The organism is Pseudomonas sp. HUK17 (assembly GCF_001566765.1).
This window is the reverse complement of record NZ_LSMW01000010.1, coordinates 1-57,671: the sequence shown is the minus strand read 5'-3', so window position 1 is coordinate 57,671 and position 57,671 is coordinate 1. Positions and strand designations below refer to the sequence as shown.

The window sequence follows — 57,671 nt, the reverse complement described above, 5'->3', positions numbered from 1 at the left end:
GACGATCTTGACCTTGGTCGGGTCCACGCCCCAGTGCTTGAGCGCGCCGAGCAGGCTGTAGTGCGAGGTGGAGACGAAGGGGGTGGCGATGGTCTTGCCAACCAGTTGCTCGGGTTGGTCGATACCGCTGCCATTGCGCACCACCAGGGCTTCGGCGGAATCGATCTGTGCGGCGACGAGGAAGGTCACCAGCGGCAGCTTGCGCGAGGTGGCCGCTGCCAGGGGGCTGGAACCTAGATTGCCGATTTGCACATCCCCCGAAGCCAGTGCGGCGACGACCTCGGGACCATTGTTGAAACGGCGCCAGTCGATCTTCTGACCGACCGCCTTATCGTAGAGGCCATCGGCCTGGGCGACCTTGGATGGATCGACACCGGTCTGGTAGCCCACCACCAGATCGACCGCGGACGCCTGCCCCGCGAGCGCTGCCATGCCTACAGTCAGAACCAGGGATTTGATCAGCGAATTCACAAAGGCCTCCTTGTCGGCAGACGCGCCAAAGCGCGTCCTCGGCATCAACGCGATGCCTGTTGGAGGCCAAGCTAAACGATCTAAAGATCGCTTGATAAATAACTATATGGAATCAGCTTAGGCAGAGAGCCGGAAGGTCATTTACAGGCTGGCAAGGTAACCGTTCCGAACAGCGAGCCGCGGCCTGGAACCAGGCCGCAAGAGACAGGGATCAGCCTTTGCGCTGATTGAGGAAGCGGAAGCAGCCAGCCAGCAGATCGTCGAAGCGCCAGGGCTTGGGCAGATAGTAGATATCGGGGGCGCGTTCGGGCTGGAGTTCTTCGAAATAACCCGAAGAGACGATGATGGGCAGACCCGGCAGCTGCTGCTTGACGCGGCGCGCCAGCTCCAGACCATCGATGGCACCTGGCATGCGGACATCGGTGATCAGCAGATCCGGCGTCGGACGCGCACTCGACAGGTACTCCCAGGCTTGATCCGCGGTACCGAAGGTGCGCACCTGAAAGCCTTCTCCTTCGAGCACCTCTTCCATCAGCCCGAGCAACATGTTCTCGTCTTCGACGACCACTACCACTGGTTTCATAAATCCGCTCGATCTCCGCAGGTCCGCCATCTGACTGGACGTATCTCGTTGGGGCGCGAATTCTACTCCTATCTGGCGTCAGCTGCGCAGTCTCCCCTGAGCTTAGTCGTGTGGTGCGACATCCTGCCTCACTGATTACAAAAAAATTGTCCGGTAACCAAAGCCTTCTATTTAAGGGGTGGTATTACTATAAAGCTTGGTTCCTCCAGGGAACCGTACCGGAGCCCCTCAGTCGGAAAACAGGTATCTCGAAAGGCTCCCTCGCGATTCCGGCGTGTCAGCTTTTCAGGATCACGGGGAGCCGTCTGCCGGAGGAAAATGCGCATGACGGCCATCGATTGGACGGGTTGGCTCAACGCCCCCTGGGTCACCACGCTGATTGCGGCGGCGGTCGCCCTGTTGATCAGTATCATCGCCCTGACGCTGGCATTCGCCGCCATCCGCCGCCTGGCCAGTCCCTTCCTGCTCGCTCGCAACCTGGTCAAGTACGCAGAAAAACCCGCACGCCTCGCCGTACCCTTGGTGGTGCTCCAAGGTGTCTGGAATTCCGCACCCGATGCCCTTCCACTGTTGCGCGCCGTACAGCACGTCACCGGTCTACTGAGCATCGCTGCCTTTACCTGGCTGGGCCTCCGGGCGGTCAAGGCCGTCGGGGCCACAATCGCCCTACGCAATCCGGTGGATGTGGTGGACAACCTGCGGGCCCGCCGGATTCAGACGCAGAACCGGGTGCTGGTACGCAGCCTCAGTTTTATCGTGCTGCTGGTGGGTATCGCCTTGATGCTGATGACCTTTCCGGCGGTGCGCCAAGTAGGTGCGAGCCTGCTCGCCTCCGCCGGTGTCGCCGGCCTGGTGGCGGGCATCGCCGCGCGCCCGGTCCTGGGCAATCTCATCGCCGGCCTGCAGATCGCCGTGACCCAACCGATCCGGCTGGATGACGTGGTCATCGTCGAGGGTGAATGGGGGCGCGTGGAAGAGATCACCGGTACCTATGTGGTGGTACGCATCTGGGACGACCGCCGCCTGGTGGTACCCCTGCAATATTTCATCGAAACCCCCTTCCAGAACTGGACACGCTCGTCGTCCAGTCTCATTGGCTCGGTCTTCATATGGGTTGACTATTCCCTGCCGTTGGCGCCGATCCGCACCGAATTGGAACGCGCCTGTGCCGAAGTGCCCCATTTATGGGACGAGCGTGTCTGCGTGCTGCAGGTGACCGATGCGTCCCATGATTCCATCCAGATCCGGGTGCTGGTGAGCTCGGGTGATTCCTCGAAGAACTGGGACCTGCGCTGCTTTGTGCGGGAACGGCTGATCACCTACATCAATCGCGAATTCCCCCTCTGTCTGCCCAAGCTACGGACTGAACTGGGGCGCCGCGATGCCCTTCCCACGCCGCGATCCGACGAAAGGCAGGAGCCAGTCGTACGCCAGCCAGAAGTCTGATTTTTCGGCCAATTGCAGCGATCAGGCGCCCATAAAGCGGTTCACCTGGCCCTTATTTCTTAGCGCACCAAGAATGAGCGCCACCTTTTGGGCATGTATTTGGCAACGCGAAGCAAGACCGCAACATTCGCGCGGGAAACTTGTGACGTCGTCCGTGAGTCAGTGCGAGAGCAATCTGGAAATCCGCGAAGCAGTTCTCGCCCAAATCCAGACATCTCAGAAGAGGTGACCGGCAAAAAGGCTGTAGCAGCTCGGCTGTAGGCGTTTTTGAACCAGGAGCATCGAGCTTCAGGAAGAAGCAATCAGGTAAACCTCAGTCTCGAACTTGCTGCATTGGGAGCGCACCATGGCAAATGCCGTCGTGGGGAAATTTGGGGCTCTGGAGCCCGTAGAAACTGCCACTCGCACCACCACATCCAGCTCTCCTCGCAAGCGTGTCGAAGAGCCTCAGCTGACGCTGAGCTCCGTTGTCGAAAGCCGCAAGCGCATTCTTTTCGTGACCCCGGAGATTTCCGATTTCGTCAAGGCCGGTGGCCTGGGCGAGGTTTCGGGCGCCCTGCCGCGCGCCCTCGCGGCCTCCCATGATGTCCGGGTGTTGATCCCCGGTTACCGTCAGGTGATGGCTGCGATCAAGGACCGTGTGCAGATGGTCGGCCGCATCGCTGCCCGTGCCGCCATGCCCGCCTGTGACATTGGTCGCGTCAATCTGGACGACGGGCTGGTCGTCTATGTATTGATCTGTCCCGAGCTGTACGAGCGCTCGGGCAACCCCTACGGCGACCTGAACGGCGCCGACTGGGCTGACAACCACATCCGTTTCGGTCGTCTGGCCAGCGCTGCCGCTGACTTCGCCCTGGGCGACGCCTCGATTCGCTGGATACCGGATCTGCTGCACCTCAACGACTGGCAGACCGGCCTCGCCGCCGGCTACCTGCGCTGGAAGGGTGCCAGCACTCCCTGTCTGACCACTATCCATAACCTGGCCTATCAGGGCCTGTTCCCGGCCTCGGTCATGGCCGACCTGGACATTCCGGCCCACGCCTTCCAGATGGAAGGTCTGGAGTTCTGGGGCAAGGTCTCCTTTCTCAAGGCCGGTCTGGTCTATGCGGACCATATCACCACGGTCAGTCACACCTACGCCCAGGAAATCACCACGCCGGAATTCGGCTGTGGCCTGGAAGGCCTGCTGCAGGTCAAGGCGCGGGACGGCAAGCTGACCGGCCTGCTCAACGGCATCGACGATGGCTGGAGCGCTTGCAGCGATCCGCACCTCTGCCAGCAGTTCCACGAATCCGACTGGGACGGCAAGGCGGTCAACGCCGCCCGCATCCGCGAGGAATTCGGCCTCGAGCCGTCCAATGGCCCACTGTTCGCCGTGGTCTCGCGTCTGGTCCAGCAGAAAGGCATCGATCTGACCATCCAGGCCGCCGATCACATTGTCGCCCGCGGTGGCCAGTTGATGATCATCGGTTGCGGCGAGCCGCACATCGAGCGGCAGGTGCGCGCTCTTGCTCTGCGCTATCCAGGTCGTGTCAGCGCCCACATCGGCTTTTGCGAGACGGAAGCCCGACGCATGTATGCAGGCAGCGATTTCCTGCTGATGCCTTCGCGCTTCGAGCCCTGCGGCCTGAGCCAGATGTATGCCCAGCGCTTCGCCTCGCTGCCAATCGCTACCCGTACCGGTGGCCTGGCCGACAGCATCGAAGACGGTACTACCGGCTTCCTGTTCGCCCCGCTGTCGCTGGAAAACTACATCGGTGCGATCGATCGCGCCCTGGGTGTTTTCGAACGCCAGGGCCTGCTGCTGGCCATGCGTCACAGGGCCATGCAAGGGCCGTTCTTCTGGTCCGAATGCGCCAAACCCTATGCCTCGCTGTACCTTGATCTGCTCCAGGCCACCGCTCACCAGGAGCGTCACGTCGGCGTCTGATGTCCGACGTGGCTACCAAGCGCTTTTCCCTGGCCAAAAGGCCGACGAAAAGCGCTCACCCCGCCCAACTTTGAGCAACTCTCACCGGTCATAACAGCAACTGCGGCCAATTGGGCCGCAGTGCCTTTTTTGCCGTCCGGTTTCGGGAGTTCTCCATCCATGACTGATATTTCGCGCGACGCAGCCGCGGTGACCGGGGGCTACGCCTGGCAAACCCGCGCCGGTGCCACCCTGGTGAGCAGGGACCGTACGCTATTTCACTTCTGGGCGCCCAGCGCCGACGCCGTGTCGGTGGTGCTGGAAGGCGGCATGACCATCCCCATGGAAGCCGAGCAAGACGGCTGGTTCGCGGTGGAGGCTCAGTGTGGTGCCGGCACCCGCTATCGCTATCAGATCGAAGATCTGCTGGTCCCGGACCCTGCTTCCCGCGCCCAGGCCGGCGATGTGCACGAGCCGAGCATCGTCATCGACCCCACCACCTACCACTGGCAGTCCGTCGAGTGGCAGGGTCGCCCCTGGCACGAGAGCGTCATCTACGAATTGCATGTCGGCACCCTGGGCGGGTTCTCGGGCGTGGAGAAATTGGTACCCCGCCTGGCCGCGCTGGGCGTCACCGCCATCGAACTGATGCCCCTGTCGGAGTTCCCGGGCAGTCGCAACTGGGGCTATGACGGCGTCCTGCCCTATGCCGTGGAAGCTTCCTACGGCACCCCCGACGATCTCAAGTCGCTGATCGATACCGCCCACACCCATGGCGTCATGGTCTATCTGGACGTGGTCTACAACCACTTCGGCCCCGACGGTAACTACCTGCACGCCTACGCCGAGCGCTTCTTCCGCGAAGACATCCATACCCCCTGGGGCGCCGCCATCGACTTCCGCCAGGACGCCGTGCGCCGCTACTTCATCGACAATGCCCTGATGTGGCTGATGGAGTACCGCTTCGACGGCCTGCGCTTCGATGCCGTCCACGCCATTGGCGACAAGGGCTTCCTCGAGGAAATGGCCGAGGAGATCCGCAGTACCGTCGAGCCGGGTCGCCATGTCCACCTCATGCTGGAAAACGAGGACAACACCGCTACCCTGTTGGGCGGACAGCATTACGACGCCCAGTGGGCGGACGACTGGCACAACGTCATGCACCCGTTGCTGACCGGTGAGAACGAAGGGTACTACCAGGACTTCACCGAGGATGCGACGGCCAAGCTGGTGCGTTGCCTGGGCGAAGGCTTCATCTATCAGGGCGAGCCGACCCGTCATGGCAAGGCCCGGGGCGAACCGAGCAAGAATCTGCCCGCCTCGGCCTTCGTCATCTTCCTGCAGAACCACGACCAGGTGGGTAACCGCGCCTTCGGTGAACGCCTGACCCAACTGGCGCCGGAACCCGCACTGAAGGCCGCTACCGCCCTGCTGCTGCTCAGTCCGATGATTCCCTTGCTGTTCATTGGTGAGGAATGGGGCAGCCGCCAACCCTTCCTGTTCTTTACCAGCCACAACGACGAGCTCGCCGAACTGGTACGTGATGGCCGCCGCAACGAGTTCAAGGACTTCGACTTCTTCACCAGTGAAGAACATCGCCAGCAGATCCCTGACCCGAACGCGCCCAAGACCTTCGAAGATTCCAAACCCAACTTCGGCGAGGCCGATCAGCCTGACCATGCAGCCTGGGTGGGCCTGTATCGCGAACTGCTGGAGATTCGTCGCCGGGAACTCTTCCCGCGCCTGGAAGGCGCCCGTGCCGAAGGCGCCGAAGCCCTGGCCGACCGCGCCGTGCGGGCACGCTGGAGCCTGGCCGATGGCAGCCGCCTGACCATCGAACTCAACCTGAGCGAGAACGCCGTGCAGGTGGACGAGGCGCCCCAGGGTGAATTGCTGCACAGCAGCGACGCTGCAGCAACGCCAGCCCGGCAGGAGGGTCAGCTGGCTGCCCACTGCGCACTGGTCTGGCTGGAGAAACAGGCATGAGTGGAGATCGTCTGGAACAATTAGCCAAGGCCGCCGGTATCGCCATCGAATGGACCGCCTACGATGGCAAGTGCCAACGGGTGAGCCCCGAGGCGCTACGCAATCTGCTCAAGGCCATCGAGCTACCCGCGGACAGTGACGCGGACATCGATGCCAGCCTGCGCAAGCTGGCCGAGGTCGGTGACAAGGATCACCTGCCACCCCTCCTCACGGCCGTGGTCGGTAAACCCGTCGGGACACCCGACCAGTTCAAGCGTGGCGTCCGCTATGAGGTGCAGTTGGAAGACGGCGAGCGCCTGGAAGGTCAGGTAGATGACCAGGGCCAGCTCGCGCCCATCAGCACCGCCGGTTATCACCAGGCGGAAATCGGTGGTGAAGCTCTGATCCTGGCCGTCGCGCCAGAGCGCTGCTTTACCATCGCCGACGCCACAGGCGACGAGCAGGCCAGGCTTTGGGGCCTGGCTGTGCAGCTCTACAGCCTCAGACGCGACGGTGGCAGCGGTGCGGGCGATTTGCAGGGTCTGGTGCAGCTCGCCAAGGCAGCTGCCGGCAAGGGCGCCGATGCCCTGGCCATCAGCCCGCTGCACGCCATGTTCAGCGCCGATGGCAGTCGCTACAGCCCCTATTCGCCGTCGAGCCGGGTGTTCTTCAATGTGCTCTATGCCGCGCCAGAGCTGGTGCTGGGCGCCGAGCCCGTGCGTCAGGCCATGCAGCGCGCCGGCCTGCAGGCGGAAGCCGAGCGCCTCGAACAGCTTGAGCTGATCGACTGGCCGGCCCTGGCCAAGCTGCGGCTGCGCCTGCTGCGTACCCTGCACCTGGAGTTTCGCACCGCCGCCGGCACACTGCGCGAGCGCTTCGAGGCCTTCCGTCGCGACGGTGGCGAAGCCCTGGAGAATCACTGCCGCTTCGAAGCCCTGCATGCCTCCTTCACCCAGGGCGCTGCATCGCCGAGCTGGCAGCATTGGCCGCAGCAGTATCGTGATCCCAAGAATCCTGCCGTGGCTGAATTTGCCGAACGCCATGCCCAGGACGTGGAGTTCTATGCCTTCACCCAGTGGCTGGCCAGCGAAGGGCTGTCCGCCGCCCAGAAGCAGTGCCGCGAATCGGGCATGAAGATCGGTCTGATCGCCGACATCGCCGTGGGCGCGGATGGGGGTGGCAGCCAGGCCTGGAGTCGTCAGGAAGAGCTGCTGGCCTCGGTCACCGTCGGTTGTCCGCCGGACCTGCTCAACCAGAAAGGCCAGGGCTGGGGCATATCCGCCTTCTCGCCTACCGGCATGATCCAGCACGGCTTCCGCGCCTTCATCGAGATGCTCAAGGCGAACTTCGCGCACGCCGGCGGTGTGCGCATCGACCATGTGATGGGTCTGCAACGGCTCTGGCTGGTGCCCGAGGGTGCCTCCCCGGCCGACGGCGCCTATCTCTCCTACCCCATCGACGACCTGCTGCGCCTGGTCGCCCTGGAATCCTGGCGGCATCGCTGCGTGGTCATGGGCGAAGATCTGGGTACGGTGCCCGAGGGCTTCCGTGAACGACTGGCCGAACGCGCCATCATGGGCATGCAGGTACTGCTGTTCGAGCGCGACGACAAGGCGTTCAAGCAGGCCGCGCAGTGGTCGGACACGGCCATGGGCATGCCCACCACCCACGACCTGCCGACGCTCACCGGCTGGTGGCAGGGTCGCGACGCCGACTGGCAGGAAGAGCTCGGCCTGCTGCCCGACGGCACATCGCGCCAGGACCGACTCGACGAGCGCGCCGAGGATCGCCGCTACCTGGCCAAGGCCCTGGAATTGGACGACAGCCGCGAAAGCAATGTCGAACAGGCCGTCGATGCCGCCATCGATTTCATCGGTCGCACGCCGGCGCCCCTGATCATCCTGCCGGTGGAAGACGCCCTGGGCCAGCTGGAGCAGGCCAACCTGCCCGGCACCACCAACGAACACCCCAATTGGCTGCGCCGCTGGGACGCTCCCGCGGAGCGCCTGCTGGACGCCGCCACCCCTGAACGACGCCTAAGCGTGCTGAGCACTGCCCGTAACAATCCGGAGAACACTCGATGAGTCGCTTGCGCGCTACCGTACGCCTGCAGTTCCACAAGGATTTCACCTTCGACGATGCCCTGCCCCTGGTCGATTATTACGCCAAACTGGGCATCAGCCATATCTATGCGTCGCCCATCACCACCGCCCGCGCCGGCTCCGTGCACGGTTACGACGTGGTCGACCCCACCCGGGTCAACCCGGAGCTGGGCGGTGAAGAGGCGCTGCGTCGCCTGGTCGCTCGGCTGCGCGAACATGGCATGGGCCTGATCGCCGACTTCGTGCCCAACCACACCAACGTGGGCGGCTCGGAGAACGCCTGGTGGCTGGACATCCTCGAATGGGGCCGCCAGAGCCGCTATGCCGGCTTCTACGACATCAACTGGTACGGGCCGGACCCGGATCTACAGGGCCAGGTGCTGCTGCCCTTCCTGGGTGACGCCTACGGCAACGTGCTGCAGGCCGGTGAGCTCAAGCTGGTGTTCGACGCCGAGCAAGGCGCCTTCCGCGTGGAATACTACGCCCACCACTTCCCCATCAATCCAGGGACCTACGGCCAGATCCTGCGCGAGAGCGACCTGCCCCAGCTGAGCCTGTTCGCCGATGCCTTCTCGGCGCGTGCCAAGGACCTGGAAGAAGCGCGCGGCGCCCAGCGCCAGCTGGCGGACGCCGCCAAGGACCCGGCCGTGGCGGCCGCCATCGACAAGGCGGTCGCCGCCTTCGACGGTAGCCAGCCGGCCAATCAGGAACGCTTGCACGCCCTGCTGGAGAGCCAGCACTATCGCCTGGCCAGCTGGCGCACTGCCTCGGACGACATCAACTGGCGGCGCTTCTTCGACATCACCGAACTCGGTGGCCTGCGCATGGAACGCCACGAGGTGTTCGAGGAAACCCATTCGCTGATCTTCCGCCTGATCAGCGAAGGCCTGCTCGACGGCCTGCGCCTGGATCACATCGACGGCCTGGCCAATCCGCGCGCCTATTGCCGCAAGTTGCGCCGCCGGGTGGACGACCTCTGTGCCAACCGTGCCGGCGGTGCGCCGGAAGATGGCTTCCCCATCTACATCGAGAAGATCCTGGCCGAAGGCGAGCAGCTGCGCGAAGGCTGGGGCATCGACGGCACCACTGGCTACGAGTTCATGAACGAGGTCTCAGCGGTGCAGCATGCGGCCAGCGGTGAAGCGCCGCTGCGCCGGTTCTGGGCCGAGCAGACCGGTCGTACCGAGGACTTCCTCGAAGAGGTACGGGAAGCACGGCGCCTGGTGCTCACCGGCGCACTGTCCAGCGAATTCGAATCGGCCGTGCACACCCTGCACCTGCTGGCCCAACAGGACTGGCGTACCCGCGACACCAGCCAGGGCGCCATCCGCCGGGTGTTGCTGGAGCTGATCGTGCAGTTCAAGGTCTATCGCACCTATGCCGGCGCGGCGGGTTTCGTCGGCGCCGATGCCCAGTGGTTCGATACCGCGCTGGAGGCCGCCCGCCCCCATGTCAGCGAAGCGGAGCAGCCGCTGCTGGAGCAACTACGCGCCTGGCTAGGTGGCGATGCGCCGCGCCACAAGCCAGTGGGCAGCGTGGCCCGTCGCGAACAGCGCCGTGCCATCACCAAATTCCAGCAACTCACCTCGCCCATCGCCGCTAAGGCCGTGGAAGACACCGCCTGCTATCGCTCCGCTCCACTGCTATCGCGCAACGACGTGGGCTTCGATCCGCAGCATTTCGCCCAGCCGGTCAGCGCCTTCCACCAGGCCAGCGGCTGGCGTGCAGAGCATTTCCCGCGCAACATGCTGACCACCGCGACCCACGACCATAAGCGTGGCGAAGACACCCGCGCCCGCCTGGCGGTGGTCTCGGAACGCCCGGAAGCCTATATCGCCCAGGTCAGTGGCTGGATGGAACAGGCTGCTCCTCTGCGCGGCCAGTGGAACGATGCACCCGCACCGACCCCAGGTGATGAGCTGATGCTCTACCAGACCCTGCTCGCCAGCTGGCCGCTACAGCTGCAGGCCGACGACCCGCAGGGCCTGCAGGCCTATCTGGAGCGCCTGCTGCAGTGGCAGGAAAAGGCCCTGCGCGAAGAGAAGCTGGAGTCCGACTGGTGGGCGCCGAATGGGGACTACGAAGCGGCCTGCAAGGCCTTCCTGGAAGGCCTCCTCACCGACGACAAGTATCTTGCCCTGCGCCGCGAGATCGTCGCAGCCGTCCGTGAACTGGCTCCAGCCGGTGCCCTGAATGGCCTGGTGCAGATGTTGCTGCGCAATACCGCGCCCGGCGTGCCCGACCTCTACCAAGGTGGTGAATTCTGGGATTTCAGCCTGGTGGAGCCCGACAATCGCCGCGCCGTGGACTACGCCCCGCGGCAGCAGGCCCTGGCCAAGCACACCACTGCCGACGCGGCTCTGGATACCTGGCAGAACGGCGAGATCAAACAACAGGTGCTGGCCAGCGTGCTGCAACTGCGCAAGCTGCAGCCACAGCTGTTCACCGAAGGTAGCTACCTCCCGCTGTCCGTTGCGGGCGCCCACGCCGATCAGGTACTGGCCTTCGCCCGTACCTGGGAGCAGCAGGCGGTGATCGTCATCGTGCCGGTGCATGCCTCCGACCTGCTGGAGAACAGCGAAACATTGCGCTTTTCTGCAGCGGCCTGGGGTGATACCCGGATAAAACTCCCGGAAACCTTGTCCATGTACCGTTTTGGGGAAACTTTCGCCCCTTCGTCTGTCCATGACCAGAAGAAAGAGCTTTCTGTCGGCGAGGTTCTGGCACGTTTTCCGCTTGGATTGCTCAGCACACAAGACATCACTCAAGGAGCCGTACCGCAATGACCCAAAAAGACGAACGCATCCAGCAGCTCGCCTATCAGATCTGGGAGTCCGAAGGACGGCCGGCCCACGAACACGATCGCCATTGGGAAATGGCGACCCGACTGTACGAAGCCGAACAGGAAGGCGTGGCCAAGAAGACCGCGACCAAGAAGCCTCGTGCAACCAAGACCACTGCGGGCGCGGACACGCCCGTGGCGAGCAAGGCCCGCACCGCTGGCAAGACCAAGAGTGGCAGCGAAAAGGCGGCCACCGAGGCGGAAGCTACCGGTGAGTCCGTGACCGAGAAGGTCGAGTCGGCTGCCAAGAAGGTCGCCTCCAAGGTCAAGCAGGCGGTCAAGCCCAGTGCCAGCAAGGCCAAGGCCGATGCCAACGTCGAGGCTACCGGCGTAGGTGTGGCACCGGCTACGCCGAAGAAGCCGCGTGCCTCCCGGGCCAAGGCGACGACGGCCAAGCCCGCCGCCAGCGAGTGATGTGATGTTCCGGCCTGGCCACTCGGCCAGGCCTTCTCTCTGCCGCCTCGCTGCGGCGTCTACGTTATCCCTGGTTTTCTGATTTTTCCTGCAAAAACAACGCTTTGTCGGCTCGCCATGGGAGCTCGGAACTGCGCTGCGCCGGGCCTTTCATATGCAGGTAGCCGGATCTGTATCGATTCAGCCACCGGCAGGTATTGAGAGCCGAGTCAGAGCTACTTCCTTCCTAGCTATCCCGAGAGCGTCGAAATGACTTCAACTGAGTCCAACAAGCCGTTAACCGAAGCAACCACTTTCATCAGTAAGTCCAAGTCTCGTGTTCGTGAAGGCCTGCCCTATCCCCTGGGCGCTACCTGGGACGGCTCCGGCGTGAACTTCGCCATCTTTTCCGCCAACGCCACCAAGGTCGAACTCTGCCTCTTCGACGATGAAGGCAAGGAAGAAATCGAGCGCATCGAACTGCCGGAATTCACCAATGAGATCTGGCACGGCTATCTGCCCGATGCCCGTCCCGGCACCCTCTACGGCTACCGGGTACACGGCCCGTACGAGCCGCAGAACGGCCATCGCTTCAATCACAACAAGCTGCTGATCGATCCCTATGCCAAGCAGATCGTCGGCGAGCTGGAGTGGAACGACGCCCTGTTCGGCTACACCATCGGCCACGCCGATGGCGACCTGTCCTTCGACGAGCGTGACAGCGCGCCCTTCATGCCGCGCTGCCGGGTCATCGACCCCGCCTTCACTTGGGGCAACACCACCCATCCGCGGGTCCCGCGTGATCGCACCGTGTTCTACGAGACCCACGTCCGGGGTTACACCATGCAGCACCCGGCCGTCCCGGAGAGTGCCCGCGGTACCTTCTCCGGCCTGCAGGAAAGCGAGGTCATCGACTACATCAAGTCCCTCGGCATAACCTCCGTCGAGCTGATGCCGATCCACTACTTCCTGGACGACAACCATCTGCTGGAAAAGGGCCTGAAGAACTTCTGGGGCTACAACACCCTGGCTTTCTTCGCGCCGCATTCGCGCTACATGGCCAGCCAGTCCATCGGCGAATTCAAGGTGATGGTCGCGCGCATGCACAATGCCGGCCTCGAGGTCATTCTCGACGTGGTCTACAACCACACCGCCGAAGGCAACGAGATGGGCCCGACCCTCTCGCTCAAGGGCATCGACAACGCCAACTACTACCGCCTAATGCCCGATGATGCGCGCTACTACATCAACGACACTGGCACCGGCAACACCCTGAACATGAGCCATCCCTGCGTGCTGCAGATGGTGACCGACTCGCTGCGCTACTGGGCCACCGAGATGGGCGTGGACGGCTTCCGCTTCGACCTGGCCACCATCCTGGGCCGCGAGCCGGATGGCTTCGACGAAGGCGGCGGCTTCCTGCACGCCTGCCGTCAGGATCCGATCTTGGCCGAGACCAAGCTCATCGCCGAGCCCTGGGACTGCGGTCCCGGCGGCTACCAGGTCGGCAACTTCCCACCCGGCTGGATGGAGTGGAACGATACCTTCCGTGACACCGCGCGGGCCTTCTGGAAGGGTGACGAAGACAAGATCGGCGATTTCGCGAAGATCTTCCTGGGCTCCGGCGACAAGTTCAACCGTCGCGGTCGCAAGCCCTATTCGTCGGTGAACTTCGTGACCGCCCACGACGGCTTCACCCTGGCCGACACCGTGTCTTACAACGACAAGCACAACGAGGCCAACGGCGAAGGCAACAACGACGGCCATTCCCACAATCTATCGTGGAACTGTGGTGTCGAAGGCGAGACCGACGATCCGGAGATCATCGAACTGCGCTATCGCCAGATGCGCAACCTGCTGGCCACCCTCTTCCTGTCCCAGGGCACGCCCATGCTGCTGGCCGGTGACGAATTCGCCCGTACCCAAGGCGGCAACAACAACGGCTACTGCCAGGACAGCGAGATCGGTTGGGTCAACTGGGAGATCAGCGAAAAGAGCGCCGAGCTCCAGGAATACGTGCGCAACCTGATCGACCTGCGTCGTCGCTATCCGCTGCTGCGTCGCAGCCGCTTCTTCACCGGTGCCTACAACGAGGAGCTGGGCGTCAAGGATGTCACCTGGCTGCAGCCCGGCGGCACCGAGATGGGCGACGAGCAATGGCAGGACGGCAGCAACAAGTGCATGGGCATCCTGCTCGATGGCCGTGCCCAGCCGACCGGCATTCGTCGCAAGGGCGCGGATACCTCGCTGCTGATTCTGGTCAATGCTCATTATGACGTGGTGGATTTCACCCTGCCGGAAGTCCCCATGGGCGAGCATTGGTCCCTGCAGCTGGATACCAATCAGCCTGACCTGGATGCCGGCGACGTCTTCAATTTTGGAGACACCTATCAGGTCACCGGACGCTCGGTACTGCTGTTCGAGCTGACCCAGACCAAGCGGAGGAAGCGCCAGGCATGACGAACGCGCAACAGGGTTTTTCGTTCAAGGTCCTGACCATCAACACGCACAAGGGCTTCACGTCCTTCAACCGCAAGTTCATCTTGCCGGAATTGCGCGAGGCGGTGCGGACGGTGTCAGCGGACATTGTCTTCTTGCAGGAGGTGTTGGGTACCCACGAAAAGCACCCGTTGCGCTTCGAGAACTGGCCGGCGGCGCCGCAGTACGAGTTCCTGGCCGATTCGATGTGGACCGATTTCGCCTACGGGCGCAATGCGGTCTACCCGGACGGCCATCACGGTAATGCGGTGCTGTCGAAGTTTCCCATCGTCAGTTACGACAACTTCGACATTTCGATCGCCGGTCCGGAAAAACGCGGGATGCTGCATTGCGTCCTGCGCGTACCGGATCAAGGGGTGGATCTGCACGTCATCTGCGTCCATCTGGGGTTGCGGGAAAAGCATCGCCAGATGCAGATGAAGCTGATCTGCGAACACATCAATTCCCTGCCCAGCGACGCGCCCGTCGTGGTGGCGGGGGACTTCAACGACTGGCGCCAGAAGGCCAACGACATCCTTGGCCAGGGCGCGGGACTCGAAGAGGTGTTCATGAAGACCGCAGGGCGGCTGCCCAAGACCTTCCCGGCGAAGCGTCCCCTGCTCTGCCTGGACCGCATCTATACCCGTAACGTCAGCGTCGGTCGCCCACAGGTGCTGGGCAATCAGCCGTGGTCGCACCTCTCCGACCACGCGCCCCTGGCTGCGGACTTTCACCTATGAACTTCGAGTGGCGGGACGGAAACCGCATCGCCTTGCTGGAAAACGGCGAGGACTTCTTTCCCCGGGTCTTCGAGGCGATCCGCGAGGCGGAGCGCGAGGTCATCATCGAGACCTTTATCCTGTTCTACGACAAGGTGGGTCAGGGCCTGCAGCGAGAACTGGTGGCGGCGGCCAAGCGTGGTGTCCAGGTGGACATCACCGTGGACGCCTATGGCTCGCCCGATCTGCCGCGTGACTTCATCGATGAGATGGTCCATGCCGGCGTGCGCTTCCGCTACTACGATCCGCGCCCGCTGGTCATGGGCATGAGGACCAACCTCTTCCGCCGCCTGCATCGCAAGATCGTGGTGGTGGATGCCCGCCTGGGCTTCATCGGTGGCATCAACTATTCCGCCGAGCACCTGGGTGACTTCGGGCCGGAAGCCAAGCAGGACTATGCCGTCGAGGTGGAAGGCCCCATCGTCGACGATATCCATCGCTTCGCGCGCGACGCCATCAACTCGCCGGAGGAAACCCACCGCTGGTGGGGCAAGCGCTCGCAGAAGCCGGCCAACAACCGCAACCCGGGCAATGCCCAGGCCCTGCTGGTGTACCGCGACAACGACGAACATCGCGCCGACATCGAAAAGCACTACCTGGAAATGCTGCGCAACGCCAAACGCGAGGTGGTGATCGCCAACGCCTACTTCTTCCCGGGCTATCGTCTGCTGCGGGAGATGCGTAACGCGGCGCAGCGCGGCGTCCGGGTGGTGCTGATCGTGCAGGGCGAGCCGGACATGGCCATCGTCAAGGTCGGCGCCCAGATGCTCTACAACTACCTGGTCAAGGCCGGGGTGGAGATCTACGAATACTGCCTGCGCCCCTTGCACGGCAAGGTGGCGACCATGGACGAGCACTGGTCCACCGTGGGTTCGAGCAACCTGGACCCCTTGAGTCTTTCGCTCAATCTCGAATGCAACCTGATCTTCCATGACCACGCCTTCAACCGTGAATTGCGCGGTCGCCTGGAGACCCTGATCCAGCATCACTGCGAGCACGTCGACAGCAGCAAGGTGCCCAAGCGCACCTATTGGCACCTGGCCAAGACGATGCTGGTCTTCCACTTTTTGCGCCACTTCCCCGCCTGGGTCGGCTGGCTGCCCGGTCATACCCCCAAGATCGAACTGGTGAGTCCACCGGTGCAGCCCGAGCTGGAAACCCAGGACCGGGTCGATTCCCCGATTTCAAGGTATCCCCAACGATGAGCAGCCACAGCGACACCCTGGATCACGCCGACGACCAGGAAGACGGGCAGACTGCCGCCAAGCCGCAGAACGGCCGCTGGGTCCTGGCCAAGAAGATCCTGACCTGGGTGTTTTTGATCGCGGTCGTGGTGCTGCTGGTGATCTACGCCCGCAAGGTCGACTGGGGCGAGGTCTGGAAGGTCTTTACCGGCTACAAGTGGACGACGCTGGCCATGGCCGGTGGCCTGGTGGTGCTGTCCTACATCATGTACGGCTGCTACGACCTTATCGGTCGGGCCTATTGCGGGCACAAGCTGGTCAAGCGCCAGGTGTTCCTGGTGTCCTTCATCTGCTACGCCTTTACCCTCACCCTGAGCACCTGGGTCGGCGGCATCGGCATGAGGTATCGCCTCTACTCGCGGCTGGGTCTTTCCAGTGGCACCATCACCCGCATCTTCTCCCTGAGCATCGCCACCAACTGGCTGGGGTACGTGCTGCTCGCCGGTGGCATCTTCGTCAGCGGTGTGGTGGACATGCCACCCAACTGGTTCGTCGGCGACACCACGCTGCGGCTGATCGGCTTCGGCTTGCTGGCCTTCATCGTCTTCTACCTGGGTGTCTGCGCCTTTGCCAAACAGCGCGAATGGACGGTGCGCAAGCAGCGGCTCGCCCTGCCCTCGCTACGCATGGCCTGCCTGCAACTGCTGGTGTCTTCGATCAACTGGATGGCCATGGCGGCCATCGTCTATCTCTTCCTCGGCCGTCAGGTGGACTATCTGCATGTGCTCGGCGTACTGCTGCTCTCCAGCATCGCCATGGTCATCGTGCATATCCCGGCTGGTGTAGGCGTACTGGAGACGGTCTTCATCGCCCTGCTGGCCAATGACGGACTCAGCCAGGGCAAGATCATCGCCGCCCTGCTTGGCTACCGGACGCTGTATTTCATCATCCCGCTGCTGATCGCTGCGGTGCTCTATTTCGCCTTGGAAGGTCGTGCCAAGAAGCTCAAGGTGAGCAATGATCGGCGCGAAGAGCGCAAGCAGCAGGAAAAGCACGCCACCTGAGACGGGCCTACCGATTATTGGGCTGGTGCATGGAAATCAGCCGGTAGAAGAGTACCCGTCCGCCCTCGGTGGCGGGTCCTTCCCCGTCACGTAAGTGGGCGCCCGCCTTGAAATACAGGTGATGGTTGCTCCAGGCGTTGTCCAGTTGCAGACCCAGATCCCCGTTTCGTGAACCGGCACCATGGGCACGTATGGTGAGCACGCCACTGCGCGTCAGCTTGATGTCGTAGCTGAAGCGACTGTTGAGCGGCAGGTGCTCCAGCAGGATGACGTCCTTGGGGCTGTCGCTGGGGCTCTCTCGCAACCGGGCGATCAGTTGACCCTGGGCGACCTGCCCATTGCCCATGGCCGGACTCTCCACCCGATAGACCAGTTGCAACAGCGCCTGAGGCGCAGCCGGTATCGGGGTTTGATCCTCAATCTGGCTGATGATGACCTCAGGGCGTGACGGCACCTGCTGCACCGCCGCCTCGGCCTGCAGCAGGGCATCCGCCTCGCGGTACTTCCAGGCATAGGCACTGCCGTCCGGACGCGTCTCGCGTAGCTCGGTGGCGGGATAGCTGCTGAAGAGCTGCGGGGTGCCGGTCACCGGGACCCAGAACACCAGCGATCCCCCCTCGCCGCGCGTGAGGTAGGGGCTGCGAAAGGCGCTGCTGTTGAGTTCGGCGGTCTGTACCTGGGCCACGGGCATGGGTACGGGAACCGTCAGATTCCATTCGGCGAGATCGATCATGGGTTTCTCGGTGGCCAGATGCCTGACAAGCATCGCCCAGAACGGGGATGCCTGTCAGCGGAACGCGCCCCGTATGGGGCGCTCCCGGATCAGCCCTGCGGCTTGAACACCAGCAGACCCAGCGGCGGCACTTGCAGATTGAGCGAGGCCGGCTGGCCGTGGGCACCGATTTCCTCGGCCGTCACGCCGCCGCCATTGCCCAAGTTGGAGCCGCCGTAGCGCTCGGCATCGCTGTTGAAGATCTCCTGCCAATGGCCCAGTGCAGGCACGCCCACCCGGTAGTCGTGACGCGGCACCGGGGTGAAGTTGGCGATGACCAGCAGCGGTCGCTGCTGGGCGTCCTTGCGCAGCCAGGCGAAGACACTGTTGCCATTGTCGTCCCCTACCACCCAATCGAAGCCCTCAGGCAGATGATCACGCTCGTGCAGGGCCGGCTCATGACGATAAAGGTGGTTGAGATCGGCCAGCAGCTGCTGCACGCCCCGGTGGGTGCCGTGCTCCAGCAGGAACCAGTCCAGCTCGCGGTCATGACTCCACTCGCGCCACTGACCGAATTCGCAGCCCATGAACAGCAGCTTCTTACCCGGGTGGGTCCACATGAAGCTCAGGTAGGTACGCAGGTTGGCGAACTTCTGCCAGACGTCGCCCGGCATCTTCTCGATCATCGAGCCCTTGCCGTGCACCACCTCATCGTGGGAAATGGGCAGCATGAAGCGTTCGGACCAGGCGTACACCAGGCCAAAGGTCATCTGGTGGTGATGGTACTGGCGATAGACCGGATCCTCTTCCACATAGTGGAGGGTGTCGTTCATCCAGCCCATGTTCCACTTGAAGTCGAAACCCAACCCCCCTTCGCTGACTGGTGCGCTGACGCCCGGCCAGGAGGTGGATTCCTCGGCGATCACCAGGGCACCTGGTGCCTCTTCGTGGACCACCTCGTTGAGGTGACGCAGGAAGGCGATGGTCTCCAGGTTCTCGCGACCGCCGTGGATGTTGGGAATCCACTCACCGTGCTTGCGCGAATAGTCGCGGTAGAGCATGGAGGCCACGGCATCCACCCGCAGGCCGTCGATGTGGAAGTGCTTGAGCCAATGCATGGCCGAGGCCAGCATGAACCCGTGCACCTCGTGGCGCCCCAGGTTGTAGATATAGGTGTTCCAGTCCTGGTGGAAGCCTTCGAAGGGGTGCTCGTATTCGTACAGGGCGGTACCGTCGAAACGGGCCAGGCCGTGTTCGTCGGTGGGGAAATGCGCCGGGACCCAGTCGAGGATGACACCGATGTCCGCCTGGTGACAGGCATCGACGAAGGCAGCGAAATCCGCCGGGGTGCCGAAGCGCGAGGTGGGCGCGAACTGGCCCAGCGGCTGGTAGCCCCAGGAACCGCTGAAGGGATGCTCCATGATCGGCAGCAGCTCGATATGGGTGAAGCCCATCTCGCGGACGTAGGGAATCAAGCGCTCCGCCAGCTCGCGCCAGTTGTACTGGCGCCCCTCGTCACCCCCTTCGCGGCGCCAGGAACCGGCGTGCAATTCGTAGACCGAGATGGGTGCTTCCACGCCTTGCAACTCGCGACGGCGAGCCATCCAGTCCTGATCGTGCCAGGTGAAAGGCTTGTTGTCGGCCACCACCGAGGCGGTGCGCGGTGGCAACTCCGCCGCCAGGGCAATGGGGTCGGCCTTGAGCGGCAACACGCCGTGCTGGCCAAGGATCTCGTACTTGTAGGCCGTGCCGACCGGCAGGCGCGGGACGAACAGCTCCCAGACGCCACTGTTGGCACGCAGACGCATGGGCAGGCGGCGGCCATCCCAGCTGTTGAAGTCGCCTACCACCGAGACGCGCCGGGCATTGGGTGCCCAGACCGCGAAGCGCACGCCCTCGATGCCGTCGACCTGGCAGCGTTGGGCGCCAAAGGTCTCGCCGAGATTGCGGTGGCGGCCTTCGTTGAACAGGTAGAGATCGGTCTCCCCCAACAGCAGATCGAAGGAATAGGGATCCTCGGTTTCCTGCACGCCGCTGGGCCAGCGGATGATCAGCTTGTAGGGCGCGGCGTACTCCAGCCGCGCGACGAACAGGCCAGGCACCCGCCCGGGCTGCATCTGGGCCAGTGGCCGACCGCTGACGCGATCGACCAGCTCGACACCCAGGGCACTGGGCAGGAAGGCGCGGACGATCACGCCCTCGCCATCGGGATGGGGACCGAGCACGGCGAAGGGATTGCCGTGCTCGCCGCGGGCCAGCGACTCGGCTTCGGCAGCCGAGAGCCGGGCGTCGTCCAGGGGAGCGACGGGGGCGGTATTGTGATCGGTCATGCGCGGGCTCCGGACAAGAGGGTCTCGACGATGGCGGCGACGCCACGTAGCGGGATGTTGATCCAGGTGGGTCGATTGGCAGCCTCGTAGCCTATCTCATAGACCGCCTTCTCCAGGCTGTAGAGATCCAGCGCCGCCTGCTCGCCCCGCTCGCTCCACTGGTGGCCGATGTCGGCCGCCGCAGTGCGATAGCCTTCCAGGAAGGCTGCGTAGGACGCATTGCGGTAGGTCTCTGCCGCCTTGGCACGCAGTTGCAGATGCTCTTCCGAGGTATCGGCGCCGGCGTTGCTCGACTGGGTGACCATGGCCGCCGCGTAGTCGAAGGAGCGCAGCACCCCGGCGACGTCCTTGTGCGGACCGTACTTGCCGCGGCGTTCTTCCAGCGACCGCGCCGGCTCGCCTTCGAAGTCGATGAGGATGGCATCGTCCTGAGCCACCAGCACCTGACCCAGGTGCAGATCGCCGTGGACACGGATACGCAGACCACCCTCGACGTCGGCGGCCAGGGCCTCGATCCGCTTGGCCAGGGCTTCGCGCTTGCCGACCAGGCGCTGCAGCAGCTCCTTGCCGGTAGCATCGAGCTGGTCGCCCATGCCCTGCAGGGTATCCAGAGCGCCGTCGACCTGGACGCGTACGCGATGTGCCAGTTCCTTGGCCGCCTGGGCGTCCACGGTCTCGGGGGCGAAGGCTGCATCCTCGGTGGGCTGCGCCAGCACCAGATGCATCTCACCCAGGCGCTTGCCCAGTACGCCAGCGAAGGCCGTCAGATCGCCCATGGCGGTGAATTCGTTCTCCACATCGGAGATGCCGCCACTGAGCAGGTCGCGGGTGACGCGATCCAGCCCGTCCAGGCTCCAGGTCCAGGCATCACCCTGGTTGTGGATGTGCTGCTGGACCAGCATCAGTACGTGCGGCGTGCCATCCGCGGCGACGCGCTGGGCCACGGCGTGGGTCGCCGCGATGTTGGCGAATCCGGCCTGGGCCAGATAGCGGCCCATCTCCACTTCCGGATGGATACCCGGCGCCACCTTGCGGATCAGCTTGAGCATCAGGTGATCGCCGACGATCAGCGAACTGTTGGATTGCTCCACGCCCAGGTGCTTGATCTCGATATCCGGATCCAGGGCGAAGTCCTCGGCCTGATCGTAGACCTCGAAGCGCAGTTCACCCGCGGGCACGGCAAGCTTGGCGCCCTTGTGGAAGGCGTCGAACACGCCATGCACGAAGCTGGTCAGGGCGAAGGCGTCGGTCACCAGGCCCACGCGGCGCACATGACGGATGCGGGAAATGGCCAGTTGGGTCGCCAGCGGGCTGCAGTGCTGGTCTTCCTCGGCAAGGAAACCCAGCGGCAGCGCATAACGCTCCTCGCCCTTGGCGTTGGTCACCACCACTTCGCTGAACATCACCGGCAGCTTGGGGGTATTGATCTGGGCGGCATAGTCCAGACGCACGCCGGTGATGGCCTCGTCCTTGGAACCGAACCAGCGGCGCTTGGGCAGATAGACCGGCAGCACCTCTTCGAAGATGCGGCGCGGCTCGCCGTCGAGCAGCTCCTGCAGATTGCGCTTGATCACTACCGTCTGGTAGTCGGGCATCGGCGCCGGCGGCTCGGTGTGCCAGGCGGGCATTTGTTCGTTGCCGGCCAGGTAGAACCAGTAGAAGCCATAGGGCGGCAGGGTCAGCATGTAGGGTAGCTGGCCGATGGGCGGGAAGGCGCTGCCGCCGATCATTTCCACCGGCACCTGACCGGCGAAGCTGGACAGGTCCAGCTCCACCGCCTGGGCGGCACGGGAAACGTTGGCCACGCAGAGGATGGTCTCGTGCTCACCCTGGGCATTGGTGAAATCGCGCAGGTAGGCCAGGATGCGTCTGTTGGTGGGCGACAGCATCTTCAGAGTGCCGCGACCGAACGCCTTCTGCTGCTTGCGCACGGCCAGCATGCGCCGCGTCCAGTTGAGCAGCGAATGGGGATCGCGGGACTGGGCCTCGACGTTGATTGCCTGGTAGCCGTAGAGCGGATCCATGATCGACGGTAGCACCAGGCTGGCTGGATCGGCGCGGGAGAAGCCGCCGTTGCGGTCGACCGACCACTGCATCGGGGTCCGTACGCCATCGCGGTCGCCCAGGTGAATGTTGTCACCCATGCCGATTTCGTCGCCGTAGTACATCGTCGGGGTACCGGGCATCGACAGCAACAGGCTGTTGAGCAGCTCGATACGGCGACGGTCGCGCTCCAGCAGAGGCGCCAGACGACGACGGATGCCGAGGTTGATACGCGCGCGGCGATCCGAGGCGTAGTAGTTCCAGAGATAATCCCGCTCGCGGTCGGTCACCATCTCCAGGGTCAGTTCATCGTGGTTGCGCAGGAAGATCGACCACTGGCAATTGGCCGGGATCTCCGGGGTCTGGCGCAGGATATCGGTGATGGGGAAGCGGTCTTCCTGGGCGATGGCCATGTACATGCGCGGCATCAGCGGGAAGTGGAAGGCCATGTGGCATTCGTCGCCATCGCCGAAGTACAGCTGGGTGTCTTCCGGCCACTGGTTGGCCTCGGCCAGCAGCATGCGGTCCGGATAGTTGGCGTCGATCTCGGCCCGGATCTCCTTGAGCACCACGTGGGTCTCGGGCAGGTTCTCGTTGTTGGTACCGTCGCGCTCCACCAGATAAGGAATGGCGTCCAGGCGCAGGCCGTCGACACCCAGATCCAGCCAGTATCTCATGATCGAGATGACGGCCTTCATGACCTGGGGATTGTCGAAGTTGAGGTCCGGCTGGTGGGAATAGAAGCGGTGCCAGAAGTACTGGCCGGCGACCGGGTCCCAGGTCCAGTTGGACTTCTCGGTGTCGAGGAAGATGATGCGGGTGCCATCGTACTTCTGGTCATCGTCGGACCAGACGTAGAAATTGCGCGCCGCTGAGCCCTTCTTGGCGCGGCGGGCGCGCTGGAACCAAGGGTGCTGGTCGGACGTGTGGTTGATGACAAGCTCGGTGATCACCCGCAGGCCACGGGCATGGGCCTCGGCGATGAATCGCTTGGCATCGGCCATGGTGCCGTAGTCGGGATGGATGCCACGGTACTCGGCGATGTCGTAGCCGTCATCGCGGCGCGGCGAGGGATAGAACGGTAGCAGCCAGATGGTGTTGACGCCCAGGCTGGCGATGTAGTCCAACTTCTCGATCAGGCCGGGGAAGTCGCCGATGCCATCGTTGTTGGAGTCGAAGAACGACTTCACGTGCACCTGGTAAATGATCGCGTCCTTGTACCACAGCGGATCGTCGATGAAGGCGGCAGGTTTGCGGGAACGAGCTTTATTGGGTTTTGCCATGTCGTCAGGTCCTTAACAGGGCGTCTGAATCAGATACGTGCGCCGGTCGTCCATGCCGCCCGGCGATGGAGATGGATCGGACCAGGCACGCTGGGATATCTCCCGCTGCCTGGTCGACCCGTCTGAGAGGTCGCTAGTGGCCCGCCTGGATGCGCCAGATGCCGAAGGGCATCGACGGCTCCAGCCGTGTCCATTGGGTCTTGCCGTGCCAGGCCCAGCGGTGCCCGGTCATCAGGTCTTCGCCATAGGTAGTGGCGTGATCATCGAGGCCCAGCTCCCACAATGGCAGTTCGAAATGGCCTTCCTGGGCGTTGAAGGGATCCAGGTTGATCGCCACCAGGATGAAGTTGCCCAGGTCGTCGGTGCGTTTGCCGAAATAGAGGATCTGGTCGTTCCAGCAGGTGTAGACCTTGAGCCCCAGATGGGTTTGCAAGGCGGGGTTCTGCCGGCGGATACGGTTGAGCTGGGCGATCTCGCCCATGATGTTGCCCGGCGCATAGAAGTCGCGCGGGCGCAGCTCGTACTTCTCCGAATCCAGGTATTCCTCCTTGCCGGCCGTGAGGGGCGCGCCCTCGCAGAGCTCGAAGCCGGCGTACATGCCCCACAGACCGGAACCCATGGTGGCCAGGGCCGCGCGGATCAGGAAGCCGGGACGGCCACTGGTCTGCAGGAAGCCCGGGTTGATGTCCGGCGTGTTGACGAAGAAATTCGGCCGGTAGCAATCGCGCAGCGGCGCTTCGTTGAGCTGGGTGAAATACTCGGTCAGCTCAGCCTTGGTGTTGCGCCAGGTGAAATAGGTGTAGCTCTGGCTATAACCCACCTTGCCCAGGCGCGCCATCATCGCTGGCTTGGTGAAGGCTTCGGCGAGGAACATGACATCGGCGTCGCGCCCACGGATGTCCGCGATCAGCCATTCCCAGAACGGCAGCGGCTTGGTGTGGGGGTTGTCGACGCGGAAGATCTTCACGCCCTGCTCCACCCAGTGCCAGACCACGTCACGCAGCGCCAGCCACAAATCCGGCACGGCATCCTTGGCATAGAAGTCGACGTTGACGATGTCCTGGTACTTCTTCGGCGGGTTCTCCGCATAGCGCATGGACCCATCCGGCCGCCAGGAGAACCAGCCCGGATGTTCCTTGAGCCATGGATGGTCGGGCGAACACTGGATGGCGAAGTCCAGGGCGATCTCCAGGCCGTGGTCGGCGGCCGCGGCCACCAGGGCGCGAAAGTCCTCCAGGGTACCCAGCTCGGGATGCACGGCATCGTGGCCGCCATCGGGGCTGCCGATGGCATAGGGACTGCCCGGCTGATCCGCGCCCGCCCCCAGGGTATTGTTCTTGCCCTTGCGGTGGGCCAGGCCGATCGGATGGATCGGCGGGAAGTACAGGACATCGAAACCCATGTCGCGAACACGCGGCAATTCGCCGATCACGTTACGGAAGGTGCCGTGGCGCTGGGGGTCATCGGTGATCGAGCGTGGGAAGAGTTCGTACCAGCTGGCGAATTCGGCGCGTAGGCGCTCGATGTCCAGCGGGTATTCGATGCTGTGGGTCAGATGCACATAGGCATCCACAGGTGCCATGGCCTGGCTGGCCTCACCCGCCAGCAGCACGGCGACCTTGTCGCCCTCACTGCCCGCCTGATCGAGGCGCTGCAGTAGCGCCTCCAGCGGACCGCGCTGCTCGCCTTCAGCGCGAGACAGCGCCTGTTCCACATGGATGCGGCCTTCCTGCAACTCCAGGTTCAGGCCGACACCCGCGGCGTACTTCTTCTCGATCTCGTAGCGATAGGTGCCCCAGACGTCCCACCAGGCCTGGACCACGAATTCGTAACGACCCACGGCCGGCGGTGTGAAGCGACCGCGCCAGAGATCGTTGGTTTCCAGGGTCAGCGGAGCCTGTTGCCAGTTCTCCTCGCCCTCCTGACGCCAGAGCACGCTGGCAGCCAGCTTGTCGTGGCCATCGGCGAAGATCTTGGCGGTCACCTCGACGACCCGACCGGCGATACCTTTGGCGGCAAACTGGCCATTGTCCACGGCCGGAGTGACCGATTCGATGGCGATGCGCGGGGTCTGGGCAGCCGTGGCGGGATCGAGGGAAAGCGTGGAAAAAGAACCGGGGAGATCGGTGTTCGACATCGAGCCTGACTCCATCTAGAGACGCGTGAAAGGTCGCAGCGCTCAAGCGCTGCGACCTAGGTCATGAACCCACTACTGCTTGGCTTGCCGCCAAAGAGGCCTGGCTGGCCAACCCCTCGCAGAGGGATCGGTAACCCGTAGCGATGCCCAGGAGGACACCACTCCAGACAGCCGCGGCTCTACTGCAACCGGAAGCACTCACGCGGGTGTGTCTGAAAGAGTCTGAGCACCGAGGGCGCGCAAAAGTTCAGCCAAACGGCAATGACCGATAGCTTCTGAAAAATGGATAAAATCCCTAAATATCATCTGCTTATGACAGGAATATAAAGTGATTTATAAAAGAATAAGCCTGTGTCCCGGTATTCGCTGGGACATACCGGGACGCAGGCTGAAAGGCGGGCAATACCCAGGAACGGACGTCAGAAAAAACCTTTATAAAACGTCCTAACCCTTTGAATCAATTAGAAAGGGGTATAGGGAAGATCACGCTTATGGGCACTGCGCCGGTAAGTGTTGAGGATGATATCCAGGGTTGCCGGGCTCACCGGTTTGCCTTCGAGGAAGTCGTCGATTTCGGCGTAGGTGATGCCGAAGGCATCTTCGTCGGCCTTGCCCGGTGAGAGGGATTCCAGATCAGCGGTGGGCACCTTGTGTACCAGATCGTCCGGCGCCCCCAGCCATTCGGCCACGGCCCGGACCCGCCGTTTGTTGAGGCCGTGCAAGGGCGTGAGATCGCAGGCGCCATCGCCGAATTTGGTATAGAAGCCCATCAGAGCCTCCGCCGCATGGTCGGTGCCTATCACCAGCCCTCGACGGGCGCCGGCCACGGCGTATTGGGCGATCATGCGCTGACGCGCCTTGATGTTGCCCAGCGTGAAGTCTTCATGGAGCTCGTCATCGAAGGCCACCTGCGCCTCGCGCACCGAGGCGAGCATGGCGTCGCTGGCCGGCTTGATGTTGACGGTATGGGTCTCGTCCGGCTGGATGAATTTGAGCGCGCGCTGGGCATCTTCCTCATCACGCTGGACACCATAGGGCAGGCGCATGGCGATGAATCTCAGACGTGCGTTGCCGCTCTCCTCGCGCGCGCGCTCCACGGCCAGCTGCGCCAGGCGGCCGGCGGTGGAGGAATCCACGCCGCCACTGATGCCCAGCACATAGCTCTCCTGGCGGCTGTTGAGCAGATAATCCTTGAGAAACTGGATGCGCCGCTCGGCCTCCTGGGCTGGATCGAATTGCTCGGGTACCTGCAGGGCCTGGATGATGTCGCGCTGAAGGGCTTCGGTCATCGGGCATTCTCCTCTGATTCGCGTTCGAGACGTTGATGATAGGGCACTACGGCGTTCAAGCTGTGCCGGGCCGCGGCCAGCTGCACGGCCTCGCGGTCACCGTCGAAATGCTGGGTTTCGGAATAGAGCACGATGTCGTCACCGACCCGATAGCCCCAGGCGAAGCAGACGGTTCCCTGGGGAATGCCATCCGCCCCGCCCGGCCCGGCCAGCCCGGTATTGGCGATGGCCACCTGGGCCGGACTGTCGCGCAGGGCGCCCGCGGCCATCTCTCGTGCCACAGCTTCGCTGGTGAGGTTATGGCGGTCGATCGTCTCCGGCTTGACGCCCAGCAGACGTTGCTTGGCTTCGGGCGAATAGACGACGTAACCGGACTCGATACAACTGCCGCTGCCGGGTATTTCCGACAGCAACCCTACTACTTTGCCCGCGGTGCAGGATTCCGCCGTGGTGAGCTGCAGCTCGTGATCCTTTAGATAGTCCAGCATGGACTCGATGGTGTTCATGATCGTCTTGCCCCAAGTAGCGTTCTCCTGCGTTGGAAGAACAGCGAAATGAGGAAGTTCGAGAGCCATCGAGGGTGTTTTTTCAAGGTCAGCGGGGGTATCGATGTCAAGGTGGATACCGGCGTCCGTCACCTTCCGCTCTAGCACCGATGCCTGGCGCAAGAGCCGTTTCGCTCCTTCGTCGCCCTGGAGGTCACCCAGCGCAGCGGCAAAATTCCGACCAAAGAGCACGGGGTGACCGCGCTTCTCCTGAAAAACGGGTACGACGACGCGCGCGGGGTCATGCAGCGCCAGCAGCTGTCGCGCCGTGGCGGGCTGCACGAAGGGCATGTCGCCTAGGGCGACCAGCCAACCGGATGCGTCCGGCGTCGCTCGCACCGCGGCGGCCAGGCTGTCGCCCATGCCGGTGGTGGGCAGAGTCAGCACTTCCAGGCCTTCCTCTCGGGCCAGCTCGGCGCGCCAGGGGGCTCCGCTCGCGACCACTGCCAGGCAGGGCAGATCCAGGCTCTTCCAGAGGCGAAAGGTGGCTTGCAATACTGTCGATTCGGGGTGACCGGGCAATGGTGCCTGCAGCTTGTCGTCACCGCCCGCTGCGCGGAAACGGCTACCGGCTCCGGCTGCCAGGACGAGCACCTGTACCCCTGTCATCCCTAGGCGACCTGTTCCACCGCCACCAGGGCCCGCTTCTTCTGGGTCAGGGCGATGCCGTTCTTGACCGCTACCACCTCCGCCAGCAGCGACAGCGCGATCTCCGGCGGCGTATGGCTGCCGATATGCAGGCCGATGGGGCCATGCAGGCGGTTGATGGCCGCCACTGGCACCTCCAGCTGCAGCAGCCGCTCACGACGGCGGTCATTGTTGCGCAGCGAACCCAGGGCGCCGACATAGAAGGCATCGGACTGCAGCGCCGTCAGCAACGCCAGGTCGTCCAGGCGCGGATCGTGGGTCAGGGCCACCACCGCGGTGCGTTCGTCCGGGCGGATGGACAGCACCGCATCGTCCGGCATGCCGGAGATAAAACGCGCCTCGCGCGTTTCCCACCCCTGGCGGAATTCCTCACGGGGATCGCAGACCAGCACTTCGAAATCGAGCATGGTGGCCATGTCGGCGACATAGAGCGACAGCTGACCGGCACCGATCAGCAGCAGGCGCCAGCGTGGCCCATGCACCAGGCGCAGGCGTCGTTCGTCCAGGGTGACCGGCTCGTCGCGCGTGGTGCTGGAGATCCGTACCTCGCCGGTGGCCAGGTCCAGCTCGCGCAAGGCCAGTTCATGGCCGTCGCAGCGCTGTAACAGCTGCTCCACCCAGCGCCATTCCCCGACCTGTTCCTGGACCAGACGCAGGGTACCGCCACAGGGCAGCCCGAAACGCGCCGCTTCGTCGCCGGAGACACCGTAGGTGATGATCTCCGGGCACTTCCCGGCGAACTGGCCGGCGTGCAGTCGGGCGATCAGATCGTCCTCGATGCAGCCACCGGACACGGAGCCACAGACCTGGCCATCGTCGCGCAGGGCCAGCATGGCGCCCGGCGGCCGCGGCGAGCTGCCCCAGGTCTGGACCACGGTGAACAGACTGACGCCATGGCCCTCCCGTCGCCAGGCCAGGGTCTTGCGCAAAACTTCCTGATCGACACTGTCCACGCCCTGCTCCTCTCTACCCTGCACCTGCAACGGCAAAATCGTCGTTCGGGGGTAGAACCCAACAACGAAGCGGGGTTCCCCGGGGCGGAACCGGGTGGATCGCCGGCCTATCCATAGAGGGACACCCCTCAAGGAGAACGTCCATGCCCCGCTCGATCTGGAAAGGCGCCGTCAGTTTCGGCCTGGTGCACATCCCCGTCTCGGTGGTCTCGGCGACCCGGCAGTCGGGCATCGACTTCGATTGGCTGGACGAACGCAGCCTCGACCCGGTGGGCTACAAGCGCATCAACAAGACCACCGGCAAGGAGGTGCCCAGCGAACACATCGTCAAGGGCATCGAACATGGTAAGGGCAAGTACGTGGTGCTCAGCGAGGACGAGATCCACAACGCCCTGCCCGAGGCCACCCGCACCATCGACATCCTGACCTTCGTCGAGGCGCGCGAGATCTCCATCCTGCACTTCGAGAAGCCCTATTACCTGGCGCCGGACAAGAATGGCGAAAAGGTCTATGCCCTGCTCCGTGACACCCTGAGCGCCGCCGGCAAGGTCGGGGTGGCCAACCTGGTGATGCACTCCAAGCAGCACCTGGCGGTGATCATGCCGCTGGGCGATGCGCTGGTACTCAATACCCTGCGCTGGGCCGACGAGGTGCGGTCCGCGGAAGACGTCGGACTCGAAGGGTTGGACGCCAAGGTGAGCAAGAAGGAAGTGGACATGGCCCAACGCCTGGTGGACGACATGACCGAGCAATGGGATCCGGACCAGTACCACGACACCTTCAAGGACAACGTCATGGCCCTGGTCGAGCGCAAGCTCAAGGATGGCAAGCTCGAAGCCGTTGCTGAAGAACCCGAACCCGAAGACAGTGGCGCCGACGTCATCGACCTCACCGAATTGCTGCGCCGCAGCCTGGGTGGCAAGCAGGACAAGGCCAAGGATGCACCCAAGCCCAAGAGTTCTGGCCGCTCGACCAGTCGGCGTAGCCCTGCCGCCCGTCGCAAGGCCAAGTGAGGATCGCTGCCATGGCTCCTTCGACCAGCGAATACAACCGCAAGCGCAACTTCGACATCACCGCCGAGCCGCGTGACGAGGACAGCCCACGTCGACGCAAGGCCAAGGGCGCTCTGAGCTTCGTCATCCAGAAGCACGACGCGCGCCGTCTGCACTATGACTTCCGCCTGGAACTGGACGGCACCCTCAAGAGCTGGGCGGTGCCCAAGGGGCCCAGCCTGGACCCGGGTGAAAAGCGCCTGGCGGTGCAGGTCGAGGATCATCCCCTCGCCTATGGCAGTTTCGAGGGCAGCATTCCCGAAGGCCAGTACGGCGCGGGCGACGTCATCGTCTGGGATCGCGGCGAGTGGCAGGCCGATGGCGATGCGGCCGAGGGCTATGCCGCCGGCAAGCTCAAGTTCGAACTCAGGGGCGAAAAGCTGCGCGGCCACTGGACCCTGGTGCGCACCCGGTTGCAGGGTCATAGCGACAAACCTCAGTGGTTGCTGATCAAGGAACGCGACGACCAGGCCCGTGACATCGCCGACTACGACGTGACCGCCGCCGAGCCCGACAGCGTGCTGAGCGACAAGACCCTGCCGCGCCTGGGTCAGGGCAAGCAGACCAAGGCCAGCACCCGCTCGACCAGTCCCAAGCCGCCGGCACGCAGGGCCAAGGCGCGTAAGGCCGAATTACCGGAGACCCTGGAGGCGCAACTGGCCACCCTGGTCGACAGTCCACCCGCCGGCGACTGGCTGTACGAGGTGAAATACGACGGCTACCGCCTGCTCGCCCACATCGAAGGCGGCGAGGTGCGCCTCTTCACCCGTAGCGGCAACGACTGGACCGAGCGCCTGCCGGAACAGGCCCGGGCGCTGGCCGCGCTGGGCCTCGACAACGCCTGGCTGGACGGCGAGATCGTGGTCAACGACGGCCAGGGCGTCTCCAGCTTCCAGGCGCTGCAGAATGCCTTCGAGACCGGCAAGGCCACCCGCATCGCCTATTACCTGTTCGATATGCCCTATCTGAACGGTGCGGACCTGCGCGAGGTCCCGGTCGAGCAGCGCCGCGAGCTGCTGGGCAAACTGCTGGAGGACAGCAACGGCAGCGACCTGCTGCGCTTTTCCGCCGCCTTCGAGGTGCCCGCCGATCGCATCCTGGCGAGTGCTTGCGAACTCGGTCTCGAAGGGGTGATCGGCAAGCGCCTGGGCAGCCCCTATCGTTCTCGGCGCAACAAGGACTGGATCAAGCTCAAGTGTGCCCATCGCCAGGAATTCATCATCGTCGGCTACACCCCGCCCAAGGGCGGGCGGCAGCACCTGGGCGCGCTCCTGGTGGCGCTGCATGATGAGCAAGGGGAGTTGCACTATGCCGGCAAGGTCGGCACCGGTTTCACCGCAGCGATGCTCAAACAACTGCATGGCAGATTCCAGCCGCTGATCGTAGAGCGGCCACCCGTGGTGGATCCGCCCAAGGGCGCCGCCTACCGCGAGGTGACCTGGCTGAAGCCCGAACAGCTGTGCGAAATCGCCTACGCCGAGATGACCCAGGATCGCATCGTCCGCCAGGGCGTCTTCCATGGCCTGCGCGACGACAAGCCAGCCCGGGAGATCGGGCTGGAGGAGGCGACTCCGGCCCGGGAGGCCGAGGCGGCGCCCCCCTCTGCCTCACGCCGCCCGTCCGCAGGCAAGGAGAGGGATGCCACCGTGGCCGGAGTGCGCATCAGCCATCCGGAGCGCGTCATCGACGACGCCAGTGGTGCCCGCAAGCTCGACGTGGCCGGCTATTACGCCGCCGTCGCCGACTGGCTCCTGCCGCACCTGGCCGACCGCCCCGTTGCCCTGGTCCGCACGCCCGAGGGCATCGCCGGTGAGCAGATCTTCCAGAAGCACAAGCAGACCCTCGCGATCCCTCACATGCGCGAGCTGGATCCAGCGCTGGATCCCGGCCACGCGCCACTGATGGTCATCGACAGCCGCGAGGCCCTTATCGGCGCGGCCCAGATGGGTACGGTGGAACTCCATACCTGGAATGCCACCGCTGGCCGTATCGAGCGCCCCGACCGCTTCATCCTCGATCTCGACCCTGATCCCGCCCTGCCCTGGTCGCGCATGGTGGAGGCGACGGAGCTGGTACTGACCCTGCTCGACGAGCTGGAGCTGCAGGCCTTCGTCAAGACCAGCGGCGGTCGCGGCCTGCACCTGGTGGTGCCCCTGGATCGGCGCCAGGACTGGGAGATCGTCAAGGCCTTCGCTCAGGCGGCAGCGCAGCACCTGGCCAATACCTTGCCCAAGCTCTTCGCCGCCAAGATGGGCGCGCAGAATCGCCAGGGGCGGATCTTCGTCGACTACCTGCGCAATCGCCATGGCGCCACCACGGTCAGCGCCTTTTCCCTGCGCGCCCGTCCGCACCTTGGCGTTTCGGTGCCGATCGCTCGCGAGGAGCTGTCGTCCCTGGAGGCGAGCGATCAATGGCGCTTCGACTCCCTGCTGCCACGCCTCGAAGCGCTCAAGGACGATCCCTGGGCCGGGTATGCCAAGGTGCGCCAGGGCCTCACGGCGGCACGGCGCAAACGGCTGGGCGTCGAGTAGCGACGCGCCTGCCGTCGGCCAACGTACCGCCTAAGCGAAACCCCTCCGCGTTGCCCGTGGTCTGCACTAACGAGCGTTGTCGTGGACAGCGCCGTCGCCAGCCACGGGATGGAGCCGATGTCGATCGATCTGGATAACCTTCAGGACACCCTGGACGAGTGGGCCTATGACGAGGTCACTCCTGCACTGCTGCAACACCGACTCCAGATTCTCAACCAGCGCGGCCTCGATCGCCTGCCGCTGCCAGGCCAGGGGCAGACCCTGGAGCGCTGGCGCGCCCTGGCCAAGGTAGCCAATCACGACCTGGGCCTGGTCAAGCTGTACGAAGGCCACACCGACGCCCTCGCCATCCTCAGCGAACTGGATGGCTTCGTGCCGCCTCCCGGCAGCCTCTGGGGTGTCTGGGCCGCCGAGCCGCCGGATGCCCGGCTGCTGGTGCGCTATGGCGCCGACAGCATGGTCACCCTGCACGGCCGCAAGTCCTGGTGCTCCGGTGCCGCTCTGGTCAGTCACGCCCTAGTTACCGCCTGGATGGACGACCATCCGATGCTGGTGGCGGTGGAAATGAATCAACCCGGCGTCGAGGTCACTCAGGACGGCTGGCGGGCGATCGGCATGCAGCATACGGGCAGCGTCGACGTGCTGTTCGATGGTGCAGCTGGCGTACTGGTCGGTGCCCCTGGCCGTTATCTGCATCGCCCTGGCTTCTGGCACGGCGGCGGGGGCATTGCCGCCTGCTGGTATGGCTCGGCCACCGCCCTGGCCGATACCCTGCGCGCCTACTGCAAACGCCATCGCGAGCCCCATGCCCTGGCCCATCTGGGCCACGTGGATGCCGCGTTGCTCGGCGCCGCGACCGCGCTGCGTCAGGCGGCCCACTGGATAGATCAGGAGCCTGTAGCGGACGCCCGCTATCCCATCTGCCAGCTACGGGCCCTGGTCGAACAGTGCGCCGAAATCGTCGTCCGCCATACCGGCCGGGCCTTTGGCGCCGCCCCGCTATGCCGCGACGCCTACTGCGCCCGCCATATGGCGGACCTGCCGGTCTACCTGCGCCAGAGTCATGCCGAGCGTGATCTGGCGGTACTGGGTGACCTCAATCTGCTGGAGGGTGCCCCTTGGCAACTGTAGGCGATCGTCAGATTCAAGGAGCCGGCACCACGCCCGAGGCCTGGCTACAGTGGTCCGGCTTTGGCGAGATGCCGGCCATCGAGGCGTCGCAACTGGTCCCGCCCGGACATCGCGCGGTGGTCGTCGCGCCGCATCCGGACGACGAGATCCTGGGCTGCGGCGGCCTGCTCTGCCAGCTGGGTGAACTGGGTCGCCGCCTGGCGCTGGTAGCGGTCACCGATGGCGATGGTAGTCACCCGCGATCCACCCTCTGGCCCACCACCCGACTGCGCAATACCCGTCCACTGGAGACCCGCGAGGCCCTGCGCCGCCTGCGCCTGGAGCGCGCCACCGTGACGCGCCTGGCGATTCCGGATGGCCAGGTGAGCGAGCAGGAAGCCGTGCTGCAACAGCGGCTGCTGGAATTCATCACGCCCGAGGACGTGGTCTTCGCCACCTGGCGGCTGGATGGCCATCCCGATCACGAAGCCACCGGCCGCGCCGCGGTGGAAGCCTGCCGGCTGCGTGGCGCTCGCTGCATCGAAGTACCGGTCTGGACCTGGCACTGGGCCGCTCCGGGTGACCCACGGGTGCCCTGGGAAAGAGCGCGCCGCCTGGATCTGGAAGAAGACGTTTTGGCGCTGAAGAAGCGTGCGGTGAATGCCTTCGGCAGTCAGTTGACCGAGGATGCCAGCACGGGACAGGGGCCGATCCTGCCGCCTGCGGTGGTCGCCCGTCTCACCCGTGCCTGGGAGGTCTATCTGACGTGACCGTCTCCATGAGCTATTTCGACTCCCTGTACGCCAGCAGTGAAGACCCCTGGGACTATCGCCATCGCTGGTACGAGGCGCGCAAGCGGGACCTGACCCTGGCCATGCTGCCCCACCGCCGCTACACCCAGGGCTACGAGCCGGGCTGTTCCACTGGTGAGCTGTCCAGGCGGCTGGCCGAGCGTTGCGAACGCCTGCTGGTCAGCGACGGCAACGCCTCCGCGGTCGCCACGGCCCGTGAGCGCCTGGCCGATCAGGCCCATGTCGAGGTACGCCACCTGCTGTTGCCGGACGCCTGGCCGGCAGGCGCCTTCGATCTCATCGTCATCAGCGAGATCGGCTACTACCTCGGCGAGAACGGCCTGGCGGCCTTGCTGGATCGCGCTCACAGCGCCCTGCTACCCGGCGGCGTCCTGCTCGGTTGCCACTGGCGCCACCCCATCGAAGGCTGCGCCCTGACCGGCGACCAGGTCCACGAACGCATGGCCGCCCTGCCCGGCCTGCATCGCCTGAGCCACCTCGAAGAATCCGATTTTCTCCTCACCCTCTGGTCCTCCGACCCCACCTCCGTCGCCCGCCGGGAGCAGCTTCTATGATAGGTGCCGTGATACCCGCTCATAACGAAGAGCAACACGTCGAACGCTGCCTGCAATCGGTGCTGCGCGCCGCGCGACATCCGGCGCTGCTGGGTGAAGCCGTCGAGATCGTCATCGTGCTGGACAGCTGCACCGACGGCACCGCCGACATCGTTCACCGCTTGCCGGTGACCGCCCTGGAGGTCTGGGCCTGCAACGTCGGCCTGACCCGGGCGACCGGCGCGGCGCACCTGATCCAGCGTGGCGCTCGCTGGCTGGCCTGCACCGATGCGGACTCCGAGGTGGCGCCGGACTGGTTCGCCGCCCAGCTCGCCTATGGCGCCGATGCCGTCTGTGGCGTAGTGGAAGTGGATGACTGGACGCCACATTCGCCTGGTCTGAGAGCCCGCTACGAGGCGGCCTATCACGACCGCGAAGGCCATCAGCACATCCATGGCGCCAACTTCGGCATTTCTACCGCAGCCTATCTGCAAGCCGGCGGCTTTCCGTCCATGACCGTGGACGAAGACGTCAGCTTGGTCACCGCGCTCAAGACCCAGGGCGCACGCATCGCCTGGAGCAACAGCGTACGCGTCCGTACCAGCTCACGGCTGGATTGCCGCGCGCGCGGCGGCTTCGGCGACTACCTGAATCTGCTTGGCGCTACCGCCTGACCCTTAGGCCCCCAGGGCGAAGGCCCCGGGTGTCGCGCCGAACTGCCGGCGAAAGGCGGCGATAAAGGCCGACGGCGAGTTGTAGCCGCAATCCAGCGCCACCTCGGTCACCGCGGCGCCCTGCTCCAGGCGCTCCAGAGCACTGATCAGCCGCAACCGCTGCCGCCAGGTTCTGAAGGTCAGCTCGGTATCCCGCAGAAAGGCCCGACTCAGGGTCTTTTCCGAGGCGCCCAGCACCCCGGACCACTGCGCCAGGGTACGATCGTCCGACGGATTGGCCGCCAGGGCCTCGCACAGCAGGCGCAGCCGGCCATCCTGGGGCGCCGGCAGCGATAGCCCCACCTCGGGCGCCGCCTGCAACTGATCCAGCATCACCGACACCAGCCTGCCCTCGGTACCGTCCTCGTCATACTCCCGGGCGAAGCCACTGAAGGTCTTGATCAGCTCACGGATCAACGGACTCACCGCCACCACCCGACAGCGCTCACCGACATAGGGCGCCGCCTCGGCACTGACATAGAGACTGCGCATCTCCGCCTTGGGCGAGGAACGCACCTGATGCTCGACATCGGCGGCGATCCACACCGCCCGCTGCGGTGGCGCCACATAACTGCCCTCGGCGGTGGTCACCGTGAGCACGCCCTTGATGGCATAGGACAGCTGCCCCCAGGGATGTCGGTGCCAGGGTGTCCAGGCCGGTTGCGCCAGGGATTCGACCCGGGCATAGAGGCGCCGTGGCAGGTTGGCGAGTTCGGGAACGGGACGTTCGACCGCAGAATGTCCGTTTGACGACATCATTGGGGCTTTTCGCGTTAGTCGGCTAGGTCAGGAGACGATAGCCTTGGGGCTATTCGCAGACAACCCGAGAGAGACCATGGCTCGTCCCCGCCTGATGCCCGATAACTTCACCCTAATGCTGGTCGCCACGGTGATTCTCGCCAGCGTGCTGCCCTGCCGGGGCCTCGCCGCCCAGATCGCCAACGTGGTGACCAACATCGCCATCGGCCTGCTGTTCTTCCTGCATGGCGCCAAGCTGTCGCGCCAGGCACTGGTGGCCGGCATCACCCATTGGCGGCTGCACCTGCTGGTGTTCGCCTTCACCTTCATCAGCTTTCCGCTGCTGGGCTGGGCGCTGCAGCCGCTGCTGGCGCCGCTGGTGACGCCCGAGCTCTATCTGGGCGTGCTGTTCATGTGCGCCCTGCCCGCCACGGTGCAGTCCTCCATCGCCTTCGTTTCCATGGCCCGCGGCAATGTCTCGGCGGCGGTCTGCAGCGCGTCGTTGTCCAGCCTGCTCGGTATCTTCCTCACGCCGCTGCTGGTCCGGCTGCTGCTTGACGCCCATGGCGGCTCGGATGGCCAGAGCACCCTGGATGCCATCGTCAAGATCTGCGTCCAGCTGCTGCTGCCCTTCGTCGCCGGCCAGCTGCTGCGCCCGGTGATCGGCCACTGGGTGGACCGCCACAAGGGCAAGCTCAAGTTCGTCGACCAGGGCTCCATCCTGCTGGTGGTCTATACCGCCTTCAGCGCGGCCGTAATCGAAGGCCTGTGGCGGGAGACCCCGATCCTGTCGCTGGTAGGCCTGGTGTTCATCTGCGCCACCCTGCTGACCCTGGTGCTGCTCGCCACCCGCTACAGCGCGCGGCTGCTGGGCATGAGCAAGGAAGACGAAATCACCGTGGTCTTCTGCGGTTCCAAGAAGAGCCTGGCCACGGGGGTGCCCATGGCCAAGGTGCTGTTCGCCGGCAGCACCATGGGGCCGGTGCTGCTGCCGATCATGCTGTTCCACCAGATCCAGCTGATGGTCTGCGCGGTGCTGGCCCAGCGCTACGCCAAGCGTGAGGCGGTAGCGCCTGTCACGCCCGTGGTAGCGCCGCTACCCAAGTGATGCGCGCGGTGGCGAGGCGCCCGATCAGCGCGCCTCGTCCTCGCGAACCGGTTTGCGCATGGTGACCCACTCTTCCGCGGCGGTGGGATGGATGCCCAGGGTGTCGTCGAAGCAGGCCTTGGTCGCCCCCGCCTTGAGGGCGATGGCCAGGCACTGGATCTGCTCGCCGGCGTCCGGCCCCACCATGTGGCAACCCAGCACCTGATCGCTGTCGGCATCCACCACCAGCTTCATCAGGGTGCGCTCCTGCACCTCGGTCAAGCTCAGCTTGGTCGGCCGGAAGCTGCTCTGGAAGATCTTCAGCCGGTGGCCACGCTCGCGCGCCTCCTCCTCGCTCAGGCCGATGCTGGCCAGGTTGGGCAGGCTGAAGACCGCGCTGGCGATCAGGTCGTAGTTCAGCGGGCGATAGCTGTCGGGGCTGAACAGGTGTCGCGCCAGGGTCATGCCCTCGGCCAGCGCCACCGGGGTCAGTTGCACCCGGCCGATGACGTCGCCGATGGCGTAGATCGAGGGCTCCGTAGTCTGGAAGGTCTCGCCGACCTCGATGAAGCCGCGATCGTCCAGGGTGACGCCGGTGTTTTCCAGGCCCAGGTCATCCAGCATCGGCCGGCGGCCGGTGGCGTAGAAGACGCAATCGGCTTCCAGGAGGCGCCCGTCCTTGAGCGTCACCTGCAGGCTGCCATCGGCGACCTTGTCGATCCGCGCCACGTCGGCGTTGAACTGCAGATCATGGCCACGTTTGAGCATCTCGTCGCGCAGGTGCTCGCGCACGCCCTGGTCGAAGCCGCGCAGGAACAGCTCGCGGCGATACAGCAGGGTGGTCTTGGCGCCCAGGCCCTGGAAGATCGAGGCGAACTCCACGGCGATGTAGCCACCGCCCACCACCACCACCCGCTTGGGCAGCTCCGGCAGGTAGAAGGCTTCGTTGGAGGTGATGGCATGCTCGCGACCGGGGAAATCCGGCACGTCCGGCCAGCCACCGGTGGCGATGAGGATGCGCTCGCAGCGATAACGCCGGCCTTCCACCTCGACGGTGTGGGGATCGAGGATGCGGGCATGGGCCTCCAGCAGGGTCACTCCGCTGTTGACCAGCAGGGCGCGGTAGATGCCGTTCAACCGGCGGATCTCGTGATCCTTGCTGGCGACCAGGGTATTCCAGTCGAAGGCCGGGACCTCGGCGTCCCAGCCATAGCCCCGGGCCTGACGGAATTCATCGCGAAAGGAAGCGCCGTAGATGAAGTATTTCTTGGGCATGCAGCCCACGTTCACACAGGTCCCGCCGAGGTAACGGCTTTCCGCTACCGCCACCCGGGCCCCGAAGTCGGCGGCGAAACGCGCCGCGCGCACGCCGCCCGAACCGGCGCCGATCACGAAGAGGTCGAAATCATAGGTCGTCATGGAGCTCTCTCTCTGCTGCTGCTGGCGCCAGCATAACGCAAGGCCACCCCGGGCAGCGGCACGGCTGGCCAACCGCCAGAAACGACGAGGCCACCCGCAGGTGGCCTCGTCCATCGCACAGGGCGTCTTACAGCGCCTTGTACAGATTCTCGAAGCAGAAGTTGGTGGCTTCCACGAAGCCTTCCGCGCTACCGCAATCGAAACGCTGGCCCTTGAATTTGTAGGCCAGTACGCAACCGTCCTGGGCCTGCTTCATCAGGGCGTCGGTGATCTGGATCTCGCCACCCTTGCCCGGCTCGGTCTGTTCGATCAGGTCGAAGATGTCCGGGGTCAGGATGTAGCGGCCGATGATCGCCAGGTTGGACGGTGCATCTTCCGGCTTGGGCTTCTCGACCATGTTGTTCACCCGGTAGATGTCGTCACGGATCATCTCGCCGGCGATCACACCGTACTTGTTGGTCTCGTTGGCCGGGACTTCCTGGATGGCCACGATGGAGCAGCGGAACTGGTTGTACAGCTTGACCATCTGCTTGAGGACGCTGTCGCCTTCCAGGTTCAGGCAGAGGTCGTCCGCCAGGACCACGGCGAAGGGCTCGTCACCGATCAGCGGGCGGCCGGTCAGGATGGCGTGACCCAGGCCCTTCATTTCCACCTGACGGGTGTAGGAGAAGGTGCAGTTGTCGATCAGCTTGCGAATGCCGACCAGGTACTTTTCCTTGTCGGTGTTCTTGATCTGGCTTTCCAGCTCGTAGCTGATGTCGAAATGGTCTTCCAGCGAGCGCTTGCCACGACCGGTGACGATCCCGATCTGATGCAGGCCCGCCTCCAGAGCTTCCTCCACGGCGTACTGCACCAGCGGCTTGTTCACAATGGGCAGCATTTCCTTGGGCATGGCTTTGGTCGCAGGGAGAAAACGAGTGCCATAGCCGGCTGCCGGAAACAGACATTTGGTGATCATGGGAGTCCTTTGATCTGTACGTGAAGGCAAAACGAACGGCGGTCTATCCAGCCGCTTGTCGCATACAATGCCCGAAGCGCGCGACGCTGGAAATAGCCAGGCATGGGCGCTCTGTGGACGTGCGGATACGACTCCAGGATTGCCTTCCGGTTCTGCGCAAAGCTGCAAAGAACTGCTATCGTCCAAAGTTTGGAACCAGCGTCACGACTCCGCGGATAGATCTCGACATGAAGAAATGGATGCTCCCGTTGCTGTGTGTTTCCCTCGCCGGCTGCTCCCTGGGCGGTCATCACGAGGTAGCGGAAACGCGGCCGCTCAGCGCGGAACAGACCACCCTGCTGCGCCAGAACGACCTGTTGCAGGCCAAACTGCTGGTATTGGGTGGCAGCGAAGAACAGCTCAAGCTCGCGGATGCCCTGCTCTTGCGCAACGGCGGGACCAGTGCCGATGGCGAGGTGGAGTTCTATCGCGCGGTGATCGCCATCAAGCAGGGCCCGCAGACCGATGATGTCCTGGAATTGCTGAACGCCTCTGCCGATCATCGTTATCCGCTGGCCTATGCCCTGCTCTATCGCCTGTACACCGATCCCTTCCTGGTTCCTGAAGCGGATCCCATCCAGGCGCAGACCTACAAGAGCGCCTATGGCGAGCTGGCGGTGGCCAAGAGTGGCTATCCGTCCTTCGACAAGGCTGTGGAAGTCACCCGTCAGCTGGCACCCTGAGCCGCCTCTCTAGCCGGCCGCTTTGCGGCCGTTCACAGTCTGGCACTGGCGAATGAGCAGCCGTTGACCTTTCCTTCATGTGAATGATGTCAATGGGCCGCACGACGGTAGCATCGAGCCTCTACCGTCCGCCGCCCAGAGCCATTCTCATGTCCTCGCTTGGCAAGCTGTCACCCGATATCGTTGCCGCCCGCACCGTGACGCAGCGGCTGGTCCTGCTGCTGATCGGGTTCTTCGCGCTGGCCATCCTGCTGACGCGGCTGCCGACCTTCATCAACGCCGCCGGTGGCGAAACCTGGCAAATCCGTGGCGGCCAGATTCCGCTGATGCAGTATCCCTCGATGCCGGAGCGCAGCGTGGTCGCCAATCGCCAACTGCTCGCCATGCTCGAACCGGGGGACCGCATCCTGGTCCTGGAAAGCGCGCCCTTCCGCCCCTGGAAGAAGGTCATGCTGATCGGCGAGGACAGTCGCATCGGCTGGATTCGCGTCACTCCGGCGCTGGGCGCGATCCGCCTGGAATGACGCCCGTTCCGGAGCGCGACGACAGCAATCGCAGGACCCGAGTGTCATGCCAGCGATACCAGCGTTCATGGCCCAACCGTTGCGCCTGGCGATGCTCCGGATGGGCACCCCAGGCCGCGACCGCGGCCTGGTCGGTCCAATAGGACAGGGTGATGCCCAGGCCATTGGCGCCGCGTACCGATTCCACCCAGAGAAAGCCCGGTTGCGCCTGCGCCAGCTCCAGCATGCGCGCCGCCATGCGCTCATAGGCCGGATCGTCGTCTGCCCGTTGCGAGACGAAGGCGATCACCACGCAATCGGGCGGCAGGTCCGGCCGGCTCATGGTTGTAGTCTCCGCGCTGCGACCACGGCCTCCAGCCAGGCGCGCACCGCGGCGGGCACCCGGCCGGTCAGCGCTTCACGCTCGGGCTGATAGAGGGTGCCGAAGTGGCAGGGCTGGGTGGCCAGCTCGAAGGCCACGGGCACCTCTTCCTCATCCCAGGCCAGTACCCGCCAGCCGGCGGCGAGCAAGGCCGGCAGGTACTCGGGATTTACGCCGAAGCGACAGTGATAGCTGGCCTGCGCCCGCAGACCGCCCTCGCCCTCCGCCAGGCGCGAACCGGGCTCCAGGCGGAGCTCATTGTGATACTCGATGCGGGCACAGCTCAGGGGCGCCAGCAGCGCTCGCGACGTCAGCGGATCCTCCTCGGCGTGGGCCGCGTCCGTCCATCCCAACACGGCATGAGCGTACTCCAGCAGGGCGTACTGCAGCCCGCCACAGGTACCGAGAAAGGGAATCCGCCGTTCACGGGCGGTGCGGATGCTCGCCAGCACCCCGTCTCGATTGCGATAGGGACTACCCGGCACGCACCAGAGGCCATCGCACTCAGCCAGGGCGCCATCGGCCGCCACACTCGGCAGCCAGCGTGATCGCAACGTGATGCCCAATGTCCTGGCGGTCAGCGCCAGGGCCTGGGGGATGGCCTGATGAGCCACGATGGAAGCGTCCTGGTCACCCAGGAGCACGATTTCGTACGACGTCATGACGGATACCTGCAGGCGTAGGAGGTCCGACCGACTCTAGGGCGTCGAGGCCGCAGTTTTAATAGGCGTCGCGGACAGCAGGCCTTGCGCCACTGCCCTGTTGGTCACCGTCCAGTCAGGCGAGCCAAAAAAAGCGCCCGGTACCGCTGCTGTACCGGGCGCCGGATACCGCGCGATCAGGGCGCCGGATTGGGCTGGTCGACGTGGATGGCTTCGATGGCGGCCAGGGTTTCCTGGTTCAATTCCACTTCACTGCTCGCCAGGTTGCTTTCCAGCTGAGCGAGCGAGGTGGCGCCGATGATGTTGCTGGTCACGAAGGGCCGGCTGGTGACGAAGGCCAGGGCCATCTGCGCCGGATCCAGACCGCGTTCCCGTGCCAGCTCGACATAGGCCTGGGCAGCCCTTTGCGCCTGGGGATTACTGTAGCGCTGGAAGCGTTCGAACAGCGTCAGTCGCGCGCCCTCCGGACGTGCGCCCTGCAGGTACTTGCCGGCCAGCACGCCGAAGGCCAGCGGCGAATAGGCCAGCAGGCCCACCTGCTCGCGGATGGCCTGCTCGGCCAGGCCCACCTCGAAGCTGCGATTGAGCAGGTTGTAGGGATTCTGGATGGAGACCACCCGCGGCCAACCCCGGGTCTCGCTCAGGTGCAGGAATTGCTGGACGCCCCAGGGCGTCTCGTTGGACAGCCCCACATGGCGGACCTTGCCCGCGCGCACCAGGCCGTCGAGGGCCTCCAGGGTCTCTTCGAGGGGCGTGAAGGCCGCCTCGCTGTGCTCGTAGCCCAGCTGACCGAAGTAGTTGGTGCGGCGATCCGGCCAGTGCAGCTGGTAGAGATCCAGATAGTCGGTGTTGAGCCGCTGGAGACTGGCCTCCAACGCCGCGGTGAGATTGGCCTTGGTAAAGGCCAGACCACCCTCGCGGATATAGTCCATGTCGCGCCCCGGACCGGCCGCTTTGCTGGCCAACACCCAGTCGGCGCGATCGCCATGCCGACGGAAGTAGTTGCCGATGATGGTCTCGGTGCGGGTATAGGTCTCGGCACGTGGCGGCACCGGATACATCTCCGCCGTGTCGATGAAATTGACCCCAGCGGCCTTGGCGGCGCGCAGTTGTTCGAAGGCCTCGGCCTCGGTGTTCTGCTCACCCCAGGTCATGGTGCCCAGCGCGATGGCGCTAACCTTGAGATCGGTACGACCCAGCGATCGAAAGTGCATCAGGAAGCTCTCTGTCGGTGCGGAAGTCGTACAAGTTAGCAGGAGGCTGCCCGCTCTGCCCATCGCGCCGATGAGCCTTTCGATCGGGCGCCGACCACCGCACCCTCGCCAGGTGCGCCGCGAATCCGTAGAATGCCGCCCCGCCTCAGCGCCCTGGGTTCCCTCACCCCAGGTAACCAAAAAAGGACTGCCCATGTCTGCCTTGCTTGTCACCCCGCAGCGTGCCCTGGTGGCCGCGCTCGTCGCTTTCCATATCCTCATCATCATCGCCAGCAACTACCTGGTGCAGTTGCCGCTGCAGCTGTTCGGCTGGCACACCACCTGGGGCGCCTTCAGCTTCCCCTTCATCTTCCTGGCCACCGACCTCACCGTCCGGGTGATGGGCAAGGCGCCGGCCCGCCAGGTCATCGCCCGGGTGATGCTCCCAGCGCTAGTGGTTTCCTACGCGGTCTCGGTGCTGTTCCAGGACGGCGGCTTCCAGGGCTGGGCGGCGCTGGCCGCGCTCAACGTCTTCGTCCTGCGCATCTCCCTGGCCAGCTTTTGCGCCTATGTGCTCGGCCAGTTGCTCGACATCCAGGTGTTCGACCGGCTGCGGCGTTCGCGCCACTGGTGGCTGGCGCCTACGGTCTCGACCCTGTTCGGCAACGCCCTCGATACCCTGGCCTTCTTTTCCATCGCCTTCTGGCACAGCGACAATCCCTTCATGGCCAGCCACTGGCCGGAGATCGCCCTGGTCGACTACGGCGTCAAGCTAACGGTCAGCCTGCTGCTCTTCGTACCCCTCTACGGCGTGCTGCTGCGCTCGTTGGTGCCCCAGGCCTGGGCGCGTCGTCCGGACCTCGCCTGAGGCCAGGATTGCTGGCGGGCAGGGCTTGGCCCTAGAGTGATGCCCTCTTCACTGCCCAGGGTCCCGCCATGCTCGCCACTGCCCTCGCCCGCTTTCCGCGCCTGACGCTGCAACCCTCGGCGACCCCGCTGGAGGTCCTGCCGCGGCTCTCGGCAGAGCTGGGCCGACCGGTCTACTGCAAGCGCGACGACACCACCAGCCTGGCCCTGGGCGGCAACAAGGTGCGCAAGCTGGAATACCTGGTCGCCGAGGCGCTGGGCGCCGGCGCCGACACCCTGGTGACCGCCGGGGCCATCCAGTCCAATCATGTCCGTCAGACCGCCGCCGTCGCCGCGCAACAGGGCCTGGCCTGCGTCGCCCTGCTGGAAAATCCCATCGCCACCGCGGATCGCGGCTACCTGCACGGCGGCAATCGCCTGCTGCTGGAACTGTTCGGTGCCGAAATCAGGTCGGTCGCCGCACTCGACGACCCGATCCGCCAGCTGGAGGCCGAAGCCGAGCGCCTGCGCCAGCAAGGGCGCAAGCCCTGGGTGATCCCCATTGGCGGCTCCAGCGCCCTAGGCGCCCTCGGCTATGTGCGTGCGGGTCTGGAACTGGACGCTCAGTTGGACGCCCTGGATCTGCAACCCGCGGCCATCATCCTGGCCTCCGGCAGTGCCGGCACCCAGGCCGGCCTGGATCTGGCCTTGCACCATTTGCGCCCCGACCTGCCGGTGATCGGCGTCACCGTCTCCCGTACCCAGGCCGACCAGTTACCCAAGGTCACCCTGCTGCGCCAGCAACTGGCCGAGCTGCTGGGCGTCGCGCTGCCCCAGGATCCGCCGCAACTGCGCGACGGCTACTTCGGCCCCCGCTATGGCGAACCCAATGCCGGGACCCTGGCGGCCATTCGCCGGCTGGGCCAGCTGGAAGGCCTGGTGCTCGACCCGGTCTACACTGGCAAGGCCATGGCCGGCCTGCTGGACCTGGTGGCGGGCGGCGCCCTGCCACCCGGCCCGCTGGTCTTCCTGCACACCGGCGGCGCGCCAGGCACCTTCGCCTATGGCGACTGGTTGGCGTGATCGGCTAGCCAACGAACTGGACGATGGCATAACGTCAGCAGTTTTCGGACTTGGGATGTCAGATCAGACACCCCCATAGTGGCGCACCCTAACAACCTCAAGGATTTCCTTCATGCGCAAGCCTCTCCCCCAGCGTCTGCTCCGTAGCGCCGCCCTGCTGTTGGCCCTGGGCCTGGCCCACCAGGCCACCGCCCAGGCCGAAGACCTCCTGCAGACCGTCAAGCAGCGCGGCGAACTCGTCGTCGGCCTGGAAGGCACCTACCCACCCTTCAGCTTCCAGAACGAACAGGGCCAACTGACCGGGTTCGAAGTGGACTTCGCCAAGGCCCTGGCCAAGGAGCTGGGCGTCGATGCCAAGATTCAGCCCGGCAAGTGGGATGGCCTGCTGGCCGCCCTGGAATCCCGTCGCCTGGACGTGGTGATCAACCAGGTCACCATTAGCGACGAGCGCAAGAAGAAATACGATTTCTCCACCCCCTACACCGTCTCCGGCATCCAGGCCCTGGTGCGCAAGGACGACGTCGACAGCATCAAGACCGCCGCCGATCTCGCCGGCAAGAAGGTCGGTGTCGGCCTGGGAACCAACTACGAGCAGTGGCTGCGCCAGAACGTACCCAAGGCGGACGTGCGCACCTACGAAGACGATCCCACCAAGTACCAGGACCTGCGCGTCGGCCGCATCGACGCCATCCTCGTCGACCGCCTCGCCGCCCTAGAATTGCTGTCCAAGACCAAGGATCGTCTGGCCCTGGCCGGCGAACCTTTCAGCCGCCAGGAGTCGGGCATCGCCGAACGCAAGGGTGATCCGGAATTCCATGCCGCGGTCGACCAGGCCATCGCCAAGCTGCGCGCCGACGGCACCCTGGCCAAGATCTCCGAGAAGTGGTTCAAGGCCGACGTCACCCAATGAGCGACACGCTACAGCTCCTGCTCGATTCGCTGCCCTTCCTCCTGAAGGGCGCGATCTGGACCGTGGTCCTCAGCCTCGGCGGCATGTTCTTCGGCCTGCTGCTGGGCTTCGGCCTGGCCCTGTTGCGTCGCTCCCAGAGTCTGCCGCTACGCAGCCTGGCGCGGCTGTACATCTCGTTCTTCCGGGGTACGCCGCTGCTGGTGCAGCTGTTCGTCATCTACTACGGCCTGCCCGAGCTGGGTCTGCAGCTCGATCCGCTGCCGGCGGCGCTGATCGGCTTCTCGCTGAACATGGCCGCCTACACCGCGGAAATCATCCGCTCGGCCATCGGCGCCATCGACCGCGGCCAGTGGGAAGCCGCCGCCAGCATCGGCATGACGCCATTGCAGACCCTGAGGCGCGCCATCCTGCCCCAGGCCCTGCGCATCGCCCTGCCGCCACTGGGCAACAGCTTCATCTCGCTGGTGAAGGACACCTCGCTGGCCGCCACCATCCAGGTGCCTGAGCTGTTCCGCCAGGCCCAGCTGATCACTGCCCGCACCTTCGAGATCTTCAGTCTCTACCTGGCGGCAGCGCTGCTCTACTGGGTGCTGGCGAGCCTGCTGTCGACCCTGCAGAACCGCCTGGAGCGGCACTACGGACGCCACATCAACGAACGAGGCCCGTCATGATCGAGGTGCAGGGGCTGTCCAAGTCCTTTCAACAGCAGACTGTGCTCCAGGCCATCGACCTCCAGGTGGCTCAAGGCGAGGTGGTGGCCATCATCGGTCCCAGCGGCTCGGGGAAGACCACCCTGCTGCGTTGCCTGAATCTGCTGGAGACCCCCGAGGCCGGCAGCATCCGCCTGGGGGACCTGCGCATCGATGCCAACCGGCCGCTGAAGGCCCAGCAGGGCAGCATTCGCACGTTGCGCCAGCGCATGGGCTTCGTCTTCCAGAACTTCAATCTGTTTCCCCATCGCACCGCGCTGGAGAACGTGATCGAGGGTCCCCTCATCGTCCAGGGCGAGCCGCGCGATACCGCCCTCGTCCGCGGTCGCGAGCTGCTGGCCAAGGTCGGGTTGGCCGACAAGGTCGACAGCTATCCAGGGCAGCTATCGGGTGGCCAGCAGCAGCGGGTCGCCATCGCCCGGGCGCTGGCCATGCGCCCCCAGGCCATCCTCTTTGACGAACCCACCTCGGCGCTGGATCCCGAACGGGTCGGCGAGGTGCTGGAGACCATCCGCGGGCTGGCCCAGGAGGGTCGCACCCTGCTCATCGTCACCCACGAGATGGCCTTCGCCCGCGACGTCGCCCACCGGGTGCTGTTCATGGACGGTGGACGCATCGTCGAGCAGGGCCCGGCGGCCGAGTTGTTCAATCACCCACGCGAGGAACGAACCCGGCGCTTTCTCGCCAAGTTCGCTCGTGACAACGCCGCCGACTACTCCTGAGCCAGACCGGCGCAGCCCTGCAGGCTGGCCTGGCTGACATTGCTGTTGGCCGGCACGCCATGGGTCAGCCAGACGTTGCCGCCGATGGTCGAGCCCTGGCCGATGGTGATGCGCCCGAGGATGGTGGCCCCGGCATAGATCACCACGTCGTCCTCGACGATGGGATGGCGCGGGTGCCCCTTCTTGAGGTTGCCCTCGGCATCGGCCGGGAAGCGCTTGGCGCCCAGGGTCACGGCCTGATAGATGCGTACCCGGTCACCGATGATGCAAGTCTCGCCAATCACCACGCCCGTGCCATGGTCGATGAAGAAGCCTTCGCCGATCTGGGCGCCCGGATGGATATCGATCCCGGTCGCCGAATGCGCCCGCTCACTGACCATGCGCGCCAGCAACGGCAAACCGCTGCGATAGAAGTGATGGGCGATGCGGTGATGGATCATCGCATGGATGCCCGGATAGCAGAGCAGCACCTCGTCCACGCTGCGCGCCGCGGGATCGCCCTGGTAGGCGGCGATCACGTCGGTATCCAGCAGACGGCGCAGGTCCGGCAACGCCAGGGCGAAGGCCTGCACCAGCCGGCGCGCCTCGTCGGCGCGATTGACGCCATTCTCGCCACGCTGCTTGGCGAAATAGTCCAGCTCCAGCTTCGCCTGGATCATCAACGCATTGAGCGCGCGCTCCAGCTCGAAGCCGACATAGAAGTCCTCGCTTTCCTGGCGCAACTGATCCGGACCGAGGCGCAGCGGAAAGAGCGCACCGCTCAGGGATTCGATCACGCTGGCCATGACGCTGCGCGACGGCAATTCGCGGCCGCTGAATTCGCGGAAGCGTCCATGGGTCTCGCGCCATTGGCTGCGCGCCTCATGCAGTTCACCGACGATCCGTCCTAGTTGCCAGTCATTGCCGCCCGTGGATTGCCCGTTAAGTTCGCTCATAAGTCATCTATCCAGTTGCCAGGCTGACGAGGATAAAGTATCCGCTGATCCCTGACAGCCCACGTCGCGCCAGGCGCGCTAAGCTGTCGCCCTTTGTTCATCAAGGAACGCCGCCCATGATCGCCTCCCCGCTGGTCACCGCCACCTGGCTGCAGGAGCAACTCGGTCGCCCGGATCTGCTGATCCTCGATGCCAGTCTCTACCTGCCCAACGAACCCCAGATCGCCGACGAGACCTATCGACAGCAGCACATCCCGGGTGCCCTGCGCTTCGATATCGAACACTTCTCCGATCCGGACACCCCGCTGCCGCACATGGTCCCCAGCGCGGGCCGTTTCGCCCGCCTCGCGGGCGAATTGGGCGTCACCCCCGAGACGACCCTGGTGGTCTACGACCAGAAGGGCCTTTTCTCTGCTGCCCGGGCCTGGTGGCTGTTCCGCCTGTTCGGCCACGACCAGGTGATGGTGCTCGATGGCGGCCTGCCACTCTGGCGGGAACAGGGCCTGCCGCTGGAGGCCGGTGAAAACCAGCCCAGCCCGCAGCCGCCCTACCCGGTCATCTTCAACAATCGCCTGCTGTGTGGCCTGGGCGATGTGCAGACCGCGCTCAGCCTGGGCCAGACCCAGGTCCTCGATGCCCGCGGCGCCAAGCGCTTCATTGGCGAAACTCCCGAACCACGCCCAGGCGTGGCCTCTGGTCATATGCCCGGCAGCCAGAATCTGCCCTACGACAGCCTGCTGACCGCGGCCGGTACCCTGCTGCCACCCCAGGAGCTGCGCCAGCGCTTCCAGGCACTGGGTATAGATGGCCTGCATCCGGTGATCACCAGCTGCGGCAGTGGCGTCACCGCCGCGGTACTGCTGCTCGCCCTCAGCGTCGCCGGCCTGCCGGATGGTCGACTCTACGACGGCTCTTGGAGCGAATGGGGTCAGCATCCTGCTACGACTAAGGCGCTGGGCCCGGCCTGAGGCAGGCTAAGTCACTGATTTGCCTCAATACCTGTAGTATCCGATAGAGACGCCCAATCGTTGGCATCGCCTTTAACAATGAGGTGAATCGTCAAAATGCGATTAGTATGCGTCCTATCGATTTCAACCCTGACTTAAACCCATCAAGGAGTCATCAATGTCCCTGATCAACACCGAAGTGAAGCCTTTCACCGCGACCGCCTACCACAACGGCAAATTCGTCCAGGTGACCGAGGCCGATCTGAAGGGCAAGTGGTCCGCCATCGTCTTCTACCCGGCCGACTTCACCTTCGTGTGCCCCACCGAACTGGAAGACCTTGCTGACCTGTACCCCGAGTTCCAGAAGCTGGGCGTCGAGATCTACGGCGTTTCCTGCGACACCCATTTCGCGCACAAGGCCTGGCACGACACCTCGGAAGCCATCAAGAAGGTCAACTACCCGCTGGTAGGCGATCCCACCGCTCGCCTGGCACGCAACTTCGAAGTCCTGATCGAAGAAGAAGGCCTGGCCCTGCGCGGCACCTTCCTGATCAACCCGGAAGGTCAGATCAAGCTGTGCGAAATCCACGACAACGGTATCGGCCGTGATGCCAGCGAACTGCTGCGCAAGGTCCGCGCCGCCCAGTACGTCGCCAACCACCCGGGCGAAGTCTGCCCGGCCAAGTGGAAAGAAGGCGAAGCGACCCTGACCCCCTCGCTGGACCTGGTCGGCAAGATCTAACGCCCGCCTGATCTAGCCCGAGCGCCCGGGCGCCTTGCCCGCGCGCTCTTTTTTTGCCCATTTTTTACGGAAGCCACGTCGCCATGTTGGACGCCAATCTGAAAGCCCAGCTCAAGACCTACCTCGAACGCGTCACGCGCCCCATCGAGATCGTCGCGTCCCTCGACGATGGCGCGAAGTCCCGTGAAATGCACAGCCTGCTGCAGGACATCGCCAGCCTGTCCGATCAGGTCAGCCTAAGCACTGACGGCAGCGATGCGCGTCGTCCCTCCTTCGCCCTGCTGACCCCAGGTCAGAACATCGACCTGCGCTTCGCCGGCCTGCCCATGGGCCACGAATTCACTTCCCTGGTCCTGGCCCTGCTGCAGGTGGGCGGTCATCCCTCCAAGGCCAGCCAGGACGTCATCGAGCAGGTCAAGGCCCTCGACGGCGACTACCAGTTCGAAACCTATTTCTCCCTCTCCTGCCAGAACTGCCCGGACGTGGTGCAGGCCCTGAACCTCATGGCCGTGCTCAATCCCCGGGTCAAGCACGTTGCCGTCGACGGCGCCCTGTTCCAGGACGAGGTCGAGCGTCGCCAGATCATGGCCGTGCCCAGCGTCTACCTGAACGGCGAACCCTTCGGCCAGGGCCGCATGGGCCTGGAAGAAATCGTCGCCAAGCTCGACACCGGCGCCGCTGCCCGCTCCGCCGACAAGCTCAACGCCAAGGACGCCTTCGACGTTCTGGTCATCGGTGGTGGCCCTGCCGGTGCCGCCGCAGCCGTCTACGCCGCACGCAAGGGCATTCGTACCGGCGTCGCCGCCGAGCGTTTCGGCGGTCAGGTATTGGACACTCTGGCTATCGAGAACTTCATCTCCATCAAGGAGACCGAAGGGCCGAAACTGGCCATGGCGCTGGAAGAGCACGTCAAGCAGTACGAAGTCGACATCATGAACCTGCAGCGCGCCGAGCAGCTGATCCCGGCCCACGAAGCCGGCGGCCTGCATGAGGTTCGCTTCACCGATGGCGGCTCGCTCAAGGCCAAGACGCTGATCCTCGCCACCGGTGCCCGTTGGCGCGAAATGAACGTCCCGGGTGAGCAGGAATACCGCAACCGCGGCGTGGCCTACTGCCCGCACTGCGACGGCCCCCTGTTCAAGGGCAAGCGCGTCGCCGTGATCGGTGGCGGCAACTCGGGTGTAGAGGCCGCCATCGACCTCGCCGGCATCGTCGCCCAGGTGACCCTGATCGAGTACGACGGCCAGCTGCGTGCCGACGCCGTGCTGCAGCGCAAGCTGTTCAGCCTGCCCAACGTGACCGTCATCACCAGCGCCCTCACCAGTGAAGTCAAGGGCGACGGGCAGAAGGTCAACGGCCTGGTCTACAAGGATCGCAACTCCAGCGAGTTCCATCACATCGACCTGGAAGGCGTCTTCGTGCAGATCGGGCTGGTGCCCAACACCGATTGGCTCAAGGGCACCGTCGAGCTGTCGCCGCGTGGCGAGATCGAAGTGGACGCCCGTTGCCAGACCTCGCTGCCCGGCGTCTTCGCCGCAGGCGACGTCACCACCGTGCCCTACAAGCAGATCGTCATTGCTCTGGGCGAAGGCGCCAAGGCTTCTCTGGCAGCCTTCGATCACCTGATCCGCACCAGCGTCTGATTGGTCTCGTGCTCTTTTCTCAGCCCGGCAACCGCCGGTTTTTTTTTCGTCTGGCGCTTTTCCGGTGCGCCCTGGCATGTTTCTCGCTGCAACCTAACCAGGCGTCATAAAGATGGGCACGAACGGTCTAGGAGTTCTTCCCGGACTTTCGTTAGGATCTTAGTGCCGGGTTCCTAGACCTGGCAGCTCCAGCGGTTGAGGACCAGGCGACATATGCACAGACAGATTTCTTCCAGCACCCACGATTCCTATCCCCCCAAGCTGGCGCCCGCCACCCCGCTCACCCATCCTGAACTCGTAGCCTCTCTGGAGGCCACTCTGGCCCAACGCCAACCCGGCCCGGTGTGGCTGTTCGCCTACGGCTCGCTGATCTGGCGCCCCGAGTGCCCCGCCGTCGCCGTGCGCCGGGCTCGGGTACATGGCTATCACCGTGGCCTCTATCTCTGGTCCCAGCTACACCGCGGCACCCCCGAGCAGCCCGGCCTGGTACTGGGACTGGATAGCGGCGGCTCCTGCTCGGGCTTCGCCTACCAGTTGCCCGATGATCAGTTGGACGATCATCTGCTGGCGCTCTGGAAACGGGAGATGCCAGATGGCTCCTACCGCCCCCGCTGGCTGCAATGTCACCTCGAAGACGGCAGCAAGGTCCAGGCGCTTGGCTTCGTGCTCAAACGTAATCTCCCCTGCTATGCCGGCAGTCTCTCCGATGACATCCTCAATCGCGTCCTGACCGAAGCCTGCGGCCATTTCGGCACCACCCTGGAGTACGTCGAGCGCACCATCACGGCGCTCAGGGCCCACGCCATGCCCGATCGCAACCTCGAAGCCTTGCTGCAGCGTTATCGCAGCGCCCCTCTGCTGGAGGCCATGCAGGGATGAAGCAGCGTCAGATCAACCCCAACAAGCTGCTGCTCAGCAAATGGACCGCCGTCCAGCCGCGGGAACGGCAAAAGCACTTCATCGTCACCCGCGTCCACACCCCGGGCGTCGATACCGACCCCATCTCGCAGATAGATATACAAGCCGTTCTCACTCGCCGCACCTGGACGCTGGACTGGCACGAGCTGCAGGATGCAGAATGCTGGCTGCAAGGCTGGCAATGAAAATCCGAAAGCAGCGCCGGGATTTTGCGACTAGCATCGCGATATGACGGCACTTTTCTGCAAAGGTGAAACCCTGTAGCAGCCAATGCTGTCACAGTGCCACCTTTGAACAGGAAGCTCTTCCGGATGACCCTCTATGTCGAACTCGCCAGTGCCTTCAACACCCTGAAAGGCGGATTCGAGCCGTTGCGCTGCGTGATCTCCACGCGCGATCAGCGTGCCTACGATGTCGAGGTCTTTTCCCGCAGCGGTCAGTCGGTACTCAACCGCCCCATCGCCCGCACCGAATTGCTCGACGCCGCCATGCTCGAGGCTTTCATTCTCGACAGTCGCTCCCGCATCGAACGCGATGCGGATGAAACACCCTATTGGACGATTCCCTCCTAAACGAAAAAAGGCCACTCATGCGTGAGTGGCCTTTTTCTTTGGATGGTGCCCGAGGCCGGAATCGAACCGGCACGACCGTTAAGTCGAGGGATTTTAAGTCCCTTGTGTCTACCAGTTTCACCACTCGGGCATAGCCGGACCAAGCAATTTCCGAGTCCGCAGAACCTGATCCAGTATTCACACATCCCTGGATGATGAAAAGCCCCGTAGACCTGAGATCTACGGGGCTTTCAATAGTGGAGGCCGAGGTCGGAATCGAACCGGCGTACACGGATTTGCAATCCGCTGCATGACCACTCTGCCACCCGGCCTCAAACCTGAATGTCTTGCGACACTCATGTAAAACATGGAGCGGGAAACGAGACTCGAACTCGCGACCCCGACCTTGGCAAGGTCGTGCTCTACCAACTGAGCTATTCCCGCTTGGTGACGGGCGCCATTCTATCTGAGCTACCCTTTATGTCAAGCCATTGATTCAAAAAACTTATTTCTTTTTCTCGGCGCTCATCAGGTGCGGCCAGGCCGCCATCAGATAGGTGCACATGGACCACAGGGTCAAGGCCGCCGCGACGATGAGCAAGGCATAACCACTGATCACCCAGAAGGTCATCTGCGGCGGATTGGCCAGCAGAATCACCAGGGCCAGCATCTGCGCCGCCGTCTTCCACTTGCCCAGATTGGATACTGCCACCTGGGCACGCGCACCCAGCTCGGCCATCCATTCACGCAGTGCGGACACCACGATCTCGCGACCGACGATGATGACGGCAGGCAACGTCAGCCAGGCGTTGGCATGCTCCTGCACCAGCAGCACGAGCGCCACGGCGACGATGAGCTTGTCCGCCACCGGATCCAGGAAGGCGCCAAAGGGCGTGCTCTGCCCCAGGCGACGGGCCAGGTAGCCATCCAGCCAATCGGTCGCACAGGCGATGGCGAAGACGGCACTGGCGGTCCAGTAACTCCAATGGACTGGCAGGTAGAACAGGATGACGAAGAGCGGAATGAGGAAGACGCGCAGTACGGTAAGCAGATTTGGAATATTCATTGGCGCGGCTATTGGTGAACGTGAGGCGATTCTACTCGCTGTGCAAGGCCGCATAAATCTGCTCGGCCAGCTTTTTGCTAATGCTTGGCGCTTTGGCGATCTCCTCGATACTGGCGCGCTGCAATTCACGCAGTCCGCCGAAGTGCTTCAAGAGCTCCTGGCGGCGCTTGGGTCCGATGCCGGCGACCTCCTCCAACGAGGACGTCTTGCGTGCCTTGCCGCGACGTGCGCGGTGTCCGGTGATGGCGAAACGGTGCGCCTCATCGCGAATCTGCTGAATGAGATGCAGCGCGGGGGAATGAGCCGGCAGGGTGAATTCGTTGGAAGGATCGTCCAGATACAGCACTTCGAGCCCCGGCTTGCGAGTAACGCCCTTGGCGACCCCCAGCAGGACCAGGTCCGGCACGGCGAGCTCCCTGAGCACCTCGCGGGCCATGGCCAACTGGCCCTTGCCGCCATCCACCAGCAGAATGTCGGGCAACTTGCCCTCGCCGGCCTTCAGCCGGCTGAAGCGCCGCGTCAGCGCCTGGTGCATGGCCGCATAGTCGTCACCGGCCGTCACACCTTCGATGTTGTAGCGACGATAGTCCGACTTGAGCGGCCCTTCTGGCCCGAAGACCACGCAAGACGCCACCGTCGCTTCGCCGCTGGAATGACTGATGTCGAAACACTCCAGCCGTTGCGGAGGTTCTGGCAGATCCAGCGCCTGCACCAGGGCATCGAAACGCACCCCCATGTGCTGACGATTGGCGAGACGCGTATTCAAGGCCTGCTCCGCATTGGTCACCGCCAACTGCTGCCAGCGTGCCCGGGTACCCCGGACGCGATGGGCAATGACCAGCTGGCGCTTGTGAACCTCGGCAAAGGCGTCGATCAGGGTGGCGAAGTCCTCATGGACGGAGTTCACGATGATCTCGTCCGGCAGGTCCCGCTCCAGGTAGGCGAGGTAGTACTGTTCCAGGAAGGCGGCCAGCACTTCGCTGGAGTCTTCCTCGATCCCCACCTCCGGAAAGAAATTCTTGCTACCTAGTACTCGCCCGCCGCGAACACTGACCAGATGCACACAGGCCCCACCCGGGTTGACCAGGGCGGCTATGACATCGACGTCCCCAGTCCCGCCCTCGATGCTCTGCTGATCCTGCACCCGCCTGACCAGGGCCACCTGATCACGCAACTCCGCTGCTCGCTCGAACTGCAGATTGATCGAGGCGGTTTCCATCTTGGCTTGCAGCTCTTCGGCCAGGGCATTGCTGCGGCCTTCGAGAAACATGGCCGAATGGCGAACGTCCTCGCCATACTCCTGCTCGCTGACCAGCGCGACACAGGGGCCCTTGCATCTCTTGATCTGATACTGCAGGCAGGGACGCGTCCGATTGCGGAAGTAGTTATCGTCGCACTGCCGTACCTGAAAGGCTTTCTGCAGCAGATTGAGGCTTTCGCGAATGGCACCGGCGCTGGGATAGGGTCCGAAATAACGCCCCTTCCCTCTCTTCTCGCCACGATGAATGGTCAGCCGAGGATACTGATCCTCGGTGGAGAGATAGACATAGGGGTAGGACTTATCATCCCTCAACAGGATGTTGTAGGGCGGGCGCCACTGCTTGATGAGGTTTTGTTCCAGCAGGAGCGCTTCGGTCTCGTTGCCGGTGATGGTGATCTCGATCTGGGCGATCTTGGACACCATGGACGCCGTTTTCGGCGCTAAACCAGTCTTCCTGAAGTAGCTCGAAAGGCGGTTCTTGAGATTCTTGGCCTTGCCTACATAGAGGAGCTTACCGCCCCCATCGAACATCCGGTACACACCCGGACGTCCACTGCAACCGGATAGAAAGGCCGCAGCATCGAAAGATTGACTCATATCAACTCGTTGCATCTACCATGCCGTGGCGAACAGCCAACATGGCCAATTCGACATCGCTGGTAATCGATAATTTCTCGAAGATCCGATAGCGGTAGGTGTTGACGGTCTTGGGCGACAGGCAGAGCTTGTCAGAGATCACCTGGACCTTCTGGCAGCCGGCAATCATCAGGGCGATCTGGATCTCGCGCTCGGACAGCTGATCGAACGGCGAGGCCTCTGCCTTGGACTGAAAAGGCTTCAGGGCGAGCTGTTGAGCGATCTGCGCACTGATGTAACGCCGCCCGGCGAAAGCTTGCTTGATGGCGGTGATCATCTCTTCGATATCCGCTCCCTTGGTCAGATACCCTGCCGCGCCGGCCTGCAGCAGCCGGGTCGGGAAGGGATCTTCTTCACAGGCGGTCACGACCACCACCTTCAGATCGGAGCGACTGCGCAGCAGCTTGCGAGTGGCTTCCAGCCCGCCGATACCAGGCATCCGGACATCCATCAAGACGACATCCGGCTCCAGCTCGCGAGCCAGCTTTAGCGCATTTTCGCCACTGTCGGCCTGGCCGACGACCTGAATTCCTGCCACATCCGCCAACATCCTCACGATGCCGGTACGAACAAGATCATGATCGTCGACAACCAGCACCTTGATCAAAATCGAATCCCCTTCGCTTGCGCTTTCATCGCTTGCGTCACCTAAACAACAGTCCGCGGATCCCAACGTTCAAGGGATAGGATCCTGGGCTACGCTATAAATTTGATTGGTCAGGCAAAGAAAAAAGGGGTACGACGCTGCGCACCCCTTGCCTACCGGCCTTAGGCCACTGGGCATTGTATACCGAAAAAACGCATGAGATTGAAGCAGATCCAGAATCATTACAGATTAGAGTATCGACAGTCCTACCAGTGGTACGACGAAGCCTGCCTATCGCAGCACTCTTACGATGTCTTTCATACGGCGATGCGCTCTATCTGCTTCGGCAGCGCCCTGGCAGCAGCAACGTGATCGCGGCCATAGTTAGGTGGTCTGCGGCCTGTTGGGCTTCGCTGCGCTCAGCACCAACCTACGCCGGGTCTGTGCCGCGTTTCAAACACGACAGCCCGGCGTAGCCGGGCTGTCGGTGCTCTTGCAGACCTCCAGCCGCACCTGATCCAGCAAGCACAGCTCAAGCCTCAGC

Annotated in this window: 49 protein-coding genes, 3 tRNA genes and 1 pseudogene (1 of these 53 running past the window's edge); 30 read left to right on the top strand and 23 right to left on the bottom strand. The window is 64.1% G+C overall.

Features of this window, described 5'->3' with window-relative positions; genetic code table 11:
• Window positions 1-516: the beginning of a taurine ABC transporter substrate-binding protein gene (gene tauA / locus AX284_RS05905; RefSeq protein WP_153015322.1), read on the bottom strand. 516 nt of this gene lie to the left of the window's left edge; 516 of the gene's 1,032 nt are visible here — the first part of the coding sequence; the start codon lies at window positions 514-516; the stop codon falls past the left edge of the window.
• Window positions 517-682: 166 nt separating this feature from the next.
• Window positions 683-1,054, bottom strand: coding sequence for a response regulator (locus AX284_RS05900; RefSeq protein ID WP_017639939.1), 372 nt, complete (start codon window positions 1,052-1,054; stop codon window positions 683-685).
• 324 nt (window positions 1,055-1,378) lie between these two features.
• Between AX284_RS05900 and AX284_RS05895 the strand changes: the two genes are divergently transcribed.
• From AX284_RS05895 to AX284_RS05850, 10 genes are all read left to right on the top strand, one after another.
• Window positions 1,379-2,500: a mechanosensitive ion channel family protein gene (locus tag AX284_RS05895; RefSeq protein ID WP_017639940.1), complete on the top strand. Its 1,122-nt coding sequence runs from the start codon at window positions 1,379-1,381 to the stop codon at window positions 2,498-2,500.
• Window positions 2,501-2,846: 346 nt separating this feature from the next.
• Window positions 2,847-4,430, top strand: a complete 1,584-nt coding sequence (gene glgA / locus AX284_RS05890) for a glycogen synthase GlgA (protein WP_068384210.1) — start codon at window positions 2,847-2,849, stop codon at window positions 4,428-4,430.
• 159 nt (window positions 4,431-4,589) lie between these two features.
• On the top strand, window positions 4,590-6,395 hold the full coding sequence (treZ, locus tag AX284_RS05885; RefSeq protein ID WP_082731517.1) for a malto-oligosyltrehalose trehalohydrolase: 1,806 nt from the start codon (window positions 4,590-4,592) through the stop codon (window positions 6,393-6,395).
• Window positions 6,392-8,458: a 4-alpha-glucanotransferase gene (gene malQ / locus AX284_RS05880; RefSeq protein ID WP_068384057.1), complete on the top strand. Its 2,067-nt coding sequence runs from the start codon at window positions 6,392-6,394 to the stop codon at window positions 8,456-8,458. The genes treZ and malQ overlap by 4 nt, the downstream gene beginning before the upstream one ends.
• A complete protein-coding gene (gene treY / locus AX284_RS05875) occupies window positions 8,455-11,262 on the top strand; it encodes a malto-oligosyltrehalose synthase (protein WP_068384055.1) in 2,808 nt (935 codons plus the stop codon). Before malQ ends, treY begins: the two co-directional genes overlap by 4 nt.
• The gene (locus AX284_RS05870; RefSeq protein WP_068384053.1) at window positions 11,259-11,732 is read left to right on the top strand and encodes a DUF2934 domain-containing protein; all 474 of its coding nucleotides are present in this window, start codon (window positions 11,259-11,261) and stop codon (window positions 11,730-11,732) included. Before treY ends, AX284_RS05870 begins: the two co-directional genes overlap by 4 nt.
• A gap of 249 nt (window positions 11,733-11,981) precedes the next feature.
• A complete protein-coding gene (glgX, locus tag AX284_RS05865; RefSeq protein ID WP_231893088.1) occupies window positions 11,982-14,171 on the top strand; it encodes a glycogen debranching protein GlgX in 2,190 nt (729 codons plus the stop codon).
• A complete protein-coding gene (locus AX284_RS05860) occupies window positions 14,168-14,929 on the top strand; it encodes an endonuclease/exonuclease/phosphatase family protein (protein WP_017639947.1) in 762 nt (253 codons plus the stop codon). Before glgX ends, AX284_RS05860 begins: the two co-directional genes overlap by 4 nt.
• Window positions 14,926-16,173, top strand: coding sequence for a cardiolipin synthase ClsB (gene clsB / locus AX284_RS05855; protein WP_064308791.1), 1,248 nt, complete (start codon window positions 14,926-14,928; stop codon window positions 16,171-16,173). The genes AX284_RS05860 and clsB overlap by 4 nt, the downstream gene beginning before the upstream one ends.
• Entirely contained in the window at window positions 16,170-17,216 is a 1,047-nt protein-coding gene (locus AX284_RS05850; RefSeq protein WP_017639949.1) for a lysylphosphatidylglycerol synthase transmembrane domain-containing protein, read from the top strand. The genes clsB and AX284_RS05850 overlap by 4 nt, the downstream gene beginning before the upstream one ends.
• A 7-nt stretch (window positions 17,217-17,223) precedes the next feature.
• Here the strand turns inward: AX284_RS05850 and AX284_RS05845 are convergent, their stop codons facing one another.
• The 8 genes and pseudogenes from AX284_RS05845 to AX284_RS05815 form a co-directional block, all read right to left on the bottom strand.
• Window positions 17,224-17,949 (bottom strand): polysaccharide lyase family 7 protein, encoded by a 726-nt coding sequence (locus tag AX284_RS05845; protein WP_068384051.1) that lies wholly within the window; start codon window positions 17,947-17,949, stop codon window positions 17,224-17,226.
• An 89-nt stretch (window positions 17,950-18,038) separates the two neighbouring features.
• Window positions 18,039-20,258 carry a 1,4-alpha-glucan branching protein GlgB gene (gene glgB, locus AX284_RS05840; RefSeq protein ID WP_064308794.1) on the bottom strand — a complete coding sequence of 740 codons (2,220 nt, stop codon included), beginning with the start codon at window positions 20,256-20,258 and terminating at the stop codon, window positions 18,039-18,041.
• Window positions 20,255-23,584, bottom strand: a complete 3,330-nt coding sequence (gene treS, locus AX284_RS05835) for a maltose alpha-D-glucosyltransferase (RefSeq protein ID WP_068384049.1) — start codon at window positions 23,582-23,584, stop codon at window positions 20,255-20,257. Before treS ends, glgB begins: the two co-directional genes overlap by 4 nt.
• Before the next feature lie 133 nt (window positions 23,585-23,717).
• Window positions 23,718-25,721 (bottom strand): alpha-1,4-glucan--maltose-1-phosphate maltosyltransferase, encoded by a 2,004-nt coding sequence (locus tag AX284_RS05830; RefSeq protein ID WP_017639953.1) that lies wholly within the window; start codon window positions 25,719-25,721, stop codon window positions 23,718-23,720.
• A 461-nt stretch (window positions 25,722-26,182) separates the two neighbouring features.
• Window positions 26,183-27,010 (bottom strand): ammonia-dependent NAD(+) synthetase, encoded by an 828-nt coding sequence (nadE, locus tag AX284_RS05825; RefSeq protein WP_068384047.1) that lies wholly within the window; start codon window positions 27,008-27,010, stop codon window positions 26,183-26,185.
• Complete coding sequence (locus AX284_RS12000; RefSeq protein ID WP_068384206.1) at window positions 27,007-27,516, bottom strand: CinA family protein; 510 nt, start codon at window positions 27,514-27,516, stop codon at window positions 27,007-27,009. The genes nadE and AX284_RS12000 overlap by 4 nt, the downstream gene beginning before the upstream one ends.
• A 162-nt stretch (window positions 27,517-27,678) precedes the next feature.
• Window positions 27,679-28,164: pseudogene (locus AX284_RS11995) on the bottom strand (nucleotidyltransferase family protein); the annotation flags it as partial.
• A 2-nt stretch (window positions 28,165-28,166) separates the two neighbouring features.
• Window positions 28,167-29,156, bottom strand: a complete 990-nt coding sequence (locus tag AX284_RS05815) for an XdhC family protein (RefSeq protein WP_017639956.1) — start codon at window positions 29,154-29,156, stop codon at window positions 28,167-28,169.
• 143 nt (window positions 29,157-29,299) lie between these two features.
• Between AX284_RS05815 and ku the strand changes: the two genes are divergently transcribed.
• The 6 genes from ku (at window position 29,300) to AX284_RS05785 (ending at window position 35,868) form a co-directional block, all read left to right on the top strand.
• Window positions 29,300-30,169 (top strand): non-homologous end joining protein Ku, encoded by an 870-nt coding sequence (gene ku / locus AX284_RS05810; RefSeq protein WP_064308800.1) that lies wholly within the window; start codon window positions 29,300-29,302, stop codon window positions 30,167-30,169.
• An 11-nt stretch (window positions 30,170-30,180) separates the two neighbouring features.
• Window positions 30,181-32,739, top strand: a complete 2,559-nt coding sequence (gene ligD, locus AX284_RS05805) for a DNA ligase D (protein ID WP_068384045.1) — start codon at window positions 30,181-30,183, stop codon at window positions 32,737-32,739.
• Between the two features lie 117 nt (window positions 32,740-32,856).
• Window positions 32,857-33,870 carry an acyl-CoA dehydrogenase gene (locus AX284_RS05800; protein WP_371099775.1) on the top strand — a complete coding sequence of 338 codons (1,014 nt, stop codon included), beginning with the start codon at window positions 32,857-32,859 and terminating at the stop codon, window positions 33,868-33,870.
• The gene (locus tag AX284_RS05795) at window positions 33,858-34,619 is read left to right on the top strand and encodes a PIG-L deacetylase family protein (protein ID WP_236712145.1); all 762 of its coding nucleotides are present in this window, start codon (window positions 33,858-33,860) and stop codon (window positions 34,617-34,619) included. Before AX284_RS05800 ends, AX284_RS05795 begins: the two co-directional genes overlap by 13 nt.
• Window positions 34,616-35,215, top strand: a complete 600-nt coding sequence (locus AX284_RS05790) for a class I SAM-dependent methyltransferase (RefSeq protein WP_017639961.1) — start codon at window positions 34,616-34,618, stop codon at window positions 35,213-35,215. Before AX284_RS05795 ends, AX284_RS05790 begins: the two co-directional genes overlap by 4 nt.
• On the top strand, window positions 35,212-35,868 hold the full coding sequence (locus AX284_RS05785; RefSeq protein ID WP_017639962.1) for a glycosyltransferase: 657 nt from the start codon (window positions 35,212-35,214) through the stop codon (window positions 35,866-35,868). The genes AX284_RS05790 and AX284_RS05785 overlap by 4 nt, the downstream gene beginning before the upstream one ends.
• A 3-nt stretch (window positions 35,869-35,871) precedes the next feature.
• On the opposite strand, the gene AX284_RS05780 is transcribed toward AX284_RS05785, so the two are convergent.
• Window positions 35,872-36,663, bottom strand: a complete 792-nt coding sequence (locus AX284_RS05780; RefSeq protein ID WP_068384204.1) for an AraC family transcriptional regulator — start codon at window positions 36,661-36,663, stop codon at window positions 35,872-35,874.
• 79 nt (window positions 36,664-36,742) lie between these two features.
• Between AX284_RS05780 and AX284_RS05775 the strand changes: the two genes are divergently transcribed.
• Window positions 36,743-37,753: a bile acid:sodium symporter family protein gene (locus tag AX284_RS05775; protein ID WP_068384035.1), complete on the top strand. Its 1,011-nt coding sequence runs from the start codon at window positions 36,743-36,745 to the stop codon at window positions 37,751-37,753.
• Window positions 37,754-37,777: 24 nt separating this feature from the next.
• Here the strand turns inward: AX284_RS05775 and gorA are convergent, their stop codons facing one another.
• Both gorA and galU read right to left on the bottom strand, forming a co-directional pair.
• Entirely contained in the window at window positions 37,778-39,151 is a 1,374-nt protein-coding gene (gene gorA, locus AX284_RS05770; RefSeq protein WP_068384032.1) for a glutathione-disulfide reductase, read from the bottom strand.
• A 127-nt stretch (window positions 39,152-39,278) separates the two neighbouring features.
• Window positions 39,279-40,109, bottom strand: coding sequence for a UTP--glucose-1-phosphate uridylyltransferase GalU (gene galU / locus AX284_RS05765; RefSeq protein WP_007161840.1), 831 nt, complete (start codon window positions 40,107-40,109; stop codon window positions 39,279-39,281).
• A gap of 239 nt (window positions 40,110-40,348) precedes the next feature.
• Here galU and AX284_RS05760 point away from each other — a divergent pair, with 239 nt between their 5' ends.
• Both AX284_RS05760 and AX284_RS05755 read left to right on the top strand, forming a co-directional pair.
• Window positions 40,349-40,831, top strand: a complete 483-nt coding sequence (locus AX284_RS05760) for a hypothetical protein (RefSeq protein ID WP_231355378.1) — start codon at window positions 40,349-40,351, stop codon at window positions 40,829-40,831.
• Window positions 40,832-40,980: 149 nt separating this feature from the next.
• Window positions 40,981-41,355 carry a hypothetical protein gene (locus tag AX284_RS05755; RefSeq protein WP_068384030.1) on the top strand — a complete coding sequence of 125 codons (375 nt, stop codon included), beginning with the start codon at window positions 40,981-40,983 and terminating at the stop codon, window positions 41,353-41,355.
• Here AX284_RS05755 and AX284_RS05750 read toward each other — a convergent pair.
• The 3 genes from AX284_RS05750 to AX284_RS05740 form a co-directional block, all read right to left on the bottom strand.
• Window positions 41,321-41,677, bottom strand: coding sequence for an antibiotic biosynthesis monooxygenase family protein (locus tag AX284_RS05750; RefSeq protein ID WP_068384028.1), 357 nt, complete (start codon window positions 41,675-41,677; stop codon window positions 41,321-41,323). The genes AX284_RS05755 and AX284_RS05750 overlap by 35 nt on opposite strands.
• Window positions 41,674-42,378: a glutamine amidotransferase-related protein gene (locus AX284_RS05745; protein WP_068384025.1), complete on the bottom strand. Its 705-nt coding sequence runs from the start codon at window positions 42,376-42,378 to the stop codon at window positions 41,674-41,676. The genes AX284_RS05750 and AX284_RS05745 overlap by 4 nt, the downstream gene beginning before the upstream one ends.
• A 176-nt stretch (window positions 42,379-42,554) precedes the next feature.
• Entirely contained in the window at window positions 42,555-43,592 is a 1,038-nt protein-coding gene (locus tag AX284_RS05740) for an NADP(H)-dependent aldo-keto reductase (RefSeq protein WP_068384023.1), read from the bottom strand.
• Between the two features lie 193 nt (window positions 43,593-43,785).
• Between AX284_RS05740 and AX284_RS05735 the strand changes: the two genes are divergently transcribed.
• The 5 genes from AX284_RS05735 to tcyN all read left to right on the top strand — a co-directional run bounded on the left by AX284_RS05735 (window position 43,786) and on the right by tcyN (window position 47,842).
• Complete coding sequence (locus tag AX284_RS05735) at window positions 43,786-44,439, top strand: 7-cyano-7-deazaguanine/7-aminomethyl-7-deazaguanine transporter (RefSeq protein WP_064308808.1); 654 nt, start codon at window positions 43,786-43,788, stop codon at window positions 44,437-44,439.
• A gap of 68 nt (window positions 44,440-44,507) precedes the next feature.
• A complete protein-coding gene (locus AX284_RS05730) occupies window positions 44,508-45,500 on the top strand; it encodes a D-cysteine desulfhydrase (protein WP_064308809.1) in 993 nt (330 codons plus the stop codon).
• A 112-nt stretch (window positions 45,501-45,612) separates the two neighbouring features.
• Entirely contained in the window at window positions 45,613-46,410 is a 798-nt protein-coding gene (tcyJ, locus tag AX284_RS05725; RefSeq protein ID WP_017639973.1) for a cystine ABC transporter substrate-binding protein, read from the top strand.
• Entirely contained in the window at window positions 46,407-47,081 is a 675-nt protein-coding gene (tcyL, locus tag AX284_RS05720; RefSeq protein WP_064308810.1) for a cystine ABC transporter permease, read from the top strand. Before tcyJ ends, tcyL begins: the two co-directional genes overlap by 4 nt.
• Complete coding sequence (gene tcyN, locus AX284_RS05715; RefSeq protein WP_064308811.1) at window positions 47,078-47,842, top strand: L-cystine ABC transporter ATP-binding protein TcyN; 765 nt, start codon at window positions 47,078-47,080, stop codon at window positions 47,840-47,842. The genes tcyL and tcyN overlap by 4 nt, the downstream gene beginning before the upstream one ends.
• Here tcyN and epsC read toward each other — a convergent pair.
• Window positions 47,833-48,777 carry a serine O-acetyltransferase EpsC gene (gene epsC / locus AX284_RS05710; RefSeq protein ID WP_017639976.1) on the bottom strand — a complete coding sequence of 315 codons (945 nt, stop codon included), beginning with the start codon at window positions 48,775-48,777 and terminating at the stop codon, window positions 47,833-47,835. The two genes, tcyN and epsC, sit on opposite strands and share 10 nt — an antisense overlap.
• A gap of 116 nt (window positions 48,778-48,893) precedes the next feature.
• On the opposite strand from epsC, the gene sseA reads away from it, so the two are divergent.
• From sseA to AX284_RS05680, 6 genes are all read left to right on the top strand, one after another.
• Window positions 48,894-49,745: a 3-mercaptopyruvate sulfurtransferase gene (gene sseA, locus AX284_RS05705; RefSeq protein WP_068384020.1), complete on the top strand. Its 852-nt coding sequence runs from the start codon at window positions 48,894-48,896 to the stop codon at window positions 49,743-49,745.
• Between the two features lie 157 nt (window positions 49,746-49,902).
• On the top strand, window positions 49,903-50,466 hold the full coding sequence (ahpC, locus tag AX284_RS05700) for an alkyl hydroperoxide reductase subunit C (RefSeq protein WP_007161854.1): 564 nt from the start codon (window positions 49,903-49,905) through the stop codon (window positions 50,464-50,466).
• A gap of 83 nt (window positions 50,467-50,549) precedes the next feature.
• Window positions 50,550-52,109: an alkyl hydroperoxide reductase subunit F gene (gene ahpF, locus AX284_RS05695; protein ID WP_068384018.1), complete on the top strand. Its 1,560-nt coding sequence runs from the start codon at window positions 50,550-50,552 to the stop codon at window positions 52,107-52,109.
• A 213-nt stretch (window positions 52,110-52,322) separates the two neighbouring features.
• Window positions 52,323-52,988 carry a gamma-glutamylcyclotransferase gene (locus AX284_RS05690; protein ID WP_068384016.1) on the top strand — a complete coding sequence of 222 codons (666 nt, stop codon included), beginning with the start codon at window positions 52,323-52,325 and terminating at the stop codon, window positions 52,986-52,988.
• A complete protein-coding gene (locus AX284_RS05685) occupies window positions 52,985-53,212 on the top strand; it encodes a TIGR02450 family Trp-rich protein (RefSeq protein ID WP_068384013.1) in 228 nt (75 codons plus the stop codon). Before AX284_RS05690 ends, AX284_RS05685 begins: the two co-directional genes overlap by 4 nt.
• Before the next feature lie 126 nt (window positions 53,213-53,338).
• The gene (locus tag AX284_RS05680) at window positions 53,339-53,599 is read left to right on the top strand and encodes a hypothetical protein (protein ID WP_007161858.1); all 261 of its coding nucleotides are present in this window, start codon (window positions 53,339-53,341) and stop codon (window positions 53,597-53,599) included.
• A 43-nt stretch (window positions 53,600-53,642) separates the two neighbouring features.
• Here the strand turns inward: AX284_RS05680 and AX284_RS05675 are convergent.
• The 6 genes from AX284_RS05675 to gacA all read right to left on the bottom strand — a co-directional run bounded on the left by AX284_RS05675 (window position 53,643) and on the right by gacA (window position 57,148).
• A tRNA-Leu gene (locus AX284_RS05675) sits at window positions 53,643-53,729 on the bottom strand.
• A gap of 107 nt (window positions 53,730-53,836) precedes the next feature.
• Window positions 53,837-53,910 (bottom strand) — tRNA-Cys (locus AX284_RS05670).
• Window positions 53,911-53,946: 36 nt separating this feature from the next.
• Window positions 53,947-54,022, bottom strand: a tRNA-Gly gene (locus AX284_RS05665).
• Window positions 54,023-54,083: 61 nt separating this feature from the next.
• Window positions 54,084-54,644: a CDP-diacylglycerol--glycerol-3-phosphate 3-phosphatidyltransferase gene (pgsA, locus tag AX284_RS05660; protein WP_017639981.1), complete on the bottom strand. Its 561-nt coding sequence runs from the start codon at window positions 54,642-54,644 to the stop codon at window positions 54,084-54,086.
• 31 nt (window positions 54,645-54,675) lie between these two features.
• Window positions 54,676-56,502, bottom strand: a complete 1,827-nt coding sequence (gene uvrC / locus AX284_RS05655; RefSeq protein ID WP_068384011.1) for an excinuclease ABC subunit UvrC — start codon at window positions 56,500-56,502, stop codon at window positions 54,676-54,678.
• A gap of 1 nt (window position 56,503) precedes the next feature.
• On the bottom strand, window positions 56,504-57,148 hold the full coding sequence (gene gacA / locus AX284_RS05650) for a response regulator transcription factor GacA (protein WP_064308816.1): 645 nt from the start codon (window positions 57,146-57,148) through the stop codon (window positions 56,504-56,506).
• Window positions 57,149-57,671 lie beyond the last annotated feature (523 nt).

Coding starts and splice junctions, on each gene's coding strand:
- AX284_RS05900 (WP_017639939.1), bottom strand. CDS start 1,054: ATGAAACCAGTGGTAGTGGTCGTCGAAGACGAGAACATGTTGCTCGGG.
- AX284_RS05895 (WP_017639940.1), top strand. CDS start 1,379: ATGACGGCCATCGATTGGACGGGTTGGCTCAACGCCCCCTGGGTCACC.
- glgA (WP_068384210.1), top strand. CDS start 2,847: ATGGCAAATGCCGTCGTGGGGAAATTTGGGGCTCTGGAGCCCGTAGAA.
- treZ (WP_082731517.1), top strand. CDS start 4,590: ATGACTGATATTTCGCGCGACGCAGCCGCGGTGACCGGGGGCTACGCC.
- malQ (WP_068384057.1), top strand. CDS start 6,392: ATGAGTGGAGATCGTCTGGAACAATTAGCCAAGGCCGCCGGTATCGCC.
- treY (WP_068384055.1), top strand. CDS start 8,455: ATGAGTCGCTTGCGCGCTACCGTACGCCTGCAGTTCCACAAGGATTTC.
- AX284_RS05870 (WP_068384053.1), top strand. CDS start 11,259: ATGACCCAAAAAGACGAACGCATCCAGCAGCTCGCCTATCAGATCTGG.
- glgX (WP_231893088.1), top strand. CDS start 11,982: ATGACTTCAACTGAGTCCAACAAGCCGTTAACCGAAGCAACCACTTTC.
- AX284_RS05860 (WP_017639947.1), top strand. CDS start 14,168: ATGACGAACGCGCAACAGGGTTTTTCGTTCAAGGTCCTGACCATCAAC.
- clsB (WP_064308791.1), top strand. CDS start 14,926: ATGAACTTCGAGTGGCGGGACGGAAACCGCATCGCCTTGCTGGAAAAC.
- AX284_RS05850 (WP_017639949.1), top strand. CDS start 16,170: ATGAGCAGCCACAGCGACACCCTGGATCACGCCGACGACCAGGAAGAC.
- AX284_RS05845 (WP_068384051.1), bottom strand. CDS start 17,949: ATGATCGATCTCGCCGAATGGAATCTGACGGTTCCCGTACCCATGCCC.
- glgB (WP_064308794.1), bottom strand. CDS start 20,258: ATGACCGATCACAATACCGCCCCCGTCGCTCCCCTGGACGACGCCCGG.
- treS (WP_068384049.1), bottom strand. CDS start 23,584: ATGGCAAAACCCAATAAAGCTCGTTCCCGCAAACCTGCCGCCTTCATC.
- AX284_RS05830 (WP_017639953.1), bottom strand. CDS start 25,721: ATGTCGAACACCGATCTCCCCGGTTCTTTTTCCACGCTTTCCCTCGAT.
- nadE (WP_068384047.1), bottom strand. CDS start 27,010: ATGACCGAAGCCCTTCAGCGCGACATCATCCAGGCCCTGCAGGTACCC.
- AX284_RS12000 (WP_068384206.1), bottom strand. CDS start 27,516: ATGAACACCATCGAGTCCATGCTGGACTATCTAAAGGATCACGAGCTG.
- ku (WP_064308800.1), top strand. CDS start 29,300: ATGCCCCGCTCGATCTGGAAAGGCGCCGTCAGTTTCGGCCTGGTGCAC.
- ligD (WP_068384045.1), top strand. CDS start 30,181: ATGGCTCCTTCGACCAGCGAATACAACCGCAAGCGCAACTTCGACATC.
- AX284_RS05800 (WP_371099775.1), top strand. CDS start 32,857: ATGTCGATCGATCTGGATAACCTTCAGGACACCCTGGACGAGTGGGCC.
- AX284_RS05785 (WP_017639962.1), top strand. CDS start 35,212: ATGATAGGTGCCGTGATACCCGCTCATAACGAAGAGCAACACGTCGAA.
- AX284_RS05780 (WP_068384204.1), bottom strand. CDS start 36,663: ATGTCGTCAAACGGACATTCTGCGGTCGAACGTCCCGTTCCCGAACTC.
- AX284_RS05775 (WP_068384035.1), top strand. CDS start 36,743: ATGGCTCGTCCCCGCCTGATGCCCGATAACTTCACCCTAATGCTGGTC.
- gorA (WP_068384032.1), bottom strand. CDS start 39,151: ATGACGACCTATGATTTCGACCTCTTCGTGATCGGCGCCGGTTCGGGC.
- galU (WP_007161840.1), bottom strand. CDS start 40,109: ATGATCACCAAATGTCTGTTTCCGGCAGCCGGCTATGGCACTCGTTTT.
- AX284_RS05760 (WP_231355378.1), top strand. CDS start 40,349: ATGCTCCCGTTGCTGTGTGTTTCCCTCGCCGGCTGCTCCCTGGGCGGT.
- AX284_RS05755 (WP_068384030.1), top strand. CDS start 40,981: ATGTCCTCGCTTGGCAAGCTGTCACCCGATATCGTTGCCGCCCGCACC.
- AX284_RS05750 (WP_068384028.1), bottom strand. CDS start 41,677: ATGAGCCGGCCGGACCTGCCGCCCGATTGCGTGGTGATCGCCTTCGTC.
- AX284_RS05745 (WP_068384025.1), bottom strand. CDS start 42,378: ATGACGTCGTACGAAATCGTGCTCCTGGGTGACCAGGACGCTTCCATC.
- AX284_RS05740 (WP_068384023.1), bottom strand. CDS start 43,592: ATGCACTTTCGATCGCTGGGTCGTACCGATCTCAAGGTTAGCGCCATC.
- AX284_RS05735 (WP_064308808.1), top strand. CDS start 43,786: ATGTCTGCCTTGCTTGTCACCCCGCAGCGTGCCCTGGTGGCCGCGCTC.
- AX284_RS05730 (WP_064308809.1), top strand. CDS start 44,508: ATGCTCGCCACTGCCCTCGCCCGCTTTCCGCGCCTGACGCTGCAACCC.
- tcyJ (WP_017639973.1), top strand. CDS start 45,613: ATGCGCAAGCCTCTCCCCCAGCGTCTGCTCCGTAGCGCCGCCCTGCTG.
- tcyL (WP_064308810.1), top strand. CDS start 46,407: ATGAGCGACACGCTACAGCTCCTGCTCGATTCGCTGCCCTTCCTCCTG.
- tcyN (WP_064308811.1), top strand. CDS start 47,078: ATGATCGAGGTGCAGGGGCTGTCCAAGTCCTTTCAACAGCAGACTGTG.
- epsC (WP_017639976.1), bottom strand. CDS start 48,777: ATGAGCGAACTTAACGGGCAATCCACGGGCGGCAATGACTGGCAACTA.
- sseA (WP_068384020.1), top strand. CDS start 48,894: ATGATCGCCTCCCCGCTGGTCACCGCCACCTGGCTGCAGGAGCAACTC.
- ahpC (WP_007161854.1), top strand. CDS start 49,903: ATGTCCCTGATCAACACCGAAGTGAAGCCTTTCACCGCGACCGCCTAC.
- ahpF (WP_068384018.1), top strand. CDS start 50,550: ATGTTGGACGCCAATCTGAAAGCCCAGCTCAAGACCTACCTCGAACGC.
- AX284_RS05690 (WP_068384016.1), top strand. CDS start 52,323: ATGCACAGACAGATTTCTTCCAGCACCCACGATTCCTATCCCCCCAAG.
- AX284_RS05685 (WP_068384013.1), top strand. CDS start 52,985: ATGAAGCAGCGTCAGATCAACCCCAACAAGCTGCTGCTCAGCAAATGG.
- AX284_RS05680 (WP_007161858.1), top strand. CDS start 53,339: ATGACCCTCTATGTCGAACTCGCCAGTGCCTTCAACACCCTGAAAGGC.
- pgsA (WP_017639981.1), bottom strand. CDS start 54,644: ATGAATATTCCAAATCTGCTTACCGTACTGCGCGTCTTCCTCATTCCG.
- uvrC (WP_068384011.1), bottom strand. CDS start 56,502: ATGAGTCAATCTTTCGATGCTGCGGCCTTTCTATCCGGTTGCAGTGGA.